Raw genomic sequence first — 54,932 nt, 5'->3', positions numbered from 1 at the left:
ACCACCGTCGAGCAGGTCGACGACACCGCGTGGACCGGCATCCCCACGTCGTCCAGCACCCTGCCGAGCCTCATGGCCGGAATGCTCGAAGACCTGAGTGTCGAGGACGGGCATCGCGTGCTGGAGATCGGCACCGGCACCGGCTACAACGCCGCCCTGTTGAGCGCGCGCCTCGGCGAACACCTGGTGCACTCCGTCGACATCGACCCCGGTCTCGTCCATGCGGCGCAGGACCATCTGTCATCCGCGGGGTTCATGCCGCAACTCCTCCCCGGCGATGGCACCCGGGGCCACCCCAACGGTGAGAAGTTCGACCGGATCATCGCGACCTGTTCCGTCCCGGCCGTTCCTGCCGCGTGGATCGAGCAGAGCAGGCCCGGCACGATCCTGGTCGCCGACATCGCCCTCGGCATCGAGGGCGGGCTCGTCCGCCTGGAGGCCGACGAGCAGGGCCGCGCCCTCGGTCACTTCACCGAGACCGCCGGCCGATTCATGGCGGCTCGCAGCGACGCCCGCACGTACCCGGCGCCGCAGCGGCCCAAACCTGCCGCCGAGACGGGCACGTGGCCGTCGTCCGTCACTGCCGCGGATGTGCGCAGCCACTACCCGTTCCGGCTGCTCCTTGCTCTGTCCTTGCCCGGCGCAGAGCTGGTATACCACGTCGATGAAGCGGGCGCGATGGCTCTGCAGATCCAGGACGCCGCCGGGTCATGGGCCCGCGTGCCGCTCGCCGGTGACGGCGTGGGTGCGGTTACCTACGGCGGCGACCCCGGGCTCTGGACCCAGGCCGAGGACATGTGGCGCTGGTGGACCGGCGTGGGCCGCCCCTCGCACGACAGGTTCGGCTACGCCCGCGAGGCAGACGGCAGCGCGCACGTCTGGCACATCCCTGACGGCACCCGGTGGGACATCCCCGCCTGACTGCCGGCACTGATCCCGCCGCAGCTGCAATCGCCGGCCGGCCGAGGGCGGGCCCACCTGCCTCGGCCGGCCGTACCCCATCGGCTGGCCGAGGCCATCCACGGAGGGGCGATGCCGGAGAGACCCACCGACTGGCAGGCGTACGGAATCGCACTGCTCCACCAGGAGTTGCCCGTGACCCCCGGTCCGATCCGTCGGTTCGCCGACACCGGAGAGATCGGGCCCGGCCTGCCCGACGCCTTCCTCCAGGCACAGGACGGCGCGCACATCGAGGACGACTTGGACGAGTGGACGGGCCTGGACAGGCTCATCGAGCACGTCCGGTCGGTCGGCTACCGGCTACCCGTGGATGGGTGGCCGGCCCCGCCGTGAAGACCCCCGGCCCTGCGGCCCCGCCCGGCAACTCCGGCGAGGACTCCCGCGCCGCAGGTTGGCACAGCACATCCCTTGTGACCGATCCACCTGGTCGGCACCCCATACAGGAGGACCATGTACGACGACCACGGCAACGTATCCCGGACGGCATACCCCTGCTCCGTCTGCGGGCGCTGACCGCACTGCGCAGGCACCTAGGAACGGTCCCCCCCCCGAGATGAACTCGGGGGGCGTCAGGTTCGCCCACAGCCGGGCAGCACGGATCCGGTCACCGTGTGGGACTCGAACACACAACCAACGGAGTCCGGACCGGCCGTGACGGCTACCGCACCCTGCTCCTCGCCGGGAAGCCGTGGGACGTGGGGCGTGGGCCGTGGGCCGGGCGTGCCGTCAGGGGCGGGGTGCCCGGCCCACGGGCACGGGAACGGGCCGATCAGCTGGTCCAGACGACCGGGTTGCCGCTGTACGAGGCACCCTCCTCGAACGAGGCGACCGCGACGGGACCGGTCTTCGTGGCGCTGAGCGAGCAGGTCTCGTACGACACGCCCTTGGTGGTGAAGTCCCGGGGTGCCGTCTCGCTGTCGCACTTGCCCGGGAGGTCGCCGACCAGAATGACGCCCGTGGGGCCGCCGCCCTCCAGCTTGCCGCGCAGCCTCAGCGACGCGTACGACAGGTCGGTGCCGCCGACGTTCTCCACCTTCATCCGGATGTAGTAGGGCGTCATGCCCTTCGCCTTGCTGCCGAACGCGGCCATGTCGGCCTCGGCGCCCTTCTCGATCGCCGTGACGGTCACGGCGACGGTGCCCTTCTTGTCGGTCCCGTACTTGAACGGCAGGACCGCCCGGTCACCGATCTTGAGCTTCGTGCCCGGTGCGGTGACATCACCACCGGCCGGAGCGGCGGCGTCGTCGCCGGGGTCCGCGGACGGGCTCTTGCTGCCCGGGTCGGACGGCGCCGGGGCGGAGGCCGACGGCGAGTCCTGCGCCGATGACGTGTCATCGCTGTCGTTGCAGGCCGTGAGCCCGAGCGTCAGGGTGGTGAGGGCAACTGCGGAGACGATACGTCCTCTGTGTGTCATTTCAACCTAACTGGCAGTGAGGGGCGCCCATACGGCAGCCGGAACGTTCAACTGGCCGAAGCGCCCGGCCATGTGACCGGACGTGCCGGCGCGGCACGACGACGGCGATGCGTCAACGAGGCGCGCCGCGAAGCCATCCCAGACTGAGGCGGGAATGACACAGGCTCGCCACAGGCACGGCACAGGCACGGCACAGGAACAGGGCGTGCGGCGGGCGCGGTACGGGGCGCCGCGTGACGGCTGCGGCACGGCTCGGAGGGCGCGGTTCCTGCGGTCTGCCCCGCCGGAACACGGCACGGACGGGAGACGCCGCGGCGTCTCCCGTCCGTGCCGTGTTCCGGGCCTCAGTTCCCCAGGTCCGCCAGCTGCTCGTAGCCCTCGATCTCGCGCGGGTCGCGCGTCTTCGGACCGACGTACCGCGCCGAAGGACGCACCAGCCGCCCCGTCCGCTTCTGCTCCAGGATGTGCGCCGACCAGCCCGCCGTGCGCGCGCAGGTGAACATCGATGTGAACATGTGCGCCGGGACCTCCGCGAAGTCCAGCATGATCGCTGCCCAGAACTCCACGTTCGTCGCCAGCACCCGGTCCGGGCGCCGTGCGTGCAGCTCCTCCAGCGCGGCCTTCTCCAGCGCCTGCGCCACCTCGAAGCGCGGTGCGCCCAGCTCCTTCGCCGTGCGTCGCAGGACCCGCGCCCGGGGGTCCTCCGCCCGGTAGACCCGGTGCCCGAAGCCCATCAGCCGCTCGCCCCGGTCCAGGGCCTGCTTCACGTACGCGGTGGCATCGCCGGTCCGCTCGATCTCCTCGATCATGCCGAGCACCCGGGACGGCGCACCGCCGTGCAGCGGCCCCGACATCGCACCCACCGCGCCCGACAGCGCCGCCGCCACGTCGGCGCCGGTCGACGCGATGACGCGGGCGGTGAACGTCGAGGCGTTCATGCCGTGCTCGGCGGCCGACGTCCAGTACGCGTCGACGGCCTTCACATGCTTGGGGTCCGGCTCGCCGCGCCAGCGGATCATGAACCGTTCGACCACGGAACCGGCCTTGTCGATCTCGCTCTGCGGGACCATCGGCAGCCCCTGCCCGCGCGCCGACTGGGCGACGTACGACAGTGCCATCACGGCGGCCCGCGCCAGATCGTTGCGCGCCGTCTCCTCGTCGATGTCGAGCAGCGGCTTCAGCCCCCACACGGGGGCGAGCATCGCCAGCGCGGACTGCACATCGACCCGGATGTCCCCGGAGTGCACCGGGATGGGGAAGGGCTCGGCCGGCGGCAGACCGGGGTTGAACGCCCCGTCGACCAGCAGGCCCCAGACGTTCCCGAACGACACATGGCCGACGAGATCCTCGATGTCGACGCCCCGGTACCGGAGCGAACCGCCTTCCTTGTCCGGTTCGGCGATCTCCGTCTCGAACGCGACGACTCCCTCTAGTCCCGGTACGAAGTCGGACATGGCGGCTCCCTCGGTCGACGGCTCTGCGGAGGCCATGGTGGCCTGCTCCCGATAGTGGCGGGTTCCCCGGACGCGGGGAAGCGTGACATCCGGCACAGCACCTCGGACCGACGCCGTCCGAACCGCTGTCCGCACCTCCCTGCCGGGTCCGGTCGGCCGCTGCGGCAGGATGACCCCGTGCCCACCTCAGACTCCCCCTCCGATTCCATCACCGATCCGGCCGCGATGCGCGAGCAGTACCGCTCCGAGGGCTTCACCGAGGACACGCTGGCCGCCGATCCGATGCAGCAGTTCGCGCACTGGTTCCGGCAGGTCGCCGTCGGCGGGATGCTCCACGAGCCCAACGCCATGGTGGTCTCCACCGCCACCCCCGGGGGCCGGCCCTCCTCGCGCACCGTGCTGCTGAAGAAGTACGACGCGCGCGGCTTCGTCTTCTTCACCAACTACGAGTCCCGCAAGGGCCGCGAACTGACCGCCAACCCCTACGTGTCGCTGCTCTTCCCCTGGCACCCGATAGCGCGCCAGGTCATCGTCACGGGCCGGGCGGAGCGGACCGGCCGCGAGGAGACGGTCGCCTACTTCCGCACCCGCCCGCACGGCTCCCAGCTCGGCGCCTGGGCCAGCCCCCAGTCCACGGTGATCGGCTCCCGCGACGAGCTCCTCGCCCGCTACGAGGAACTGGCGGCCCGCTACCCCGAGGGCGAACACGTCCCCGCGCCCCCGCACTGGGGCGGTTTCCGTGTCGTCCCCGACACGATCGAGTTCTGGCAGGGCCATGAGAACCGGCTGCACGACCGGCTGAGGTATGTGCGCGAGGGCGAGCAGTGGCGCGTCGAGCGGCTGTGCCCGTAGCGCGTCCTTCCGGGGACGGCCCGCTCCCCGCCGGACATGCGGAGACCCGCAGGCTCTGGTCCCTCCTTGCGGAGGAGCCGGCCGGACTTACCGGCGAGCCTGCGGGTCGGTGACTGCTTGGGATTGGCCGATGACCGGCCTGCACTGCAAAGAGCGCGGACGACGGGCGTCAGCCCGCAGCCACCTCACGAGTCCGAGAAGAAATCACTTCCGGAACACCTCCTTTCTTCGCTGGCAGCAGCTTAGGAAGGGGCGGGGGGAGGCCACAAGCCATTTATTTCGGGAGCCTTCCAGGACCGGGCATCCGCGAGGGCCCCTACCGGCGGCGCAGGGCCCCCACCAGCGGCGGAAGGCCCCACCAGCGGCGTTCAGGGCCCCCGCCGACGGCGGAAGGCCCCCGCGGACGGCGTTCAGTTCACGGCCCCGCCGACGGCGGAAGGCGGCGCGTCACTGGTGGTAGAAGATCCGGTCCCGGTACTCCGTCATGACGCGGTCGTTCCACTCGTAGCCGCCGTCCACGTTCCCCGACCGCAGCAGCGGCGGTTCCACGCCGCGCGCCGCGAGCTGTTCCGCCGCGGCGGCCATCATCGCCTGCATCAACGCACTGGTGACCACCGTCGACGCGGGCGCGAAGGGCGCCTCGATGCCGTCGAGCGTCAGCTCCGCGTCACCGATGGCGATCTTGCTGTCGAGCACGATGTCGCAGTGGTCCCGCAGGAAGCCGCCCGAGGAGTGCCGGGAGCGGGTGCCGTCCGCGTACGCCACCGACGTCACGCCGATGACCGTGAGGCCGAGCGCCCGCGCGTTCTGCGCCATCTCCACCGGGAGCGCGTTGCGTCCGGAGAGCGAGATGATCACGAGGACGTCGCCGGACCTGGCGGGGCTGGAGTCCAGCACGGCGCCCGCCAGCCCGTCGACCCGTTCCAGCGCGGAGCCGAGCGTGGCGGGCATGACGTCGACGCCGACCGTCCCCGGCACGGCCAGGAGGTTCATCAGGGCGAGGCCGCCCGCCCGGTAGACGACGTCCTGCGCGGCGAGCGAGGAGTGTCCGGCGCCGAAGGCGAAGAGCCGGCCGCCCGCGGCGACGGTGTCGGCGATCGCGGCACCGGCGGCCGCGATGGCGCCGGACTCCTCGTCGCGTACCCGCTCCAGCAGGCCGATCGCTGCGTCGAAGAACTGACCGGCCAGCTTGCTGTCGCTCATCGAGGAGGCCCTTTCCGGCGGGAGAAAGTGTTCATGGGTGTCCGTGCCGCGGATCACGTTGCGGTCTGGACCAGTGACCTGTCAATACCGCCTCTGCGGCCCTGTCGCACAGGCGTTGGACCGGCACGGCACGGTTGTCGGCGGTATGCGTCAGAATTGGGGCAGGGCCAGCGCGCAGCGCTTACGACGTTTTCCTGTCACAGCACCGAGGGGCACGAATGTCCGGACTGATCGACACCACGGAGATGTATCTCCGCACCATCCTCGAACTCGAAGAGGAAGGCGTGGTCCCCATGCGCGCCCGGATCGCGGAACGGCTGGACCAGAGCGGTCCGACGGTCAGCCAGACCGTCGCGCGCATGGAACGCGACGGCCTGGTGCAGGTGGCGGGCGACCGCCACCTGGAGCTGACCGAAGAGGGGCGCCGCCTCGCGACGCGTGTGATGCGCAAGCACCGGCTCGCCGAGTGCCTGCTCGTCGACGTGATCGGCCTGGAGTGGGAGCAGGTCCACGCCGAGGCGTGCCGCTGGGAGCACGTGATGAGCGAGGCCGTGGAGCGGCGGGTCCTGGAGCTGCTGCGCCACCCGACGGAGTCCCCGTACGGGAACCCGATCCCGGGCCTGGAGGAGCTGGGCGAGAAGGCCGAGGCCGACCCCTTCCTCCACGAGGGCATGGTGAGCCTGGCCGAGCTCGACCCGGGCGCCGAGGGCAAGACGGTGGTCGTGCGGCGGATCGGCGAGCCGATCCAGACGGACGCCCAGCTGATGTACACGCTGCGGCGCGCGGGTGTGCAGCCCGGTTCCGTGGTCAGCGTGACCGAGTCGCCCGGTGGCGTGCTGGTCGGCAGCAGCGGTGAGGCGGCGGAGCTGGACTCCGAGATCGCCTCGCACGTGTTCGTCGGCAAGCGCTGAGCAGCGCGCTGCCGAGCACGCGTACCACCGACGGGCGGGCACCCCTGGGCGGACAGTCGCCGAGGGGTGCCCGCCCGTCCCGGTCCGGCGGCCGTGCCGCCATGCCACCGGGGCGGCGGTCGGATGCCGGTGGTTGGCCGGATGGCGCCGCCGGGGGCCTCGCGGGGCGACGGCCGCTCGACCTTTTCCGTACGGAAGTGCAGCGTCCGGACGGTTCGCGTGCCAGGCTGTCGCTGAGGCATACCTGAGAGTGTCGGCCGATGGGCCGCGCGGTCGGGGAGGGAGCAGGCGCATGCGCCCGTCGTACCGGTGTATCCGGCATGTCCGGCACGCGCACCGGAGAGCTGCTGCCGTGATCCCGGCCGTCCGCGCCGCGCGCGCCGGTGCCCGGGGGAGCGCCCGCGGGCGGCCCCGGGAATCGCACGCCCCCGGCCCGGCCCCCGTCGTACCCGTCGTACGAGGGGCCTCCGCCGCCCGGCGCGGACCCGCGCGGACGGCGTGCGGGACGGCTTCCCGAACGGCTTCCCCGAGGGCTTCCGGAACGGCTTCCCCGAGGGGTTCCCGGACGGTTTCCCTGCGGGCTTCCCGGACGGTTTCCCGGACGGCGGAGGGCCCCGGCGCCTCCCGGCGCCGGGGCCTGTCCTCCCCTGCTGTGACCTGGAGCCCCGAGCTCTCAAGGTCGCTCCCCACGGGCCCTCATCCCCGAGTGGCCCGCCTCCCGGAGAAGGTCTCCCCTCCGCCGCCGCCATCAATCCTTGGAGGTGGTCACTCGAACGAGCGGTGTTGGGTGGCGGAACCCGGTTTTCGAATATGAGTTCGATAGTCTGGCGTGACGCGACCACACGGTGATCGAGCAGTGATCGAGCGGTGATCGAGGACCAGAAGGGGGTGCCAGGACATATGGTGCGGCGCATCGATGTGACCGGGACCGGTGGCGTACGCCTCGCGGCCTGGGAGTTCGCCGACCCGCCCAAGGGGCGCGCGGAGGGCGAGCGGCCCCCCGGGGTCTTACTGCTCCACGGCCTGATGGGCCGGGCCGCGCACTGGGCCTCGACCGCGCGCTGGCTCGCGGAGCGGTACCGGGCCGTCGGCCTCGACCAGCGCGGCCACGGCCGCAGCGACAAGTCGGCCGAGGGCCCGTACACCCGTGACGCGTACATCACCGACGCCGAGGCGGCGATCGAACAGCTCGGCCTCGCCCCCGTCACCCTCGTCGGGCACGCGATGGGAGCGCTGACGGCCTGGCAGCTCGCCGCGAAGCGCCCCGACCTCGTCCGGGCCCTGGTCATCTGCGACATGCGGGCCTCCGCGCTCGGCGCGGCCTCGCAGCGCGAGTGGGAGGACTGGTTCAAGACCTGGCCGGTGCCGTTCGCGACGCTCTCCGACGTACGGAAGTGGTTCGGCGAGGACGACCCCTGGGTGGAGCGGCCCAACCCGGCCCGTGGCGAGTTCTTCGCCGAGGTGATGGCCGAGCGGGCCGACGGCTGGCGCCCCGTCTTCTCCCGCCGCCAGATGCTCCGGACCCGCGCGACCTGGGTGTTCGACGCCCACTGGGAGGAGCTGGCGCAGGTCCGTTGCCCGACCCTGGTGCTGCGCGGTCTCGACGGCGAGCTGGGCCGGGCGGAGGCCCAGGAGATGGTCCGCGTGCTGCCGCGCGGGCAGTACGCGGAGGTCGCCGACGCCGGCCATCTCGTCCACTACGACCGGCCCGAGGGCTGGCGCGCGGCGGTCGAACCCTTCCTGGAGCAGTTCGCCGAGGGCCCCCGGGCCGACCGCGAGCCCGTCCCGATGTGACGCTGCGGGGCCCTGCCGCGGGACGGGCGACAGGACCCCGCCGTAAGCAGACCTCGCTACGGGACCCCGCGACGGGACCTCGCGAAAGGATCTTGCGACGGGGCCCCGCGACAGGACCTCGCGGGCAGAACCGCCCCGCCCCGCCCCGTCCCGTGCGGGCCGGCAGACCGGCCCGCACGTCCCCGTCCAGGCGGGCTCGCCCGTCCCGTGGTGGTGGTCAGCCCTTGCTGACCGCCGCCAGGATCTCCGGGAGCCGGTCCGCCGTGCGGGGCGCGGCGAGCCGCAGCCCCGCCCAGATGATCAGCGCCCCGTACCCGGCCCCCACCGGCAGCAGCAGCCAGAGCCACTGCTCCAGACCGGCGACATGCAGCCAGATCGTCATCGCGACCACCGGCGCGCAGAGCAGCCCCGCCGAGACCATGCCGCCGAAGATCGAGATCCAGGCGAGCCCGGCCTGTCCCGGTGCCACGTTCTTGAACGCCCCGTCCTGCGGGATCGAGTACGGGAAGTTGGCCGACGCCACCGCACCCGTCGCCAGCATCCCGCCCAGCAGCGCGAACGACAGCCCCATGACCTCCGGCAGGTCGCCCCAGTCGCCGAGCAGCGCCGCGGTCACCACCGTCACCAGGATCGTGTAGGGCAGCGTGATCAGCAGCAACGCCAGGGCGCGCGCCCGCAGTTCCAGATACGCGTCCCGGGTGGAGGAGATCGTCAGCGCCACCATCCAGAACGCGGAGGTGTCCTGCCCGAACTGGTTGTACATCTGGATGCCGAGCATCCAGGCGGCGAAGCAGGCGAAGTAGATCGAGCCGCTGCCCTGGAGCGCGTTGACGACCGGCACGATCAGCCCGATCGCCAGCGCCGTGGTCCAGGCGGCCTTGGTCTTCGGGTCGCGCGCGATGTACCGGAGGCTGCGCTCCATCACCGTGCCCGTGCGCCCCCGGGGCAGCAGCGCGGTGAGCCGCGGGCCGTCCTTGCCGGTCTTCTCGCGGCCCGGCCCGGCCGCGGCCAGGGTCGATCCGTCCGGGGCCGTCATCAGCTTCGCCAGGCTCCGCTGCCACAGCCACAGCAGCGCTCCCAGCGCCGCGACGGACAGCAGCAGCTGCGCGAGGGCCTGCCCGTACGCGCCCCGCGAGGCCGAGTCCACCGCCCCGACCGCAGAGGCGGGCGGCAGCCAGCGCACCACGTCCGCCGCCGGATCGAGCGCGGTGAGCCCGCCCGCCCGGCCGAGCCGCTGCGCACCGAAGTTGACGAACTGGAAGCCGACCGCGATCACCAGCCCGCTGAGCACCGCGAGATCGCGGCCCTTGCGGGAGGTCAGCAGCCGGGTGTTGGCCGTGGCCACGGTCCGCGCCAGCGCCACGCACAGCAGCAGCGCGAGCGGCGCGGCCACCACGGCGAACACCGCGCCGACCGCCCCGCTCGCCACCGCGAAGACGGATCCGGCGGCCAGGCAGAGCGTGAACAGCGGACCGATCCCGACCAGCGAGGACGCCAGCAGCGCCCCGATCAGCGGGCGCGGACGCAGCGGCAGCATCACCAGCCGGCTCGGGTCCAGCGTCTCGTCGCCGGCCGCGAAGAACAGCGGCATCACCGCCCAGCCGACCGCCGTCACGGCCGCCAGCAGCACCACGAGGGTCGCGGCGTGGGCGTAGCCGTGCAGCGCGATCAGCCCGATCAGCAGGCCCGCCGCGATCAGCAGGGTGAAGACGACGGAGGCGATGTACGCGGCCCGTCGGCCGGCCGACTGCCGCAGCCCGTTGCGCAGCAGGGCCAGCTTCAGCCGTACGAAGACGCCGACGAGTCCCTCGCCGGTGCCGGCCGGTCCGGGCGCGGTGCCCACCGGGGCGTCGAGCACGCTCATCGCTTGCCGCCCAGCCAGTCCAGGGATTCGCCGGTGGTGCGGGAGCCCGCGCCGACGAGTTCGAGGAAGGCGTTCTGCAACGAGGTCGCCCCGCCGCGCACCTCCTCCAGGGTGCCCTGGGCCCGGATCGTCCCGGCCGCCATGACGGCCACCCACTCGCAGAGGGACTCGACCAGCTCCATCACATGGCTGGAGAAGACGACGGTCGCCCCCGAGCGGGTGTAGCGCTCAAGGACTTCGCGGATGGTCTGTGCCGAGACCGGGTCGACGCCCTCGAACGGCTCGTCGAGGAAGAGCACTTCGGGGTTGTGCAGCAGCGCGGCCGCGAGCCCGATCTTCTTGCGCATGCCGGTCGAGTAGTCGACGACCAGCTTGTGCTGGGCGCCCGCCAGGTCGAGCACGTCGAGGAGCTGGGTGGCCCGCTTGTCGACCTCGGCACCCGGCAGCCCCCGCAGCCTGCCGGTGTACGCGAGGAGTTCGCGCCCCGAGAGGCGCTCGAAGAGCCGCAGCCCCTCCGGGAGGACGCCGATCCTGCTCTTCACCTCGACGGGGTCGCGCCACACGTCGTGCCCGGCCACCTCGACGGTGCCGTGGTCGGGCCGGAGCAGCCCGGTGACCATCGACAGCGTGGTGGTCTTGCCCGCGCCGTTGGGCCCGACGAGACCGATGAACTTGCCCGCGGGCAGCTCCAGATCGATCCCGGCCACCGCGGTCTGTTCCCCGAACCGCTTCCACAGCCCCTGTACGCGAACGGCGGGCGGCGGCGTGGCCGGTCCGCCCGCCGCCCCACCCGCCTGCGGCTCTCTGCCGGTCTCTGTCCCGTCCTGCATGATGCACTGCCTTTCGGTGGCCCCGTTTTCGGGACCACCCTACGAAAGGGTGCCCGGCGGGCGGCGGGTCCGTGCGTCGGCCGCTTCCCTGGCGCAGGCGTAGGCGAGCGGGCTGATGAGCTCCTCCGCGTCCGGCAGCCAGCGGTTGGCGGTGGTGGGGCGGCGGGCCCACTGGACCGCCCCGCGCCCGCCGATCCGGGTCGGCGGAGCGGTCACGTAGTGCCCGTCGCCCCGGCCGACCAGGTCGACCGCGGCGGCCCGCCAGCCCAACTTCCCCACCAGCCCGTCCGACTTGGCGGCCGCGCCCGGCAGCACGAAGAAGAACATCCGCCGGTCGGGGCTGTGCACGACGGGGCCGAGCGGCAGGCCCATCCGCTCCATCCGGGCCAGCGCCAGGAAGCCCGCGGACTCCGGTACGTCGATCGCGTCGAAGGCGCGGCCGGTGGGCAGCAGGATCGACGCCCTCGGGTGCCGGGACCACATCCGGCGGGCCGCGGCCCCGCTGCCGGTGGCCTGGCCCGCCCAGTCGGGGCCGGCCGGGTGGGCGCCGGGAACGGCGCAGCGGGCGTCGCCGCAGGAGCACCGCTCGGCCCCCTCCACCGCCTCCAGCCAGGTGCCAGGACACACGTCCCAGTGCCGCTCCTCCGCGTACCGCACCGCCGCGTCGGGCAGTTGCTCACCCCGCTGCCGGGGGACCTTGGCGGCTTCCATGACGACGACGGGCTCTTCGACTCCGATGTCTTCCACGCAGAGCACAACTACGGCCAATGCTCGGGGTTACGGGGGTGACGGGTGCGCCACGGCGCATCGATCCGGCATACAGGGCGCATGGATGCATGGGCGGGGGCGCGCGTGAGGCGGTGCCCCGTGAGACGGGTAGCCACATACGGGCAACCGCCCGGCGGCCGACGTACGGGTCCGGAACGGTCGGCCTCTGTCATATGCCGACATGAATGACAAGGAACACGACGCACGTGACGAACACCATGAATCTGTGCATTTTCCGCGTATTCGCCGGGCAGTGATCGGCTCAATGATCACTGCGGCCTCAGGGGGAAACATGGCAGCCAGGCCTCTCGTCGCCCGCCAGCCGAACGAACGGCTCCAGGCGCTCATCCAGGAAGCCGGATGCTCCAACGCCGGCCTCGCCCGCCGCGTCAACATGGTCGGCGCGGAGCGCGGGCTCGACCTGCGCTACGACAAGACGTCCGTGGCCCGTTGGCTGCGTGGACAGCAACCACGCGGCAGGGCACCGGGAATCATCGCCGAGGCGCTCGGCCGCAAGCTCGGCCGTACGGTCACGATCGACGAGATCGGCATGGCCAACGGCAAGAACCTGGCGTCCGGCGTCGGGTTGCAGTTCGCCCCGACCGTGATCGGCGCCATCGAGCAGGTCAGCGAGTTGTGGCGGAGCGACGTCGGACGCCGCGACTTCCTGTCCGGTTCGGCGGTCGCGTCCTCCGCGCTCGTCGAACCCAGCCGCGACTGGCTGATCACCGGCGCCGATCCGCAGGTGGCGCGGGCCGCCGGCGCCCGGGTCGGGATGCCGGACGTGGAGGCGGTGCGGGCCATGACGACCGCGTTGGTCGACCTCGACCACCGGTTCGGCAGCGGACATGTGCGGCCGGTCCTGGTGCACTACCTCAACAGCGTGGTCTCCGGGCTGCTCTCCGGGGCGTACCGCGAATCGGTCGGACGGCAGCTGTTCGCGGCGGTCGCGCGGCTCACCGAACTCGGCGGCTACATGGCGGTCGACACCGGCCAGCCGGGGCTCGCCCAGCGCTACTACATCCAGGCGCTGCGCCTGGCCCAGGCGGCGGGCGACCGGGCGTACGGCGGTTATGTGCTGGCCGCCTCCATGAGCCATCTCGCCGCCCAGCTCGGCAACCCCCGGGAGATCGCCCAGCTGGCCCGCGCCGCACAGGAGGGCGCGCGGGGCCATGTCACCCCGAGGGCGGAGGCGATGTTCTACGCGGCGGAGGCCCGCGGCCACGCCCTGCTGGGCGACGCCCGCACCTGCCAGGCGGTGACGGGCCGCGCGCTGACGGCCATGGAGCAGGCCGAGGCGGACACGGGCGACGACCCCGACTGGATCGCCCACTTCGACCAGGCCTATCTCGCGGACGAACTGGCGCACTGCCACCGCGACCTCGGCCAGCCGGAGGCGGCCGCGCGCCGGGCGAAGGAGTCCCTGGCGGGCCACCCGGAGTCCCGGACCCGCCGCCGCGGCATCGGCCTGGTGCTCCTGGCCACGGCCCAGGTCCAGATGCGCGAGGTGGAGCAGGCCTGCCACACGGGCACCCGGGCGATGGAGCTGCTCGGTTCGGTCCGCTCCAGCCGGGGAGCGGAGTATCTGGACGATCTCCAGCAGCGGCTGATCCCGTACGGGGACGAGTCGGCGGTGCGCGAGTTCGGCGCACGGCTGGAGCTCCAGGCGGCCTGACCGGGGCCGGGCGGGCCCGGACGACAACGCGTCCGGGCCCCCGTTAACTGCGTCCCGGGAGCGCTGAGCGTTACAGCGCCTGTGAAGGGCTGGTGAGTCACCACACACGCTTGGCGGACGGCGGCAACCACCCGATAGCGTGAGCCGACGATTCCGTAGGTTTACACGTAGGAGTCCCGGTGACGCAGAGCGGACAGGGTGACGAGCAGCAGCTCCCTGCTGTACGGCCCGCGCACGAAGGTGTCGTGCTGCCCGCGGGTGGCGGCGAGCCCTGGATACCAGGGGGCCCGGCGGATCAGGCCGCCCCGGCGGGCGGCCGGCCGTGGGGCCAGCCCTGGGGGCCGCAGGCGGCGCACCAGGACGCCCCGCAGCAGTCCCCGTCGCAGCCCCTGCCCCCGGCGCACGCCCAGGGGCAGGGGGCGTACGGGCAGGGGCAGTACGGCCCGCCGCAGCAGGGGCAGGGGTACGGGCAGCCGCCGGTACCGCAGCACGCGCAGATGCCGCAGGCCCAGCCGCTGCCGCCCGTGCACCCCCAGCAGCAGCAGCCGCAGCATCCCCAGCAGTCCCCGTACCCCCAGCAGCCGCAGCAGCCGCAGTCGTTCGCGCAGCCGCTGCCGCCCGAGGCCGGGGCGGGCGGCGGGGACGCGGACGCCACGCAGTACATCGCGCCGGTGCCCGGCGGAGCCGGGCCGGGCGGGCCGCCGCCGGAGAACCCCGCGGAGTCCACCCGCTTCCTCGGCCACGGAGCCCCGCCGCAGCAGCAGGCGTATCCGCAGCAGCCGGGCCAGGGCGGCGACGCCGAGGCGACCCAGTACATCCCGCCGGTCCCCGGCGGCGCCCCGTACGGCATCAGGCCCGGGGCCCCGGGCGAACGGCAGCCGCCCGCCGAGTTCGACAACCTGTTCCGCAGCGACGAACCGTCGGGCGCCACCCAGCAGATGCCCCAGTTCGACCCCGGTCCCCGTTACCAGGGCGCCCCCCAGCCCCCGCCGTCGCAGCAGGCCCCGCACCCGCACCCGCAACCCCCGTACCAGCCGGTGGGCGAGGAGCCGCAGGGTCCGGCGCCGCGCAAGAAGCGGGCGCACGTCACGCTGATCGCGGCGGTCGTGGCGGGCTGCGCCGTCGTCGGGCTCGGCGCGGGCGCGCTGATGAGCGGCGGCGACTCGGACAAGGACGACAAGGAGCCGGTCGCCGCGGCGAGTTCACCCGCCGGGGAAACCAAGGAGCAGCCCCCGGCCGATCCGGCGAAGCCGCAGGCCGAGGCGCTCGACAAGCTGCTGGCGGACAGCAACAACAGCCGCTCCGCGGTCATCGGGGCGGTCGAGAAGACCAAGAACTGCACGGACCTGGACCAGGCGGTGTCCGATCTGAAGGGCGCCGCCCAGCAGCGCCGCGATCTGGTGACCCGGCTCGAAGGGCTCTCCGTCGACAAGCTGCCGGACCACGCGCAGCTGACCGCCTCCCTCACCCGGGCCTGGAAGGCCTCGGCCGCCGCCGACGACCACTACGCCGCCTGGGCCGGACAGGCCAAGGACGGCAAGAAGGTGTGCAAGCACGGAAAGGCGCGTACGACCTCCGAGACGCAGGCGGCCACCGTGCAGAGCGGCGAGGCGAGCAAGGCGAAGCGGCAGGCGTCGGGGCTGTGGAACTCGATCGCGTCGAAGTACGGGCTGACCCGCCGGGCGGCGACGGAGCTGTGACGGCCGGGCGGGGCGGCGAGCCGTCCCGTCCCGCCCGGTGGAGCGGGCGGACCCGGCGGTCAGCCCTTCGCGCTGGCGTCCGAGAGCGTCTTCGAGACGTCCATGAACCCCTTGCGGTCCGCGACGAGCCGTCCGTCGCGGACCACCTGGAACGTCACCTTGGTGTTGACGATCCGCGGATACGCGGACGAGCCCAGCACGTCCTTGAAGCCCCAGCGCAGCACCGGGGTGAGGCCGCCGGTGTCGGCCGGGGTGCCTCCGTTGAGGGCGTTGGTGAGCTTCCAGGCGGTGATCTCCGGGGAGTCGATCGCCTTCACGATCTCCTTCAGCACGGTGTACGCGACCCAGGTGGTCTGCGCGCCCGTGTCGTCCGGGTCGATCCGGTTGTCGCCGAAGGCGTGCTCGCGGATCGCGTTGCGCATCCCGTCCCAGCGGGCGTCGCCCGCGTCCGGGTACCAGCCGGTGATGTAGGCCCCCTCGAACGGGCTGTTCCGGCCCCCGGTGCTGTCGATCAGCGGCTGGTCGACGCTGCCGAGCACGGAGGAGATCCGTACGCCACCGCCCCCGTGCGACGGCTCCAGCCGCCGGAACGAGTCGAAGAAGGTCTCGGTGCGCTTCCCGAGCACCGCGGTCACACAGCCGTCGGAGGCCCCCGCGGCCTGGAGCGCCGCCCCGGCGGCGTCGTCGTACGACGTGGCCGCCTCCGACGCCCGGACGTCGGCGGGCGCGGGCCGGCCCGCCTCGGTGAGCCCGGTCCTCAGCAGCCAGGCCTGGCCGTCGCCGCCCAGGGTGTCGGGCCGGACCACGGAAACCCGCGCGCAGCCGCGGGCCAGCTGCCGGGCGTTGCCCGCGAGCAGGGCGGGCTGCCCGCCGTTGACCGGGTAGGAGTTGTAGCTGCTGAACTCCTCGTCGGAGGCGCCGTAGCCGCCGATGTAGGGGATTCCGGCGCCCTCCAGCGGCGGCATGAACGCCGCCCCGTGCCGGCTGTACGAGCCGACGACCGCGACCGCCTTCTCCTTGACGGCCCGGCGGGCGCAGTTGGCCGCGCCGATCGAGGTGTCCTCCTCCTCGCAGGTGATGACGCGCAGCTTGTGACCGTCCAGCCCGCCGTCGCCGTTGGCCCAGCGGGCATAGGCGCGCGCCATGGCGGTCATTCCCGCCATATTGACCGCGTCCGGCCCGGTGACACCGCTGGGGGCCCACGTCATGACGGTGACGGGCTCCCTGGAGCCCCCCGTGGCCCCAGGGAGTGCGCCGCAACCGGTGACCAGCAACGCCCCGGCCGCCGCCGTACACGCGAGGAGCCCGTAGGGGCGGGGGGAGGTGGGGCGTCGCCGTCCGGTCATGGGCATGAACGTTTCCGCCCGTGGGGTAACGCCACAGTGTGCCCGGCTCAACGCTCGGTGACATCCGGGTGAATTGCGGGGGCCGGTGCGGGGGGCCGAAAAGGGAACGTACGATCGATGACCGTGCAGCAAGGTTCGGAGAACTCTTCCCGTCGCGGCCGTCGCTCCTCCACCATGGGCGGCATGCCGCTGAATGACATGCCTTGGTGGCGCTGGCGCAGCAATGTGCGTTCGGCGCTGCACATGCTCTCCGACCCCGTCTTCCACCACGAGTGCTGGCTGGCCGGACAGGAGGGGTACGGCGACGTCACCGACGCCGTGTACCGCCTGGTCGAGGACACCTGGCTGGACAACTGGTCCGCCGAGAAGTACATCGGGACGATCTTCCGCGACGCGGGCGAGGCCGCTCTCGTCGACGGCGCCGTGCTCCGGGTGCTGCGCATCATGCACCAGGTCGGCGCGGACGCCCCCGTCTCGGCGTATCTGGAGCACCACGGCTGGCCGGAGGCCGTACGCGCCGCCCGCGAGGCCCATGTGCTGCTCGCCGGGAACGACGGGGAGGACCCCGACACGCCGCCGCGCTCCCTCGACGTGCTCCGCATCATGACCGGATCGGCCTGATTCCGGGCCGGTGTGGCACGCTACGGGGATGACCGCGCCGCAGCCCGCCGAAACCGCCGCCGAGCAGTACGTCCTCACCCTCTCGTGCCCCGACAGACAGGGCATCGTGCACGCCGTGTCGAGCTATCTCTTCATGACCGGCTGCAACATCGAGGACAGCCAGCAGTTCGGCGACCACGACACGGGCCTGTTCTTCATGCGGGTGCACTTCTCGGCGGGCGCCCCGGTGACCCAGGAGAAGCTGCGGGCCAGTTTCGCCGCGGTCGGCGACTCCTTCCGGATGGACTGGCAGATCCACCGCTCCTCGGACCGGATGCGGGTCGTGCTGATGGTCAGCAAGTTCGGGCACTGCCTCAACGACCTGCTCTTCCGCTCCCGGATCGGGGCGCTGCCGGTCGAGATCGCCGCGGTCGTCTCCAACCACACGGACTTCGCCGAGCTCGTCGCCTCGTACGACGTCCCGTTCCGGCACATCCCGGTGACCAAGGAGACCAAGGCCGCCGCGGAGGCGCGGCTGCTGGAGCTGGTCCGCGAGGAGAACGTCGAGCTGGTGGTCCTCGCCCGCTACATGCAGGTCCTCTCGGACGACCTCTGCAAGCAGCTGAGCGGCCGGATCATCAACATCCACCACTCCTTCCTGCCGAGCTTCAAGGGCGCGAAGCCGTACCACCAGGCGCACGCCCGGGGAGTGAAGCTGATCGGTGCGACGGCGCACTATGTGACCGCGGACCTCGACGAGGGGCCGATCATCGAGCAGGAGGTCGCGCGGGTGGGCCACGGCGTCACGCCGGACCAGCTCGTCGCCGTCGGACGTGATGTGGAGTGCCAGGCGCTGGCGCGGGCCGTGAAGTGGCACGCGGAGCGCCGCATCCTGCTCAACGGCCACCGCACGGTGATCTTCGCCTAGCGTTTCCACGGGCGGCCCGGCCCCGGACCCGGTCCGGTTCTAGAGTCTGCTCAGCGAGGCCGCGGCGAAGAGCACGTCGCGGATCGCCTCGCGGTCGCCCTCCTGACCGGCCGCCGCCTCCACCGGCGGCACGTGCCCGGCCACCAGTCGGCAGAACTCCACGCCGTCCAGCGCGACCTGGGCCACGGCGTGCGCGGAGGAGCCGAGCGCGGCCGGGGAGTCCAGCGGGATGTACCAGTCGCCGCCGCCCGAGCCCTCCACCTCCAGATGCAGCGAACGGCCCGGGGACCCGGCCGTCACCAGATGGCGGGCGGGCCCGGCCAGACCCGTCCTGCGGCGCTCGGCCAGGACGGCGGGCAGCAGCCGGACCGCCAGGTCGATCATCCGGTGGAGATGGGCGGGGGACGGCGGCTCGTACGGATAGTCCACCGCGTCCGCGATGTCGCCGCCGTGCAGCCAGCATTCGAAGGCCCGGTCCAGCAGGGCGTCGTGCAGCGGAAGGGCGAAGTCCCCGTACGAGACGGAGAGCTCGGAGACCCCGCGGCCCGCGAAGGAGACCGTACGGATCAGGGTGTGGCTCTGCGCCCGCCACGGCTCGTGGACCGCGCGGGTGGGCGGGAGCCGGGTGGCGGACCAGTAGGTCTCGGTGCGGGCGGCGGGGGAGAGCGGCCAGTCGGTGCCCCGGCCGAGGACGCCGTCGCCGAGCGGCACTTCGATGTCGAGAGCGGTGCCGAGCAGTCCGTCGACGGTCATGAGGTGGCCGATGACGCCCGCGACCGTGGTCTTGCGGCGGACCTCCTGCTCGCCCTCGAACCACTTCAGCCGCACCGGTGCGTGCCACTCCGGGCCGCCGATGTCCCGGAGCAGCGCATCGAGCCGCGCGGTCTCCGCGTCGTACGGGGCGGCCCAGTCCGGCACCGGGATGTCGGCCGGGCGGCGGCTCAGACAGGCGTCGATCACCCGGGTGCGCAGCGTCGGATCGAGGTCCAGGCTGCGGTCGGTGTGCAGCAGCCCGACCGCGTCGCGCAGCCGCAGCGCCTCGTCCGCGCAGGCGGCGCACCCGGTCAGATGCGCCTCGACGGCCGCGGCCTCCTCCGCCGAGCAGGCCGCCAGGGCCCATGCGCCGAGGAGCGCCTTGAGGACCTGGTGCGGCAGCACCGGCGGGTCCGATGGGTCCGATGGGTCCGATGGGTCCACGGCGGCTTCCGGTTCCGGTGCGGTCGGCCGCGGTTCCCCGGGCGGTTCCGAGGGGACGGGCGGCGGTACAGCGGCGAGGTCGAGATCGTCCGCGGCGGACCGGGGGCCGGGTATGCGCCGGGCGTTTCGCACCTCGTCGTCGCGTCCGCCGTCCTCGCGCCCGTCGGCGTCCCCGCCGGTCACGGCGTCGGTCCGTATCCGGGCGGCGAGGTCCCTTCCAGCGGGCGGGTGCGGGCGGTGGAGAGCAGTTGCAGCCCGAGCCGGAGCCGGCGGCGGGCCTCGTCCTCGGTGACCCCGAGGTCGGCCGCGGTCTGCCGGTAGTCCCGGCGCTGGACGTACGCGAGCTCCAGCGCGGCCCGCAGCGGGGCGGGCATGGACGCGACGATGTAGTCGGCCCGCGCCGAGGCCGTGGCCCGGTGCACCCGTTCCTCCAGGGCGCTGCCGTCGTCGTCCGTGGCGTCGTACTCCTCGCGCAGCCGCCGCACGGACTGGCGGTGCGTGAGCCGGGCGACCCAGGAGCGCATCGAGCCCTGCCTGGGGTCGTAGGCGTCCGGGTTCTCCCACACGTAGCCGAAGACCTCGCGGGTCACCAGGTCGGCGGCGGTCTCGTCGTCCAGCATCCGGTGGGCCTGGCTGTGCACGAGCGAGGCGAACCGGTCGTAGAGCTCGCCGAGAGCGGCCGCCTCACCGCGTGCCAGCCGCTGCTGCATCCTGCGGTCCCAGCGGGGTGGTGCGTTTTTCGCCATGCGGCCCCCAGACCTGTTCCCCTCGTCACACAGAATGTAGTCGGCGGCGCCGGAAACGCACTGCCCTTTGGGGCAAGTACGCCCATGAAGAGGCCCGGGATGATAGGGAATGCACCCGCGGGCGAGGGCGGAGCCGGGCCCGGAGCGATCATTTCTGCCCGAATCCGACTGTGTCCTGACAGGGCACTCGGTGTTTCACGGGGGTGCGACGGGGGCAGCCGCGAGAAGGAACGGAAACTTCCGGATCGTTGCCATCCCCGGAACGAGAGGCCCAGTCGCGTGAGGAAACCCTGTCCTCCTGGAAACGGCCCTCGGGCCGCGGCCGCCCGTCTTCCCCGGCCCGCCCAGGAAAGCCCCCGCAATCCGCTCACCGTGGCCGAGACCCTGCGGGGCAGATGGACCGTGCTGCACATACACGGCGAACTGGATCTGGCGACCTCGCCCGCCGTGCGCCAGTCCGTCCACGAGGCGGTGGCGGTCGGCCGCCACGACGTGGTGCTCGACCTCTCCGGGGTCCTGTTCTGCGACTCCAGCGGCGTCGGCGTACTGATCGCCGCCCGTCGTCTGATGCGTTCCTGCGGGGGCCGGCTGCGGCTGATCCTGCCGGCCCGGGGCGCGGAGGACGGCTCCCACGTCAACCGGGTGCTGGCCGCCCTCGGCGTGCGCCGCCTCTTCGACGTCTACCCCGACTGGGACGCGGCCGTCGACGAACGGTCCCGGCCGCTCTCCGCGTGAGAGCCCGTCCCCGGGGCGCCGCGCGCCTTGCCGCAGGCGCGCGGGGCCCCGTCGCGGCCGCGGGGGCGGGGCGCCGGTGGCCGGGTTGTCGCACGGGCGGTGCGCGTAAGTGCGTAAGCGACACGCGGCGCCCTTCGGCGTCGTACGCTCCCCGCATGGACAGCGCAGAGTATGAGCGCAAGATCGCCTTCCGCTTCGCCGCCTTCGACCAGGACGGCAACGGATGCATCGATCGCGCGGATTTCAGTGCCGCCGCCGCCCGACTGCTCGCCGAATTCGGTACGAAGGCGCGCTGCGACAAGGGTCAGGCGCTCTACACCGGGGCCGAGGCGCTCTGGCAGGGCATGGCGGGCATCGCCGATGTCGACGGGGACCAGCGCGTCACCCGCGAGGAGTTCGTGGGCGGGGCCGTGAAACGGCTGCGCGACAACCCGGAGCGCTTCGCGGAGATCGCCCGCCCCTTCCTGCGCGCGGCGATCGCCGTGGCGGACCAGGACGACCTGGGCGCGGCCCCCGTACCGGCCGTGGTGCGGGCGCTCAAGGTGCTGGGGGCGGACGCCGGGACGGCGGAGCTCGCGGCGCGGAGCCTGGACGCGGACGAGGACGGCGCGATCACGGAGGACGAGGCGGTGTCCGCGTTCGCCGCGTACTTCACGGTGATCGCCCCGGACGCGTAGCGCCGGGACCACGGGGGTGCGGGGCGGGAGACCCGCACCGCACCCCGCCCCTGACCCGCACCGCACCCCGCCCCTCAGGCGAACCACTCCCGCAGCCGGTACTTCAGCACCTTGCGCAGGGTCTCGTTGCGCGGCAGGGCGTCCACCACCTCCAGCCGCTCCGGCAGCTTGTGCACGGAGAGTCCCTCGGCGCGCAGATGCGCCGTGACCCGCGCCAGCGTCAGCGGTCCCGCGCCCGCGGGCTGCTCCACGACCGCGCAGACCAGCTCGCCCCGTTCGCGGTCCGGGAGCCCGACCACCGCCGCGTCCCCGACGTCCGGATGCCGGTGCAGCAGGTCCTCTATCTCCTTGGCGGAGATGTTCTCGCCCTTGCGGATGATGATGTCCTTCAGCCGTCCGGTGAGCACCAGATGGCCGCTCTCCCGGACGTGGCCGACGTCCCCGGTGATCAGGAACCCCTCGGCGTCGAACACCGCCGCCGACGCCACCGGGTCCAGATAGCCCGCGCAGACGGCCTCCCCGCGCAGCCGCACCTCGCCGTCCGTGCCGCGCGGCAGTGGCTTGCCGTCCTCGTCGGTGATCCGGATCTCCATCCCCGCGGGCGGCCGCCCCTCCGTCGTGGCGAGGTGCTCCGCCGTGTCCTCCGGGTCGCCCATCGTGATCATGGGGACCTCGGTCATCCCGTACCCGTGGGTGAGCTGGACGCCCATCTCGCGCACCACCGCGTGGTACAGCTCCGGCGGTTTCGGCGCGCCGCCGCCCGCCAGCAGCCGCAGGGTGGGGACCGGCCGCTGGTCCGGCGCCTTGCGCTGTTCGGCCAGGAACATCGAGTAGAAGGCCGTGGAGCCGCCCGCGACCGTCACCCCGTGGCGCCGGTACTCCGCCAGCGCGCCGGGCAGCGCGAAGTGCTCGAACAGCGCCGCGGGGAACCCGTACAGCAGCAGCATCACCGCGTAGTCCGGCCCGCCGACATGGGCGAACGGGAAGGCCACCGAACCGATGTCGTCCGCCGTCAGCCGCAGCGCGTGGGCCAGGCAGGAGCCGCCCGCGATCAGGCTGCGGTCGGTGTGCAGCACCCCCTTCGGGTCGGAGGTGGTGCCCGAGGTCCAGTAGATCCAGCGCACCGCCGTACCGTCGGCGGGCGGCGGCGGGAGCACCGACGGGTCGCCGTCCGGCAGTGACGCGTACGCCTCGAACACCGTCACCGGCCGGTCCGCCGTCAGCCGTGCGGCCATCGCCGTGTGGTCGAAGCCGCGCCAGGTGCCCGGTACGGCGAAGAACTCCGCCTGCGACCCGCGCAGCGCGAACCCCACCTCGCGGTCCCGGTAGAACGGGATGACCGGTGACTGCACGGCTCCGATCCTGGTCAGCGCGAACGACAGCAGCACCGTCTCGATCCGGGTCGGCAGCTGCCAGGCGACGACGGTGCCGGGGCGCACGCCCATCTCCCAGAGCCCGGCCGCGACCCGCTCGCCGCGGTCGCGCAGCCCGCCGAAGGTCAGGGTGCGGTCGTCCTGGATCAGGAACGGGCCATCCGGGCTCAGGCCGGCCCGGCGTTCGACGAGTTCCCAGAAGGTGCCCGATGCACCCAGGGCGTGCGCGTTCTCGGTCACGGCGAACCCCTCACAGCTGACGGATAGTCAGATAGTGCGGAGAGCGTAGAGCGCCGCGCCTTGTCGGTCCAGGGGTGCGGGGCTAGCCTGGGAAAGCCGTCGATCTGACGGGTCATCAGAAATGTGTGCGCCGAAGGGGACACCATGACGGAACTGCCTCGGATCGTCAGCGTCGACGACCATGTGATCGAGCCGCCGCACCTCTTCTCGACCTGGCTGCCCGCCCGGTACCGCGAGCGCGGGCCGCAGCCGCTGACCGCGGGCATCGGGGAGCTGGCCTACACCGGCGGCAAGTACGTCATCACGATGGACCCGGACGGCCCGCCCACCGACTGGTGGATCTACGAGGACCTGAAGTTCCCGTACAAGCGCAACATCGCGGCCGTCGGCTTCGACCGGGACGACATGACGCTGGAGGGGATCACCCGGGCGGAGATGCGGCCCGGCTGCTGGGACCCGGCCGAGCGGCTCAAGGACATGGACCTCAACCACGTCGAGGCGAGCCTCTGCTTCCCCACCTTCCCGCGCTTCTGCGGCCAGACCTTCGCCGAGGCGCACGACAAGGAGGTCGCGCTCGCCTGCGTCCGCGCCTACAACGACTGGATGGTGGAGGAGTGGTGCGGCGACAGCGGCGGCCGCCTCATCCCGCTCTGCATCATCCCGCTCTGGGACATTGACCTGGCCGTCGCCGAGATCCGGCGCAACGCGGCCCGGGGCGTGCGGGCGGTCACCTTCTCCGAGATCCCCACCCACCTCGGCCTCCCCTCCATCCACACCGGCTACTGGGACCCGTTCTTCGCCGTCTGCGAGGAGACCGGCACGGTCGTCAACATGCACATCGGGTCCAGCTCGCAGATGCCCGCCGCGTCACCGGACGCCCCGCCCGCCGTCCAGGCCAGCCTCTCCTTCAACAACGCCATGGCCTCGATGATGGACTTCCTGTTCAGCGGGGTCCTGGTGAAGTTCCCCCGGCTGAAGCTCGCCTACAGCGAGGGCCAGATGGGCTGGATCCCGTACGCCCTGGAGCGGGCCGACGACGTCTGGGAGGAGCACCGGGCCTGGGGCGGGGTGCGCGATCTGATCCCCGAGCCGCCGTCCACGTACTACTACCGGCAGATCTTCTGCTGCTTCTTCCGCGACAAGCACGGCATCGCCTCGCTCGACGTCGTCGGACGCGACAACGCCACCTTCGAGACCGACTACCCGCACGTCGACTCGACCTTCCCGCACACCAAGGAGGTCGCCCTCGACCACGTCAAGGGGCTGGACGACGAGACCGTCCACAAACTGATGCGCGGGAACGCGATCAGGATGCTCGGCCTCGACCTGGACCGGGACCGGGCGAAGTAGGCGCGCGCGATGGACCTCGCGTACACGGAGGAGGAAGAGGAGTTCCGGGCGCGGCTGCGCGCCTGGCTGGCCACCGCGCTCCCCGCACTGCCCGCGAAGCCCGCCCCCGACGACTGGCCGGGGCGCCGCGCGTACGACACGGCCTGGCAGCGGATGCTGTACGACGCGGGCTACGCGGGCCTGCACTGGCCCGTCGACGCGGGCGGCCGGGGCGCCACCCCGACCCAGCACCTGATCTTCCTGGAGGAGACGGAGCGGGCCGGGGCCCCGTACGTCGGCGCGAACTTCGTCGGGCTGCTGCACGCGGGCCCGACGATCGCCGCCGAGGGCACCGCGGAGCAGCGGGCCCGCTGGCTGCCGCCGGTGCTGCGGGGCGACGAGATCTGGTGCCAGGGGTTCAGCGAGCCCGACGCCGGGTCGGACCTCGCCGCGCTGCGGACCAGGGCGGTGCGCGACGGCGACCACTACGTGGTCAGCGGCAGCAAGATCTGGACCTCGCACGCCGAGGTCGCCGACTGGTGCGAACTCCTGGTGCGCACCGACCCGGCGGCGCCCCGGCACCGGGGGATCAGCTGGCTCGCGATGCAGATGGACGCCCCGGGGGTCACCGTCCGCCCGCTGCGCACCCTCGCCGGGTCCACCGAGTTCGCCGAGATGTTCCTGGACGAGGTACGGGTGCCCCTCACGCACCGGGTCGGCGCGGAGAACGACGGCTGGCGGGTCACCATGGTCACCCTCTCCTTCGAGCGCGGCACGGCGTTCGTCGGCGAGGTCGTCGCCTGCCGCCGCACCCTGGCGGCCCTGGCGGCCGAGGCCCGGCGCAACGGACGCTGGGACGACCCGGTCCTGCGGCGCGGCCTCGGCAGGCTGAACGCCGAGTTCCAGGCGCTGTGGCGGCTCACCCAGTGGAACGTCGGCGAGGCGCAGCGGGCCGGCGGCCGGGGCGTGCCCGGAACCGGCGGCTCGGTCTTCAAGCTGCGCTACTCGCACGCCCGCCAGGAGCTGTACGAGACGGCGGCCGAGGTGCTCGGCGCGGACGCCGCCGACCTGGACCGGGAGTGGGTCCTGGACCGGCTCTCCTCGCTGTCGTACACCATCGCCGCGGGCACCTCGCAGATCCAGCGGAACATCGTCGCCGAACGCATACTCGGCCTGCCGAAGGGGCGCTGACGCACTCATGGACTTCCAGCTCTCGGACGATCAGCGGGCCCTGCGGGCGGGGGTGCGGGAACTCCTCGCCGGGCGCTTCGGCAGGGACCGGATGCGGGCCGCGCTGGACGCCGGTGACGGGGTCGACCGGGCCCTGTGGCGGGAGCTCGGCGAGGCCGGGTTCTTCGCGCTGCGGCTGCCGGAGGAGGAGGGAGGCGTCGGCCTGGGGCTGCCCGAGGCGGTCCTGCTCTTCGAGGAGGCGGGGCGCTCGCTGCTGCCGGGGCCGCTGATCGCCACCCATCTCGCGGCCGGCCCGGTGAAGGGCGCGGCCCGGGGCGAGGCGGTGGTGGCCGTGCACGAGGAGGGGCGGCCGGTGGCCCACCTGGGCGAGGCGGACGCGCTGCTCGTCCTCGCGCCCGGCGACGGTACGGGGGCGCCGGGGGAGACCGCGACGGTACGGGACGCCGCCCCGGTGCGGGAGGCCGCCGACGCCGTACGGTCGGTCGACCCGTTCACGCCCCTGTGGCGGGTCGAGGGCCCGGTGGAGGCCGGTGAGCCGCTGCCCCGGGGCGGGCGGATACGCGCGGAGGGCGCCCTGCTCGCCGCCGCCGAACAGCTCGGCAGCGCCGCCCGGACGACCGAGATGGCCGTCGGGTACGCCGGTGCGCGCGAACAGTTCGGCGCGCCGATCGGGTCCTTCCAGGCGGTCAAGCACCTGTGCGCCGGGATGCTGGTCCGCGCCGAGGTGGCCCGCTGCGCGGTGTACGCGGCGGCCGTGACCGGGGACCCGGCCGAGATCGCCGGCGCCAAGCTGCTCGCCGACGACGCGGCGGTCCGCAACGCACGGGACTGCCTCCAGGTACACGGAGGCATGGGATTCACCTGGGAATCAGATGTTCACCTGCACCTCAAGCGGGCCTGGCTGCGGTCCGGGCAGTGGCTCACCGCGGCGGCGGCCGAGGAGGTGCTTGCGGGGAACCTGTGCTGAAGCCGGACGGGTTCCGTGCAGGCTTCGGGCGCCCGGACGCACCCCGCGCGCAGATCACGGACCGGTACAGCGGCCTCACGCTGCGGAGTTACGCAGTGCAGTCGAAGGGCGCGGGCCCCGGCCCGCGTTCTTCACGTCTTCCGTCACGGGGTGGAGTCGGCGCCCGGCTCGGGTACGCTCCGTTGGATGCGACAGGAACTGGAACCGGGCGATCCGGGCGTTGCCCGTGCGGCGACTCCGGCCCGGACGAGGTGCCCTGCTCGCGTTCCAGGCAGAAGCGCCGGGCGTGCCCGGGAGGCAGCTCCCGCGGCCTTTGCGCGCCTCTGTTCGACTCCCCGCAACGTGCGTCGCACAGTATGCACCACGGGTACTCCTTCGCGCTGGAATATGCCCGAAGCGCTTGTTGCGGTGACTGTACGTCAACCATGCTGTCTCGCAGGGGAATCACGTTCCGTGACCCCGAGGAGGCGCGAGGCGATGTGTCCGCCGGTTCGGATGGTGTGAGCGGTGCAGGTGCTTCAGGTTCAGCTGGAGGTCGGGCCGGATCCCGCGGAGGTCGGGCGGGCCCGTAGATGGGCCCGGTCGAGACTGGTCGGGTCCGGGATAAGGGACGACGAGCCACTGGCCGAGACGCTCATCCTGCTGATCTCGGAGCTCGTCACCAACGCGGTGGTGCACACCGGGTGCCCGGCCGTGCTGCGCATGCTCTTCGGCCTGACGGGCACGGCAGGCGGGTCCGGGACCGTCCGGGTCGAGGTGGCCGACGCCAGCTGCCGTCCGCCGCAGCAGCGCCACGCCGCCGGTGAGGACACCAACGGCCGGGGCCTGGAGCTGGTCGACGGCCTGGCCGACCGCTGGGGCTGGCAGCCGGAGGGTGCGGGCAAGCGCATCTGGTGCGAGGTCGACCGCGGCGCTCCGCTGATCCAGCTGCCGCTGCACTCCGTGGTGCAGGGCGCGGCGGACGCGGACCGCGACGCGCGCACGGTCGCGCGCCCCGTGCCGAAGCTCGCCTAGCCCCCTGCCGAAACTTGCATAAAGGTTAAAGCAGTCCGTTCCGGCCGCCCCCGGACCGGGCTCCGGCCCCTGTCGTCCTGCCCCTCCCCGGCATCGGACGGGGCTCAGAGGATCGCGACCGGGGCGACCGGGGTGCCGGTCGCGCCGACGAACGGCTCCGGCATCGCGGAGAGCAGGAAGGCGTACCGCCGCTCCTGCGCACAGGCTGTGGACAGGCCCTCCAGGTTCCAGTTCTGGCCCTGGAGCATGCCCATCTCGACCAGGTGCAGCGCGTGCACCCCCAGCCAGAGGTCCTCGATCTCCGGCGGGAAGATCTCGAAGGTCAGGGTGTCGTTGGCGACCGCCGCGACATCGCGCGCGCGGAACCACTCGGGCGTCCGGACCGACAGGCCGGGCGAGGGGTAGCCGTAGGCGTGCTTGTCGCCCGCCAGATAGACCTGCACCTGCCCGGTCCGTACGAGCACGATGTCGCCGGAGCCGACCCGCACGCCCGCCAGCTCCTCGGCCGCCTCCAGGTCCTCGGGGGTGACCGCGTGGCCGCCGGGCAGCCTGTCCGTGTCCAGGGCGCGTGCCACGTCGAGCAGCACTCCGCGCGAGACGATGTGCGGCGCCTTCTCGATCCCGCTGAACTCCGCGCCGCCGTGGGCGGTGATCGTCGCGGCCGGGCGGCCGTTGTAGATCCGCCCCGAGTGCGAGGCATGGGTGAGGGCGTCCCAGTGGGTGGCCGTCTGGAGGCTGAGGACCGCCGTGTCGTCGCTGGTGGCAACGGTGCCGGGGCCGAAGAGCTCCTGGTTGATCTGGACCATGGTGTGCAGCGGATTGATCCGCCCGGCGATCAGTCCGCTCTGGACGCCGTCCTGCCGGAGGGGGAGCGCGAGCGGTATCCGCAGGCCGCTGCGGACGGTGGCGGCGGCCTCGCGCACCACGGCGTCGGTGATCAGGTTGAGGGTCCCGATCTCGTCGTCGGCGCCCCAGCGGCCCCAGTTGCTGACCCGCTTCGCGATGTCGTGGAACTCGGCCGGCAGTGACATGGCGCCTCCTGGGGCTTGTGCTCGTGGACCTGATGGCCCATAAAATCTAACGGTCCGTCAGAAACCGCGGGAAGGGGCCGGGCATGGGGAACTTCTTGGCAGGCAGGGTGGTGGCCGTGACGGGTGCCGGGCGCGGCATCGGGCGGGCGGTGGCGCTCGCGGCCGCGGCCGAGGGGGCGCGGGTCGTCGTCAACGACTACGGCGTCTCCATCGAGGGCGGCGAGCCGAGCAGCGAGGTGGCCGAGTCGGTCGTCAAGGAGATCGTGGCGGCGGGCGGCGAGGCGGTGGCGGTCGCCGACGACATCTCCACGATGGCGGGCGGTCAGCGGATCGTGGACACGGCGCTCGCCCGGTTCGGCCGGATCGACGGCGTCGTCTGCGTCGCCGGGATCCTGCGCGAGCGGATGCTGTTCAACATGTCCGAGGAGGAGTGGGACCCGGTGGTCGCCACCCATCTCAAGGGCACCTTCACCGTCTTCCGGGCCGCGTCGGCGGTGATGCGCAAGCAGGAGGGCGGCGGCACCCTGATCGGCTTCACCAGCGGCAACCACCAGGGCAGCGTCGCCCAGGCCAACTACAGCGCCGCCAAGGGCGGGATCATCTCGCTGGTCCGCAGCGCGGCGCTCGGTCTGCACAAGTACGGCGTCACGGCCAACGCCGTCGCCCCGGTCGCCCGTACCCGGATGTCCGCCAATGTGCCCATGGAGCTCAAGGAGATCGGCGAGCCGGAGGACGTGGCGGCGCTCGTCGTCTACCTGCTCAGCGAACGGGCCCGCCAGGAGAAGATCACCGGCCAGGTCTACACGGTCGCGGGGCCGAAGATCGCGGTGTGGGCCCAGCCGAGGGAGCTGCGGGCCGGTTACGTCGAGGGGGCGTGGACCCCGGAACGGATCGCGGACTTCCTGCCCGGGACGGTGGGCACCGACCCGATGCCGATGCTGGCCCGGCTGGAGGAGATGGCCGCGGCGGCCGCGGCGAAGGCACGGCCGAACGCCTAGGGCCTGTCTTCGGACTGCGGTCGTCCGGCCGGAGGCCGCACGACAGACGGCAGTTCGAAGACAGGGCCTGGGGCCGTCTGCGAAGTGCGGCCGGAGGCCGGGCCGGGCCGTGCGGTGTCCGGTACGCGCGGTCTCCGGGCCGGGCGGTCTTGGGTACGGGTCGGAGGCCGCACGGCAGACGGCAGTTCGAGGACAGGGCCTGGGGCCTTTCGCCCGGACCGGGCCGGATCACGGTCCGGTGCCCACCGTCCGGACCGCTCCGGACCGGGGCGCGGGGCCGGGCGCCGGGGCGCGCGGGCCCGGCGGCCGGCCGGGCGGGCCCGGACCCAGCGGAACACCATCGCCGAGCGGCTGCTCGGCCTACCGAGGGAGCCCGGATGAGAGGCGTCGTCTTCGACGGCAAACGGACCGAGGTCGTCGACGATCTGGAGATACGTGAACCGGGGCCCGGTGAGGTGCTGGTGGCGGTGGCCGCGGCCGGGCTGTGCCACAGCGACCTCTCGGTGATCGACGGGACGATCCCGTTCCCGCCACCGGTGGTGCTCGGACACGAGGGCGCGGGCGTGGTGGAGGCGGTCGGCGCGGGCGTCGCCCATGTGGCGCCCGGCGACCACGTCTCGCTGTCCACGCTCGCCAACTGCGGGGCGTGCGCCCAGTGCGACCGGGGGCGCCCGACCATGTGCCGCAAGGCGATCGGGCGGCCGGGGCGGCCGTTCACGCGGCGCGGGAAGCCGCTGTACCAGTTCGCCTCCAACTCGGCCTTCGCCGAACGGACCCTGGTCAAGGCCGTACAGGCGGTGAAGATCCCGGCGGACATCCCCCTGGCCTCCGCGGCCCTGATCGGCTGCGGGGTGCTGACGGGCGTGGGGGCCGTGCTCAACCGGGCGAAGGTCGACCGGGGGGACACGGTCGTGGTGATCGGCACCGGCGGCATCGGTCTCAACGTGATCCAGGGCGCCCGGATCGCGGGCGCGCTGACGATCGTCGCCGTGGACGCCAACCCCGCGAAGGAGGCGGCGGCCCGGCAGTTCGGCGCGACGCATTTCCTGACCTCGGCGGACGGCGTGCGCGAGATCCTGCCGGACGGCGCCGACCACGCCTTCGAATGCGTGGGCCGCACGGAACTGATCCGTACCGCGATCGACCTGCTGGACCGGCACGGCCAGGCGGTCCTGCTGGGCGTCCCGGCCGCGACGGCGCAGGCCTCGTTCCTCGTCTCGTCGATGTACCTGGACAAGTCGATCCTGGGCTGCCGCTACGGCTCCTCGCGCCCGCAGCGCGACATCGCGCTCTACGCGGAGCTGTACCGGGAGGGCCGGCTGCTCCTGGACGAACTCGTCACCACCACCTACCCGGTGGAGGACTTCGCCAGGGCGGCGGACGACGCGCACCACGGCCGGGTGGCCCGGGGCGTGCTGATGTTCTGACCCGCGCCCGCGGGAGCCCGCGAGCGCCCGGGGCGCCCGCAGGCGCCCGTCAGTTCCTTCCGGCGCGGAAGGTGCGCCGGTAGACCGTCGGGGAGACCCCCAGCGCCGTCTGGAGGTGTTGCCGCAGCGAGGTGGGCGTCCCGAAGCCCGCGTCCCTGGCCACCTGGTCGATCGACAGGTCCGTCGACTCCAGCAGGTGCCGGGCCCGTTCGATCCGCTGCCGGGTCAGCCACTGCACGGGGCTGACCCCGACCTCCTCCCGGAACCGGCGGGTGAAGGTCCGTACGCTCATCGACTCCTGCTGCGCCATGTCGCGCAGCAGGATCGGCCGCTCCAGCCGCCCCAGCGCCCAGGTGCGCGCGGTGGTCGTGGTGGCGAGCCGGTGCTCGGGCACCGGGCGCCGGATGTACTGCGCCTGACCGCCGTCCCGGTGCGGGGGCACGACCGTGCGGCGGGCGACGTCATTGGCGACGGCGGTGCCGTGGTCGCGGCGCACGATGTGCAGGCAGAGGTCGATCCCCGCGGCGACCCCGGCGGAGGTCAGGACGTCCCCGTCGTCGATGAACAGGACGTCCGGGTCGACCCTGACCCCGGGGAAGAGCTGCTGGAAGTGGTCGGCGTGCCACCAGTGGGTGGTGGCGGGGCGCCCGTCGAGATATCCGGCGGCGGCCAGTACGTAACTCCCCGTGCAGATGGAGACCATCCGGGTCCCCGGCCTGATGTGGGCGAACGCGGCGGCCAGTTCGTCGGTGAGCCTGCCCTCCGTGTAGACGGGGCCGAGTTCGTAACTGGCGGGGATGACCACCGTGTCGGCGGTCGCCAGGGTCTCGGGGCCGCGTTCGACGGTGATCGTGAAGTCCGCGTCGGTGCGGACCGGGCCCGGCGGGCGGACGGAACAGGTCACGACTTCGTAGAGACTGCGGCCCTCGTCGTGCGGCCCGATACCGAACGACCGGCCGAAAATCCGCTGGGGGATGCCCAGTTCGAAGGGAAGCAGGCCGTCGAGGGCCAGGACGGCGATGCGGTGGGGCACGGGCGGACTCCCTTCGACCCTAGTGGTATAGACCTCAACCCTGATACATGTCACTCCTGTGAGTGAAAAGTCCGCGGAGCACCCGCGCATTCCCGCCGTCGAACACGACGGCGTACAGACCCTTTTGCCCGGTACATCCGGTGTGCGTCCGGCGGGTGACGGCCTGGGCAGCGGGCTCGGTGACCCCCTCGGCGGCCTGCGCGGGGGGCTCGGTGACGGCCGGCCGGAGGGGCTCTGGAACCGTAACTTCCGGCTCTTCTTCGTCGCCCGTACCGCCGCGCTCTTCGGTGACGGCATGATCCCGGTGGCGCTCACCGCCGGTCTGCTGGGGGCCGGCCGCCCGCACTCCTCGGTGGGGTACGCGCTCGCGGCGTGGATGGGCCCGCTGGCGGTCTTCGTGCTCTTCGGCGGCGTACTGGCGGACCGGTTCACGCCCCGCCGGATGATGGTCATCGCGGACGCGCTGCGGCTGGTCGGGGCCTCCGCGCTGGCGTTCTCCTTCGCCACCGGGAACCCGCCGCTGTGGGCGGTGTACACGCTCAGCGCGGTGGCCGGGGTGGGCGCCGCGCTCTTCCAGCCGGGCGTCGCCTCGACCGTGCCCCGGGTCTCCTCGGACGTACAGCGGGCCAACGCGGTGCTGAGGGTCTCCGAGGCGCTGATGACCATGGCGGGCCCGGCCTTCGCGGGCATGCTCGTCGGGCTGGCCAGCGCCGGGGCGGTCTACGCGGCGAACGCGTCGACGTTCCTGGTCTCCGGCGTCTGCCTGTTCCTGCTGCGACTCGCCCCGGCCCCCTCGGACGAGGCGCGGCGAGGCACCCTGGTCGCCGAACTGGTGGACGGCTGGCGGGAGTTCCGGGCCCGCAGCTGGTTGTGGGGGGTGATCGCGATCTGGACGGTGTACGGCTTCACGGTGCTCGGCCCGATGCTTCCGCTCACCGCGGTCGAGGTCACCGAGGCGCACGGCTCGGGCACGTACGGCGTGATGATGGCGGTGAACGGCGCGGGCAGCGTCGCCGGCGGGCTGCTCGCCCTGCGGCTGAGACCCCGCCGCCCGCTCGCGGCGGGCGCCGTCGCACTCACCGGGGTCTGTGTGAACCTGCTGGTGCTGGGCCTCGGGCTGCCGGTGCCCGCGCTCGGGGCGGGGCAGTTCGTGGCGGGTGCGGCGTTCGCGTTCTGGCTGGTGATGTGGTCGACGACGGTCCAGACCCATGTGCCGCCGGAGGCGCTGAACCGGCTGCACGCCTACGACGTGGCGGGCTCGCTGCTGATGCTGGCGGCGGGCCGGGCGCTGGCGGGGCCGGTCGCGGACCGGGTGGGCGCGCCCGAGGTGCTGCTGGCCGGAGCGGTGATCAACCTGCTGGTGGTGACGGTGCTGCTGGTGGCCCGTCCGATCAGCAGGCTGGAGCGGATCGCGTGACCGGAGCGGGTCGGCCGGGCGCCGTGCGCGCCCGCGCGTTCGCGGCCGGGGCCGCGGTGCTCACCGTCCTCGCCGGGCTCGGGGTCAGGGCGTCCATGGACGGCGCCTTCGCCAAGTACGCCGGGGACGCGCTCTACACGGTGCTGATCTGCGCCCTGGCGGCCGTGATCGCGCCCGGCGCGCGCCCGGTCGTCAGGGCGGGGGCGGGGCTGGTGTTCAGCTGGGCGGTGGAGCTGCTGCAACTCACCGGGGTGCCCGCCGACCTCTCCCGGCACAGCACGGCGGCCCGGCTGGTCCTCGGCTCGGCCTTCGGCGCCCCCGATCTCTTCTGGTACGTGGTGGGGGCGGCGTTCGCGTGGGCGGTGATGGCCCTGGCCGCTTCCCCCGGCCGTGTTCCCCGGACGTCCGGACCGCGATGAGCGCGCGGCCGGGGTCGCCGGACCGCCCGCGTACACCGTCGGCGGGCGGCCCCGCACCGAAGCCGGTCGGGGCGCGGGGACTCCCGGCGCGGACAGCCGCGCGGCGGACCGGCGCCCGCCGCCGCACGGGGACGGCACGGGGGCGACACGGCGAGGGCGGGACCGGACGGTGGTCCCGGTGGCCCGATTCCTGCGAAGAGCGTCCCTCGGGCCACTCGTGAGGGGTGCGCGGCCGACCGATGCTGGGTGACGTGACCCAGACAACCGCAAGCGCCGCCCGGGACGACGACCGGCGGACCGCCCCCGCACCCCCCGGAGGCTCCTCGCGTCGACGTGTCCACCGCGCCTGGATCGTCGCCGCCGTCACCTTCGTGACGATCATCGGCGGCGCCGCCTTCAACTCGCTCCCCGGCCTCCTCATCGACCCGCTCCACACGGAGTTCGGCTGGTCGCGCGGGGAGATCGGACTGGCCGTCTCCTTCGACATGGCGCTGTACGGGCTCACCGCTCCGTTCGCCGCCGCGCTGATGGACCGCTTCGGCATCCGCCGGGTCGTCGTGGTGGCCCTCAGCACCGTGGCGGCCGGGGCACTGGCCAGCGTGTGGATGACCGCCGCCTGGCAGCTGATGATCTACTGGGGCCTGCTCGTCGGCCTCGGCACCGGCTCCATGGCGATGGCGTTCTCGGCCACCGTCACCAACCGCTGGTTCGTGGCCCGGCGCGGTCTGGTCACCGGCATCCTCACCGCGGCGGGCGCCTCCGGCCAGCTGGTCTTCCTGCCGCTGTGCGCCTGGATCGTCGCCCATCACGGCTGGCGCCCCGCCTCGGTGACGGTGGCGCTCGCGGCCCTGGTCGTCGTCCCGTTCGTCTGGTTGCTGCTCCGCGACCACCCGGCCGATGTGGGCCTCGCCCCGTACGGCGGCGCCTACGCGGAGAAGCCCGCGCCCACGCGCGGGGCGGCCCGCCGGACCGTACGCGTCCTGGTCGACGCGGCGCGCACCGGCCCCTTCTGGCTGCTGGCCGGCACGTTCGCGATCTGCGGGGCCTCCACCAACGGCCTGATCCGTACCCACTTCGTGCCCTCGGCCCACGACCACGGCATGCCCATCACCGCTGCGGCCTCGCTGCTCGCGGTCATCGGGGTCTTCGACATCATCGGCACCGTCTTCTCCGGCTGGCTCACCGACCGTTTCGACGCCCGGCGGCTCCTCGCCGTCTACTACGCGCTGCGCGGCGTCTCGCTGCTCTTCCTGCCGATGCTGATGGCGCCCACGGTCCACCCGCCGATGGTGTTCTTCATCGTCTTCTACGGCCTGGACTGGGTCGCCACCGTCCCGCCGACGCTGGCCCTGTGCCGCGAGCAGTACGGCGAGGACAGCGCCATCGTCTTCGGCTGGGTGCTGGCCTCCCACCAGGTGGGGGCGGCGCTGGTGGCGTTCCTGGGCGGAGTGGCGCGGGACGCGTTCGGCTCGTACGACGTGGTCTGGTACGCCTCCGGGGCGCTCTGCGCGACGGCGGCGCTGATGGCGCTGGTGATCCGGCGGGTCCGGGAGCCCTCGGACGCCGTCGCCGGACTCGGCTGACGGCGCCCGGGCCCTGTCTTCGAACTTCCGTCTGCCGCGCGACCGCGGTTCGAAGACAGGTCCTGGCGCGCGGCCGCGCGCTCACCCGTCGAGCGGGCCGAACCGCCCGAACACCCCCCGGTGGAACAGCAGCGGATCAGCCCCTTCCGCCGCCCCCAGCGCCTCCACCCGGCCGACGACGATCAGATGGTCGCCCCCGGTGTGGACGGCCTGGACGCGGCAGTCGACCCAGGCCGGTACGGAGTCCAGCAGCGGCGACCCGGTCGCCGGGGCGGCCCCGTACGCCACCCCCGCGAACTTGTCCGCGCCGCTCACCGCGAAGCTCCGGCACAGCGCGCCCTGGTGCGCACCGAGGATGTTGACGCAGAAGACCCCGGCGCGTGCGATGCGCGGCCAGGTCGTCGACGTACGGGCGACCATGAAGGTGACCAGCGGCGGGTCGAGCGAGAGCGAGGCGAACGACTGGCAGGCGAAGCCCGCCGGGCCCCGGGTGCCGTCCGGGTCGTGCGCGGTGACGATGGTGACGCCGCTGGCGAAGCTCCCCAGTACGCGGCGGAATTCGCCCGGGTCCACGGGCGGCCGCTCGCCGTCGGTGACGGCCCGCAGATGCGGGCGCGGCAACGGATCGACCGGCGCCGGAGCGGCGGTGGTGGCGGCGCCGACGGACCTGAGGTACCGGACGGCGATGGCGGCCATGCCTGCGTGTCCCATCACCCCTCGATTAGAGCTGACGGCCTATCAGATGGGAAGGGCCGGGGACAGGCAGCTTGGACATGCCGCTGCGTGGCAAGGTACATTGCATTGCATGGAACCAGGTGATCCCGGTAACCGCACCGTGAGCAAGGCCGAGACCCAGCTGCGCAAGGGCGTGCTGGAGTTCTGCGTGCTCGCCCTGCTGCGTGACGGGGCGCGGTACGGGGTCGAACTGCTGCGGGAGCTGGAGGAGACCGGGGCGCTGGCGACCAGCCAGGGCACGGTGTATCCGCTGCTGTCGCGGCTGCGGCGGGAACAGCTCGTCGTCACCACCTGGCAGGAGTCCGCCTCGGGGCCCCCGAGGCGCTACTACGAGCTGACCGGGGCGGGACGCGCCGCGCTCGCGGAGTTCACGGCGACCTGGCCGGTCTTCCGCGATGCCGTCGACCGCCTCGTCGTGCCGAAGCCCGACCCACGGACGTCCGGGGAGACCGAACGATGAACACCACCGAGAAGCCGCAGAACGCCGCGAACGGCGCCGGGGACACCCTGGTCCGGGACTACCTCGCGGCGGTCGGGCGCGAGACGTCCGCGCTTCCCGCGGAGCGCCGCCAGGAGCTCCTGGCCGACCTCGCCGAGCACATCGAGACAGCGCTCGCCGAGGGGGCCGGCAGCAGCAAGGACGTCCTGAGCCGTCTGGGCGACCCGCGCGCCATCGCCGCCACCGCGCTCCAGGAGTCCGGGCTCGCCCCCGGTGCCGTCACCGGTGACGGGAGCGGATCCGGCGCGGGCACCGGGAAGGCGCCCGGCACCGGGAAGGCGCCCGGACGCCGCTCGCCCGCGTGGCTCGTGGCGCTGCTGCTGGTGCTCGCCCTCGGCGTCGGCTACCTCTGGGTACCGCTCGGCTTCGCGCTGAAGGTCACCGGATCCATCGTGCTGTTCAGGTCCCGGCACTGGACGGCGGGGCAGAAGTGGACCGGCTTCGGGCTGGCCGTCCTGGCGCCCTCGGCGATGAACGTCGCCTGGTTCCTCTTCAGCTACCCCCACGATCCGTCGCAGAGCGCGTATGTGACGGCGATCGCGGCGACGGTCGTCGTCACGGTCGGCGGGGCGGTATGGCTCTGGTGGGCGCGCGGCGGCACGGACACCGCGGCCGGGTAGAGCCGTCCGGGCGGGCCGAAGCCCCCGGGGCCTCCCGTCCGGACCATGCCGGGCTCGCGCGCCCGATCCGGACGGCGGGCCCCGGGGCCTGTCGTCGAAGTGCCGTCGTCCGGCCGGAGGCCGGGCCGTGCGGTGTCCGGTGCGTGCGGGCGCGAGGCGCGGGATCGTCCCCGTACCGGGTCCGCGGGGACGGCTCCGACCATGCGGCGCGCGTGCGTGCCGGGCGCCGCACGGCAGGCGGCGGTCCGACGACAGGTCCTAGACCCCCCGGTACTTCGGCGCGCGGCGTTCCACGAAGCCCGCCACGCCCTCGTTGGCGTCCCGGGTCGTCATGTTGATCTCCTGGGCCATGGCCTCGGCGGCGAACGCCGTGGACCGGTCGGCGTCCATCGACGCGTTGACCAGCTGCTTGGTGAGGGCGATCGCACGGGTCGGTCCCTCGGCCAGCCGCTGCGCCCACGCCCGCGCCGTCCCCGCCAGTTCCTCGTCCTTCACCACCCGGTTGACCAGCCCCAGCCGCTCCGCCTCCGCCGCCGGGAGCGAGTCGCCGAAGAACATCAGCTCCTTGGCGCGCTGCGGGCCGATCAGCCGCGGCAGCAGATAGGCGCCGCCCCCGTCCGGCACGAGGCCGCGGCGCACGAACACCTCGATGAACTTCGCCGACTCGGCGGCCAGCACCAGATCGCAGGCCAGGGCGAGATGGGCGCCGATGCCGGCCGCCGTGCCGTTGACGGCCGCGACGACGGGTTTCTCGCAGTCCAGGACCGCGGCGATCAGACGCTGCGCGCCCAGCCGGATCGTCCGGGCCACGTCGCCCGGCACCCGCTCGCCGGTCGCCGGGGCGCCGCGCAGGTCGGCGCCCGCGCAGAAGCCCCGGCCGGTGGCGGTGAGGACGACGGCCCGGACCGCCGGGTCGGCGGAGGCGTCGGCGAGCAGGCCGATGACGCGTTCCCGCTGCTCCCGGGTGACGGCGTTCATCGCCTCGGGCCGGTTGAGCGTGATCCAGCAGACGCCGTTGTCAGTGCTGTGCAGTACCAAGGTAGTGAGCGGGTCGGCTGCTTCGGCGGACCCGGTGATGTCTTCGGGGGAGGACGGCATGGGGCAGCTCCTGAGTAGGTGGGCCGGGTGGCGGGGCGACCGGTCAGCGGCAGACGGCGAGCGCGTCGAGCGCCACCGCGCCCTGCCCCCGCCCGAGCACCATCAGCGGGTTGATGTCCAGCTCGGTGAGGTCGTCGCCCAGTTCCAGCGCCATCCGCTGCACCCGCAGCACGACCTCGACGAGCGCGTCCACATCCACCGGCGGGCCACCGCGCACGCCCTCCAGCAGGGCCCGGCCGCGCAGTTCGCCCAGCATCGACCGCGCCTGGTCCTCGCCGAACGGCGGCACCCGCACCGCCGCGTCGTGCAGCACCTCGACCAGCACGCCGCCGAGCCCGACCGTCACGGTCGGCCCGAACAGCGCGTCCTGGGTGACGCCGACCATCATCTCGACGCCCCGCTCGACCATCTGGCAGACCAGGATCCCGTCCAGATCGATCTCCTCGTACCGGGCGATGTCGGTCAGCTCGCGGTACGCGTCGCGCACCTGGCTCGCGGAGGTGAGCCCGACCTTCACCAGGCCCAGTTCGGTCTTGTGGGCGAGCCGGGCGCCCGACGCCTTCATGACCACGGGGTAGCCGACCAGCCCCGCGGCCCGGACGGACGCGGCGGCGCTGGTCACCAGTTGCTCGCGCGGGACCCGGATGCCGTACGCCCGCAGCAGCTGCTTCGCCGCGTGTTCGCTCAGCTGGTGTCCCGGGCGCATCAGCGCCTGCGCCTTGCGGAAGGAGGGCGACGGCGTGCGGGGCGCCTCGTCGAAGGGAGAGCGGTAGGAGGCGGCGAAGCGGTGGTGGTCCAGATAGGCCTTCACGGCGGTGATGCAGTTGCCGAAGGTGCGGAAGGTGGCGACGCGGGACGAGCCGAGCAGCGTCGTGCGGTACGCCTCCTCCGTGCCGACGGGCGAGCCCCACACCACGCACACCAGCTTGTCCGTGGTCTCCGCCGCGTCCACCAGGTCCTGCGCGAGCTTGTCGCTCATCGGCGGGAAGGGGCCGGTGATCGGACAGATCAGCACCCCGACCCCAGGGTCGGCGAGTATCGCGTCGATGATCTTCCGGCCGCGCCAGTCGCCGACCGGGTGGCCCCCGTTGTCCACCGGATTGGCCACGTTCAGATAGCCGGGGATCCACTCGTGCAGCTCGCGCTGCTTCGCCTCGGAGAGGGTCGGCAGGCTCAGCCCCGCGCCGGTCGCCAGATCGGAGAAGTGCGCCCCCGTCCCGCCCGAGATCGAATACACGACGACCCCTTCGGCCCGCGGCTTTCGCGCCCGCGCGAGGAGCGCCGCGGTGTCCTGGAGCTCGTCGAGCCCGTCCACCCGGATCACGCCGAACTGCCGCATCGCCGCGTCCACCACCTGGTCGGCGCCGGTCAGCTTGCCGGTGTGTGAGGCGGCCATCCTGGCCCCCGTCTCCGTACGCCCCACCTTGACCGCCACGACCGGGACCCCGGCCCGTGCCGCCCGGTCGGCGGCCAGCAGGAAGGAGCGCCCGTCCTTGAGCCCCTCCACGTAGCAGGCGATGGCCCCGACCTCGGGGCGCTGCGAGAAGTACGAGATGAAGTCGGCGGTCTCCAGATCCGCCTCGTTGCCCGTGGGTGCCCAGTGCGAGAGCCGGACGCCCAGTTCCTGAAGGGTGTAGACGGGGCGGCCCTGGTGGCCGGACTGGGTGATCAGCGCGATGGCCGGCCCGTCCAGATCGTCCCGGAACCTCTCGAAGGCGTTGAGGTTGGTGTTCGGCCCGAGCAGCCGCAGCCCGGACCGTTCCACCGCCGCGGCCAGCCGTGCCTGGGCGGCGGCGCCCTCCTCGCCCGTCTCGGCGAACCCGGAGGCGAAGGCGACGGCGAACCGCACCTTGGCCTGCGCGAGTTCCTCGATCACCGGGAGCGGATCGCCGACCAGCAGCACGGCCAGGTCGACCTGTTCCGGCAGCTCCGCCACGGAGGGGGAGCAGGCCCGCCCGAACACGGACTCCCGGGTGGGGTGCACGGGATGGAGCCGCGCCCCGACCCGCTCGGCCCAGCCGATCAGCTGCCGGGTGATGCCGGTGTTGGGCCGCCCCTCGGTGTCGGACGCGCCGATGACGGCCACGGACGCGGGCCGGAAGAACCGGTCCAGGTCCGGAACGGCGGCGTGCAGCGGCCTGCCGCTGACGTCCAGGACGCACTCGGTGGCGGCGTCGACCGTCACGCTGTGGACGGCGGCGTGCGGCTCTTCGCCGCAGGCCACCACCCTGGCGCGGAAGTCGGTGGTGAGGGTGCCGTGAGTCGATCCAAGCATCGTTCCGCCCACTTCTGGTCGGGGTCCGTCGGGTGATCGTGCCCGGCCAGCCAAAAGCTGACGCTCTGTCAGGTTACTGAACTGACGGCGCGTCAGGAATGGTCGTGCAGCGAAAGCCTGACCGAGGCCCCGAATGAGTGCGCGGGGCGCACACGGCCGAAGCGCCGCCCGTCGCGCGCCGGCCCGCCGGGGTCGTGCGGCGGAGCGTCCCGCTCTGGGCGGCGGCCCGCCGACGTCGTGCGGCAACTCGTCCCCGTCGCACGGCGGAGCGCCCCGTCGCACGGCGGCCCGCCGGGGTCGTGCGGCGAGCGCTCCCGCCCGCCGGGGCCGTACGGCGGCCGTCCTTTCTGAGTGGCGGCCCGCCCGCGTCGTGCGGCAACTCGTCCCCGCCGCACGGCGGTCCGCCGCCGCCTGGTTTCAGCCCCGGCGGGCCAGGCGCTTCGCTATCTTCCGGGCGTCCAGGGCCAGCTCGCGCAGCATGCCGCTGATGGGGTTGGTGAAGCCGGTGAAGTACAGGCCGGGGGCCTGCTTGGGGGTGCGGGCGCCGTGGACCACCGGACGGCCCCGGGCATCCAGTACGCCGAGGTGGCCGACCAGGCCCTCCAGCCCCCGGCGGTAGCCGGTCGCCGCGATCACGGCGTCCGGGGTGATCCGTTCGCCGTCGGCCAGTACCACCGCGTCGCCGTCGAACGACCCGACGGCCGCCACCGGCACCACCCGGCCGTGCTTCACCGCGTCGATCAGCCCCACGTCCTGCACCGGAATGGCGCCGTCCTTGACGCGTGAGTACAGGCCCGTGTCCGGGCGCGGCAGGCCCTGCGCGGCGAGGTCGGGCACGGATATCCGGCACATCAGGCCCGCGGCCCCGTCGACCAGCCGGACCGGCAGCCTGCGCACCAGGACGGCGGTCGACTGGGCGGGCCAGCCCGCGGTGGAGCGGCGCACGATGTGCGGCACGGTGCGCACGGCGATCCGCACCCGGGACGCGCCGCCCTCGATCAGGTCGACGGCGATCTCCGCGCCCGTGTTGCCGATCCCGACGACCAGGACGTCCTTGTCCTTGTACGGGGCGGGGTTGCGGTACTCGGAGGCGTGCACCAGATCGCCGGTGAACGTGTCGAGGCCGGGCCAGTCGGGGACGCGCGGGGTGTGGTTGAAGCCGGTGGCGACGACGACGGCCCGGCCGGTCAGCACCCGCCCGCCGGTCGCCGTCAGCTGCCAGCCGCTGCCGTCCGGGGCGCGGTCGATCCGGGACACCTCGACCCCCGTCACCACCTCCAGCTCATGGTGCTCGGCGTACTTGTCCAGATAGCGCACCACGTCGTCCCGGGACACCCAGCGGCCGAACCGGCGCGGCATCGCGAGCCCCGGCAGCGCCGACCGGCGCCGGGTCGTGTGGAGGTGCAGCCGGTCGTAGTGGCGGCGCCAGGACGCCCCCACGGTCCCGGACTTCTCCAGCACGACCGCCCGTACGCCCAGTTCGCGCAGGGACGCCGCGGCGGCGAGGCCGCCCGGACCGCCACCGATCACATAGACGGGCCGGTCCTCGGTGAGGTCGGTCCGGGCCGATGGGGAGCCGCCGGAGGTGAGTGCGCTGTCGGGCATGGTTCGGAGCGTAATCGCGCACCCGGTTGATGGGTCTCGGTCAAGACCGGAATCGATTGCGAATTGATCACGCATAGAGGGCTTTTGGCCACTCGCTCACCGTCTCGCGCTCTTCTCGTCCGCTTCCCGGCGCTTCTTGCGCGCCCCTTGCGCGGACCGCCCGCCATCAGGTGAACTGACGTACCGTCAGATTCAGTGAACGGGAGGCCACGGGAGGCCCCATGCAGACGATCTGGCTCGGTGGAGCCGAGTGGCTCGCCGTTCTCCGGATGGGCCTCGGCCTGTGGTGGCTGGAGAGCTGGCGGCACAAGGACAAGAAGGGCTGGTTCGAGCGCGGTACGGGCATCGCCTGGGCCGCCGACGTCGCGGCCGCGCACCGCTGGAAGGCCGTGGGCACCGGCTTCCGGCTGATCGTCGCCCCGCACCCCAAGGTCATGGCCCATGTCGTCGTGTACGCCGAACTCGCCCTGGGACTCGGCCTGGTCACCGGCTTCCTCACCCCCGTCGCGCTGGTCGCGGGGCTCCTGCTCAACCTCCTCTACCTCGTGCTGATGATCCACGACTGGGCCGAGCAGGGGCAGAACGCGATGATGGCGCTCATCTCACTGGTCGCGCTGTTCGCGATGGCCTGGCAGACCTGGTCCCTCGACGCGGCGATCGGACTCTTCCTGTGACCGCCGCCGCCGCACGTTTCGACCGCCCCGAGCCCGACGACTTCAGCCGCCCCTACTGGGACGCCGCCGCCCGGGGGCAGTTGCTGCTGCGCCGCTGCCACGCCTGCGGACGCGCGCACCACTACCCGCGCGAGTTCTGCCCGTACTGCTGGAGCGAGGACGTCGTCTGGGAGCCGGCCGGCGGAGACGCCACCCTCTACACCTGGTCCGTCGTCCACCGCAACGACCTGCCGCCGTTCGGCGCCCGCGTCCCGTACGTCGCGGCCGTGGTCGACCTGGCCGAGGGGCCGCGGATGATGACGGAGATCGTGGGGTGCGAGGAGTCCGCGCTCGCCGTCGGCATGGCGCTGCGGGTGGGCTTCCGGCAGGAGGAGGGGGAGGAGGCCGTCGCGGTCTTCCACCCCGGGGACTGCTGAGCGCGCCCGGCCGCCGGGGTGGAACGCGGCGCGGGCCCACGACCGCGCGGCGGGACGGGGCGGCGGCGCGTACGTCAGGATTCGAGGGCGCGCAGCTTGCGGCGCTCACGGAAGTTCGGGTGGCGCACGAGCACACCGCCCATCCCGCAGGAGCCGGTCAGCCGCAGCAGCGGGGCGCCGGGGGTGCGCTCGTCCGTGGTCCGGTCCTTCAGGCCGCCTAGCCCCGGGTCCAGATCGTCGGTGTGCGTGGTCCAGCCCTCCGGGATCACGATCTTCACCCCGGCCATCTCGCCGCGCACGTCCAGCGCGATCTCGCGCAGCCGGCACTCGGCGCGGGTGAAGTCGAGCCGTACGCCGCCCATGCCGCCCCGGGCGTGTATCACCGGGGGGACCTTCCAGACGCCCGAGCGCGTCACACCGTGCACACCGCCCCGGAGGACCAGCGGTTCGCCGACGGCCACCTCGATGGGAACCAGGTCCTCGGTGAGGGGCGCCAGCTCGGCGTAGGTCTTGGCGGAGAGCGCCTGCCCGAGCCGGGTGTCCAGCTCGTCGAGGTCGATACGGCCCTCGGCCGCCGCCTCCCGCAACTGCTCGACCACCGCCTCGCGATCGGCGTCCGAGGCGCGTAGGCGGGCGGTACGGTCGGGATCGGCTGTCATGGCGGCGATGATACGGGCGGGCGCCGCGCCGGGGCCCGCCCGGCGGGCCGCCCCGCCTCACAGCCCCGGCGCCCCCCACACCGGGAACCACCGGGCGAGATCCTTCTCCATCCGCAGGTCGTCCCCGAGCACCGCCCTGACCTGCAACTCCAACTGGTTGTCCCGCTTCTCGGCGCCGCCGGGCACGGGGGCGAACGGATAGAACGTGCCGCGCTTGTAGAGATAGACCAGGGCCAGCGGACGGTCCCGCTCGTCCCGGAAGCCGATCAGCGAGCAGAGCAGATGCGGCCCGAAGCCACCATCCTGGAGCAGGGTGTTGACCGCGTGCAGGTCGTTGACCAGGGTGGCGGTGTCGTCGGCCGGACGGCGGGAGAGCAGCCAGGTGTAGCCGTACCCGTCCTGGCTGAACTCCACCGGGATGCCGCCGCGCCCGGTGTCGGCGTCGAGCAGGTCGCGGATGTCCTGCTGGACGCGGGCGAAGGAGCCGCCCTCGACGCCCGCGAAGCAGACCGAGCCGAGCCCGGTCGGCTCGAAGCCCGCGCCCGCCTGGAGGGTGAGGGCGGCGGAGGGGACGGCGAAGAGCTGGTCGAGGTCGGGGCGGACCGGCTTGCTGCGGCCGAGGATGACGTCGAGAAGGCCCATGGGCGTTCCTCCGGGCGGTTGCTTCGGCTCCGTGTTCCTCACGGACGGGCGAGTTCGGCGGAGATGCGGGCCAGCTGGTCGAGGCGCTGTTCGAGGGTCGGGTGGGAGGAGAGCAGCCGGCTCAGGCTCTCCTTGGAGGAGAACGCGGGGACGAAGTAGAAGGCGTTGTACGGCTCCGCCTTGCGCAGGTCCTCGGTCGGGATGCGGGCCATCTGGCCGCTCACCTTGGTCAGGGCGGAGGCCAGCGCCGAGGGCCGGCCGGTGAGCAGGGCGGCGGCGCGGTCGGCGGAGAGTTCGCGGTACCGGGACAGCAGCCGGGTCAGCAGGAAGCTCAGGGCGTACACCACGGCGCTGACCAGCGGGATCAGCATGATCGCGATGCCGATCGGGTCATTGCTCCGGCTGTTGCGGGAGAGCCCGCCCCACAGCGCGACCCGGGTGATGATCCCGGCGAGCACGCCGAGGAAGGAGGCGATCGTCATGACGGCGACGTCGCGGTGCGCGACGTGCGACATCTCGTGCGCCAGCACGCCCTCCAGCTCCCCGGGCTCCAGTCTGCGCAGCAGCCCCGTGGTGGCGCAGACGAGGGCGGTCTTCTCGCTGCGGCCGGTCGCGAAGGCGTTCGGTACGTCGCTCTGCGCGATGGCTACACGCGGTTTCCGCATATCGGCAAGAGCGCAGATCCGGTCGACCGCCCCGTGCAGTTCGGGAGCCTCCTCGGGGGTGACCTCACGGGCCCCCATGCTGAACGCGGCGATGCGGTCGCTGAACCAGAACTGGGCGATGAACATGGAGCCGACGAGGATCAGGATGATCGGCCAGGCGCCGCGCAGCACGGCCAGCAGCACGCCGACCAGGACCACGTACAGCAGGCCGATCAGGAACATGGTGCCGACCATGCGTGTGGTCAACCCGCCGTCCGGGGCGTAACGGGAACGGGTGCGGGAACGGGTTCGGCTCATCATCGCCTCCAGTCGCCCTGGGGCCCGGCCGGCCCTGATCCGCCGGGCAGGCCCTGGTGCTTTCCATCTTGCTCCCTGTACCGGAAAAGCGGAGACGAGCGGGCACGGCGGAGAACACGGAAGCGGAGCGCGGGAGCAGAATGGGAGAAGAGACCGCGTCCGGAAGTCGGTACGAGGAGTTCGAACGGGTGGCTGGAAATGCCCGGTCGGTGCGGCGGACGGAATAGGGATCTCTCCGATGACATTTGGCCGAACTACACCTAGACCCATTAGGTGCCCGAGGCATCTAGTGGGCGGAGATCGGTAGGACTCCCCCATCTCTTGCGAGGTCCGCCATGGCAGACGCCGAAACCGTCTCCTTTCCGCAGAACCGCACCTGTCCTTACCACCCGCCGACCGAATACCGTGAGCACCGGGGGCAGCGGCCGGTGTCACCCGCCCGGCTCTACGACGGCCGCACGGTGTGGCTGGTGACCGGCCACACCGAGGCACGTTCGCTCCTGGTGGACCAGAGGCTGTCCTCCGACCGGGAGAACCCCGCGTTCCCCTTCTTCGCCGAACGGCTGGCCGGGACCACCCTGCGCCGCGTCGAACTGCTGGGCGTGGACGACCCGGAGCACAACGCCCAGCGCCGGATGCTGATCCCGAGCTTCACGGTCCGGCGGACGGCCGCGCTCCGGCCGCGGATCCAGGAGACCGTGGACCGGCTGCTGGACACGATGGCCGAGCAGGGGCCGCCGGCCGACCTGGTCGACTCCTTCGCCCTGCCCGTGCCGTCCATGGTCATCTGCGCGCTGCTCGGGGTGCCCTACGACGACCACGAGTTCTTCGAGGCGCAGTCGCGCAAGCTGCTCCGCGGCCCGAAGTCCTCGGACGTGGAGGCGGCGCGGGAGGCGCTCGACGAGTACTTCCGGGTGCTGATCGAGCAGAAGCGGGCCACCCCGGGCGAAGGGCTGCTCGACGAGCTGATCTCCAACCAGCTGGCGTCCGGGGCCGTGGACCACGACGAGCTGGTGCGGCTGGCCCAGATCCTGCTCATCGCCGGGCACGAGACCACCGCGAACATGATCTCGCTCGGCACGTTCACCCTGCTCCAGCATCCCGACCAGCTGGCCCGGATGCGTGAGTCCGAGGGGCTGATGCCGTCCGCGGTCGAGGAACTGCTCCGCTTCCTGTCCATCGCGGACGGAATTTCGCGGGTGGCCGTCGAGGACATCGAGGTCGGCGGGGTGACCATTCGCGCGGGGGACGGCGTCATACTGACCACTTCGGTGATCAACCGGGACGAGAACGTCTATCCGCACCCGGACGATCTGGATCTTGGCCGGAACGCGCGTAATCACGTCGCTTTCGGGTTCGGAATCCATCAGTGCCTGGGCCAGAACCTGGCTCGGGCCGAGCTGGAGATCGCGCTGCCCGCCCTCTTCGACCGTTTTCCCGGTCTGCGGCTGGCGGTACCCGCCGAGGAAATCCCGTTCAAGCCGGGTGACACCATCCAGGGCCTGCTCGAAATGCCCGTGACCTGGTGAACGGAACCCGTTGAACGAAACATGGTGATCGATATGCGACCGGAAGGCTCTGCTGGGATGCGGATCAGTATCGACAAGGACCGGTGCATCGGTGCGGGCCAGTGCGCGCTCACCGCGCCGAAGGTGTTCACGCAGGACGACGACGGCTTCAGCGCGCTGTTGCCCGACTACGAGAAGGCCCTCGACGGTGCCACGGTGAAGGAGGCCGTGCGCGTCTGTCCGGTGCAGGCGATCTCCCTCGACTGACGGCCGGCCGCCGGACCGTGCCCGTACGGCCGCGCCCGCCGGGCGGTGGCCGCAGGGGCACCGTCCGGCGCGCGGGCCCCGCGTCCTGGCCGGGCGGACGGCCCTCGCGGACCGGGGCCGCCCGGCAGGGGCGGTGCCCGGGTCCGCTACGGCCAGAGCAGTTCCCGGGTCCAGGCCGGCTCCAGGGGCCGGGCCGCGTCCCGCGCCCGGTAGCGCAGCCGTACGTGCCTGCGGCGCGCGTCGCCCTGGAAGAACTCGACCTCCCGCGCCCCGACCACGTACCGGGTCCAGCTCGCGACCTGAGCGTCCGGCTCGGCGTGCGCCCGTTCCCAGGCGGCGTCGGCGGTACGGGCCAGCTCCTCGGCCGAGCCCAGCACCTCGCTCTGCGAGCCGGTCAGCGCCGCGGCGAGCGCCCCGGTCGAGCGGGCGTGCAGATCGGCGCCGCTCTCGGCGGGCGGGCACGCGGTGACCGGCCCCCGCACCCGCACCTGCCGGCCCTGCGCCGGCCAGTAGAAGCCGAGCGCCGCGTACGGCCGGCCGGTCAGCTGGCGGCCCTTGGCGCTGGTGCGGTGGGTGGCGAAGTGCCAGCCGCGCTCGTCCGCGTCGTGCAGCATCAGCGTCCGCACGTCGGGATGCCCCTCGGCGTCCACGGTGGCCAGCGACATCGTGTGCGGCTCCGGCTGTCCGGCGGCCACCGCCTCGGCGAACCAGCGGTGGAAGAGGGGCAGCGGCGCCGGGGGCGCGGAGGCCGGGTCGAAGCCGGGCAGCTCCACGTCCCAGACGCGCTGGGCGTGGAGCAGGTCCAGGAAGCCCTGGTGTGCGTCGGTCATGCCCCCATTGCAGCGCATGGGCGGTACGGGGCGGGCGACGGCCACCCCCTCGCGCCGTTCCCGGGCCCCTCATCCCCGCCCCAGTACCACCGTCCCCGACGAGCAGAACCAGCCTCCCGTCCCCGAGGCCACCGCCAGCTCCGGGAGCCGGCCGCCCGCCCGGCGCACCTGGCGTTCGCCCGCCTCGCCGCGCAGCTGGCGTACCGCCTCCACCAGCAGGAACAGCCCGCGCATCCCGGGGTGGCAGGCGGACAGCCCGCCGCCGTCGGTGTTGACCGGCAGCTCGCCCGTCAGCCCGGTCCGGCCCTTCTCCACGAAGGCGCCGCCCTCGCCCTTGGCGCAGAACCCCAGGTCTTCGAGCGTCACCAGCGTCATGTAGGTGAACGCGTCGTAGATCTCGGCGAGATCGATCTCCGAGGGCCGCACCCCGGCCCGTTCGAACGCCAGGCGGCCCGAGACCGCCGCGGGGGAGACCGTGAAGTCCTCCCACTCGGACATGGTGGAGTGCGAGACGTGCTCGCCGGTGCCCAGGATCCAGACGGGGGCCTTCGCCGTGTCGGGTACGTACTCCTCGGCGGCCAGCAGCACCGCGCAGCCGCCGTCGCTGCGGATGCAGCAGTGCAGCTTGGTGAACGGGTCCGCGATCATCGGCCCGGACAGCACCTCGTCCACCGTGACCGGCTCCCGGAACATCGCGTCCGGGTTGGCCGCCGCGTTGGCCCGCGCCCGGACCGCGACCTCGGCGAGCTGCTCCAGGGTCGTCCCGTACTCGTGCATGTGGCGGCGGGCCGCCATCGCGTACTTGGCGATCAGCGAGTGCCCGTACGCCACCTCGAACTGGAGCGGGCCGCGCGCCCCGAAGGAGAGGTTGGAGGTCCGGCGGCCCGCCTTGATGTCCGCGCGCGCCGTCGACCCGTACACCAGCAGCACGGCACGGGCGTGCCCCGCGGCGATGGCGTCCGCCGCATGGGCCGCCATCACCTCCCAGGTCGAACCGCCGACCGCGGTGGAGTCCACCCAGGTGGGCTTCAGCCCCAGGTACTCGGCGACCTCGACCGGGGCGAGGGTGCCGAGCCCGGCGGAGGCGAAGCCGTCGACGACGGACCGGTCCAGCCCCGAATCGGCGAGCGCCCGGCGGGCGGCCTGGGCGTGCAGGGCGTACGGCGTGGCCGCGTCCACGCGCCCGCAGTCGGCGAGGGATATGCCGACGACAGCGACCTTGCGGTGGGAAGAAGGCATGGATCTGACGGTACATCAGATATGGCGGACGCGGACCACCCGGCGGGTACCGGCCTTCCGGCGGGTACCGGTCTCCCGGTGGGCGCGGATCTCTCGGTGGTCGCGGACCCCCGGCCCCGTCCGCCCGACCCTGCCTGCCCACCCGTCCGTCCGCTCGCCCGTGCCCCGCCCCCCCTCGGCGCGCGGCTCTGGGCATCTCGCGGATTGCCCCCTAACATGACGCCCCGTCAGATAGGGGCCGCAGGCCCCTCAGGGGAAGGAGTCCGACGATGGATGCCGCCTTCACCGCGGAACAGGACGAGATCCGCCGCACCGTGCGCGAACTCCTGGCCGCGCGCCGCGCACCCGGCGGCGACGGGAGCGCCGGGCGGGCCGCCGACGGGTACGACGCGGAGCTCTGGCGACGGCTGGCCCGGGACCCCGGGCTGCCGGGTCTCGCCCTCCCACCGGAGTACGGGGGCACCGGCCGCGGCTTCGCCGGGCTCGCCGTCGCCTGCGAGGAGACCGGGCGGGCCCGGCTGCCCTCGCCCCTGATCGCCACCGCCGCGCTCGCCGCCCCCCTGATCGCCGTACGGGGCACCGAGGACCAGCGTGCCGCCCTGCTGCCGCGCATCGCGGACGGCGGGCTGACCGCGACCCTGGCCGTGCCCGGCGGCTCGCTCGCCACCGCCCTCGGCCTCACCGGCGACGACACCGGCGGCGCCTGGGCGGGCGGGGGCCGGGCGGGCGGTATGCAGGCCAGGCCGGTGCCCGGCGGCACCCGGGGCTGGCGGCTGTACGGGGAGGCCGACCGGGTCCTCGACGGGCACAGCGCCGGGCTCCTCCTGGTCGCCGCCCATGCCGGAGGCTTCCCGCGCAGCCGTACCCTCCTCTTCCTGGTCCACCCGGACACGGCGGACGGAGTCGTCCGCACCCGCCGCACCCCGTTCGACGGGAGCAGGCCGCTGGCCGGGATCGAACTCCGCGACACCGATGCCGAGCTCCTCGGCGCGGACGACACCGCCGACGTCACCGGCGCCCTCGCCTCGGCCGGGCGAGCGGCCGCCGCGCTGCTCGCCGCGGAGGCGGTGGGGACGGCGGCGGGTGCGCTGGAGCGGATGGCGGAGCAGGTCGGGGCGCGCGAGCGGTCCGGCCGGGCGGCCGGTTCCGCCGAGCGCGTGAAGCACCGTCTCGCGGAGCTCTACGCACGGGTGCAGGAGGCCCGGTCCGCGGCGTACTACGCGGTCTGGAACCCGGCCGCCGGCGGGGGACTGGCCCTCGCCCAGGCCCTGGAGGCGCTGCGGGCCACCGCCGCCGAGGCCGTCCGGCTGCCCGGCGCGACCGGCCCCGCCGGGGAGCGCGAGGCCCAGCTGTCCTTCAGGCGGGCCGCGGCCGACGAACTGCTCTTCGGCCCCGCCGACCGGCTCCGCGACCACGCGGCCCACCGGGCCGGGCTGTTCGGGGGACCCGCCCCGGATCCGGACGCCCCGGATCCGGACGCCCCGGGTACGAACTCCCCGGGCCCGGACGCGCCGGGAACGGCCGAGCGGGTGGCGGTCTGATGGCGACCGGCGCACGGCTGATCCAGAAGGTCTCCTCCACCCGGGCGTTCGCGAAGGTCGCTCCGCATGTCGTCCCCGCCATGGACCGTACGGTGCACCGGCTCACGCGCGGCCGGGTGCTGCTCAGCGCCCGGATGCTGCCGGGGCTGGTCCTGACGGTGCCGGGTGCGCGGAGCGGGCAGCTCAGGACCACTCCACTGGCCTGCATGCCCGAGAACGGGGAGCGGGGCGGGGCGGACGGCGGGAGCGGCGCGGAGCGGAGCTGGATCCTCGTGGGCAGCAACTTCGGCCGCGCGGGGCACCCGGCCTGGACGGCGAATCTGCTGGCCGGTCCCGACAAGGCGGTCGTCAACTGGCATGGCCGGGACATTCCGGTGCACGCCACGCTGCTGGAGGGGGCCGAGCGGGAAGAGGTGTGGCGGGCGGCGCTGAAGTTCTGGCCGCCGTACGCGGCGTACCAGGCGCGGATCGACCGCGAGATACGGCTGTTCAGGCTGCGCGGGCGGGTCGGTCCCTGACCGGGGTCCGGGTGCACCGACGGCGGACCACAAGCGTGGACCGCCGTTCGGTGAGACAGGACCTGGGGCGCCCGCAGCGGCCGCGCGATACCCGGGGGGAGAGCGGCCGTCGGCGCCGGTGCTAGCGCGTCGGCTTCCTGCCCGTGATGCCCAGGTGCACCAACAGGGCGAGGTTCGGCTTGAGTTCGGCCTGCTTCACGCCCCAGGTGGTGAAGCCCTTCTGGTGCGAGGCGACGGCGGCCAGCATCGCGACCAGCGAGCCCGCCATCGCGGCGGCGCTGACCTCCTTGTCGACCTTGCCCTTGGCCTGGAGCTCCTTCACCGAATCGGTGAGGGAGTTGGTGACCGAGTTCAGGATCTTCATGCGGATCTTGTAGAACCGCTTGTCGCCCTCGGCCGCGCCGAGGTCGACCACGCGCAGGATCGCGTCGTGGTGGCGCCAGAAGTCGAGGAACCCCTCGACGAGTTCTTCGGCCGTCTGCCAGCCGGCCTTGCCGACCCAGGAGCGGCCGGCGACCAGTTCGGTCAACCCGGCGCCCTCCTTGGCCATTTCCTCGGCGATTTCGAGGACGGCGCCCTCGACGTCGGGGAAGTACTGGTAGAAGGTCGCGGGTGAAGTCCCCGCCTTCCGGGCCACGTCGATGACTTTGACGTCCCGGTACGGTGAGGAGCTGAGCATTTCACTGAGGCAGTCGAGCAGCTTCTGTCGCGTCGCCTGCCCGCGCCGACCGGCCACGCGGCCGTCGACGGTGCGCACTTGTCCTGTCATGCCGTCAGCTTACCGAGGGGTGATCGGAGCGCGATTCGGCCGACTGCAAATGGGGATCGCCGCAGACGGGGTGGGGGGAGTGGCCGGATTTCGCCGTATGCGCACCCGGAGCACACCACGGAGTGATAAGTCTTATCAACAGCCTGTGGATAACTTCCGTGGATAACTTTCCGTGATGCCGTGAGCAGAGGGGCCTTCCGCCCGGTTTTATCGAAACTTCGTTCGATGCGGGCCGGTCGGGGCGCGCCGCGCGCGACCCCCGGTTACGTTTGCTGTGACGAGCGTCACTGCTACGACCCGCGCGCGACGCGGGAACACGGAAGGACCCGGGCCCATGGCCGCTTTCGCGCGATCCGCGCCGTGCTGGGTGGATGTGCAGCTGCCCGACCTGGAGGCGGGCAAGCGTTTCTACGGCGAGCTGTTCGGCTGGACCTTCCGGGCGGGCGACGGACCGTACGCGGACGCCTTCAGCGGCGGGAAGCTCGTCGCCGCGCTCGCCGCCAAGCAGGACGGCCGGATGCCCACCGCCTGGGGGGTCTACTTCGCCACCGACGACATCGTGGCGTCCGCCGCGCGGATCAGGGAGGCGGGCGGCCAGGTGATCACCGAGCCGGTCCGGGCCGGCCGGGCCGGCGCGCTCGCCCAGGCGGCCGACCCCGGCGGAGCCGTCTTCGGGCTCTGGCAGGCCGGTGACCGCGAGGGCTTCCAGAAGCAGAACGAACCCGTCTCCTTCTGCTGGACCGAGGTCTACACCCGCCAGAAGGACCGGGTGGACGCCTTCTACGAGCAGGTCTTCGGCTTCCAGGGCACCGAGCTCGACGGCCCCGGGGCGGACGGACCCGGCACCTCCGAGTCCGGTCTCGACTTCCGGATGTGGTCCCCGGCGGGCACCGAGCCCGGACCGGAGACCGCGATCGGCGGCCGCAGCGTCATCACCGACGCCTTCCCGGCGGAGATGCCCAGCTACTTCCTCAGCTACTTCGCCGTCCGGGACTGCAACAGCACGGCCGGGCACGCCGTGCGCCTCGGCGGCCGCATCTCCGCGCCGCCCTTCGACATCCCGCACGGGCGAATGGCGGTCCTCCAGGACGACCAGGGCGCCGTTTTCGCCGTACTTCAGCCCCCTGTGTCCGAGAAGGGGGCAGAGTGAGCTGTGACACCCCGATCCGCCCCCGGGTTCGCAACCAGGGCCTCAGCCAGGAAGAATCGGGGGTGCGCACCGCCGGGTGGTGCCCAGTGGTGAGACGCCGTACAGGGCGGGTTTTCGCGGGCTTCTGTTCCTGAGGCCCGTACGGGGAGGTGGCAGGCAAGTGGTGGAGCAGCTGACGCAGCACGACCCGAGGCGGATCGGCCCGTTCGAGGTGCTGGGACGGCTCGGGGCCGGCGGCATGGGGCTGGTCTATCTCGCCCGCTCGGCTTCGGGCCGGCGCGTGGCGATCAAGACGGTCCGTACGGAGCTCGCCGAGGACCAGCTGTTCCGGGTCCGCTTCACGCGCGAGGTGGAGGCCGCCCGCGCCGTCAGCGGTTTCTACACGGCCGCGGTGGTCGACGCCGACCCGCGCGCCGCAGTGCCGTGGCTCGCCACCGCCTATGTGCCGGCCCCCTCGCTGGAAGAGATAGTGAGTGAGTGCGGGCCCATGCCGGCCCAGGCGGTGCGCTGGCTGGCCGCCGGGATCGCCGAGGCCCTCCAGTCGATCCACGGCGCGGGGCTCGTCCACCGCGACATGAAGCCGTCGAACGTGCTCGTGGTCGAGGACGGCCCCCGGGTGATCGACTTCGGTATCGCGTCCGGGGTCTCCAACACCCGGCTGACGATGACGAACGTCGCCGTGGGCACCCCCGCGTACATGTCGCCCGAACAGGCCAGGGACTCGCGCAGCGTCACCGGCGCCAGCGATGTCTTCTCGCTCGGCTCCACGCTGGTCTACGCCGCCACCGGCCACGCGCCGTTCCACGGCGGCAACCCCGTCGAGACGGTCTTCATGCTGCTGCGCGAGGGCCCGGACCTGGAGGGCCTGCCCGCCGAGCTGCGGCCGCTGATCGAGTCCTGCATGCAGATGGACGCCGGACTGCGGCCCACCCCCGCCGACCTCCAGGCCCAGCTCGCCCCGCACCTCTTCGCCTCCGGCGGCGACGACAGCGGTACGGCCTCGGCGTGGCTTCCAGTCTCCGCCACCGCGATGATCGAGCAGCGCCGCGGCGGGCGGAAGACCGCCGCGCCCGTCGCCGTTCCGCCGCCGCCCCCGCAGCCCCCGGCCCCCGGCCGGGACACCGCCTGGCGCAGCGGCGCCGACCCGCGCCCCCCGTCCCCCGCCCCGGCGCCCGCGCCCGACGCGGGCGGCCCGGTGCGGCTGCCCGGCGCGAAGGTGCCGATCGGCCCCGGCCCCAGGGCCCAGGGC

52 protein-coding genes (1 of these 52 running past the window's edge) are annotated in these 54,932 nt (G+C 73.0%); 30 read left to right on the top strand and 22 right to left on the bottom strand.

Annotation, left to right across the window (positions count from 1 at the left end):
* Together ACFVFH_RS24245 and ACFVFH_RS24240 are read left to right on the top strand one after the other, a co-directional pair.
* Positions 1-921, top strand: partial view of a methyltransferase domain-containing protein gene (locus ACFVFH_RS24245; RefSeq protein WP_383772226.1) — the 3' portion only. Its footprint begins 261 nt before the window's first position; the window shows 921 of its 1,182 coding nt (coding positions 262-1,182); its start codon lies off the left edge, out of view; it ends in the stop codon at positions 919-921.
* A gap of 111 nt (positions 922-1,032) precedes the next feature.
* Entirely contained in the window at positions 1,033-1,293 is a 261-nt protein-coding gene (locus tag ACFVFH_RS24240) for a hypothetical protein (protein ID WP_383772224.1), read from the top strand.
* A gap of 436 nt (positions 1,294-1,729) precedes the next feature.
* Here the strand turns inward: ACFVFH_RS24240 and ACFVFH_RS24235 are convergent, their stop codons facing one another.
* Entirely contained in the window at positions 1,730-2,374 is a 645-nt protein-coding gene (locus ACFVFH_RS24235) for a hypothetical protein (RefSeq protein WP_383772222.1), read from the bottom strand.
* Between the two features lie 344 nt (positions 2,375-2,718).
* On the bottom strand, positions 2,719-3,828 hold the full coding sequence (locus ACFVFH_RS24230; protein ID WP_383772220.1) for a citrate synthase 2: 1,110 nt from the start codon (positions 3,826-3,828) through the stop codon (positions 2,719-2,721).
* Positions 3,829-4,053: 225 nt separating this feature from the next.
* On the opposite strand from ACFVFH_RS24230, the gene pdxH reads away from it, so the two are divergent.
* Entirely contained in the window at positions 4,054-4,680 is a 627-nt protein-coding gene (pdxH, locus tag ACFVFH_RS24225; RefSeq protein WP_383772702.1) for a pyridoxamine 5'-phosphate oxidase, read from the top strand.
* 447 nt (positions 4,681-5,127) lie between these two features.
* On the opposite strand, the gene ACFVFH_RS24220 is transcribed toward pdxH, so the two are convergent.
* Positions 5,128-5,883, bottom strand: coding sequence for an SIS domain-containing protein (locus ACFVFH_RS24220; RefSeq protein WP_383772218.1), 756 nt, complete (start codon positions 5,881-5,883; stop codon positions 5,128-5,130).
* A 218-nt stretch (positions 5,884-6,101) separates the two neighbouring features.
* Between ACFVFH_RS24220 and ACFVFH_RS24215 the strand changes: the two genes are divergently transcribed.
* Both ACFVFH_RS24215 and ACFVFH_RS24210 read left to right on the top strand, forming a co-directional pair.
* On the top strand, positions 6,102-6,794 hold the full coding sequence (locus tag ACFVFH_RS24215) for a metal-dependent transcriptional regulator (RefSeq protein WP_383772216.1): 693 nt from the start codon (positions 6,102-6,104) through the stop codon (positions 6,792-6,794).
* 900 nt (positions 6,795-7,694) lie between these two features.
* Positions 7,695-8,588 (top strand): alpha/beta fold hydrolase, encoded by an 894-nt coding sequence (locus ACFVFH_RS24210; protein ID WP_383772214.1) that lies wholly within the window; start codon positions 7,695-7,697, stop codon positions 8,586-8,588.
* A gap of 217 nt (positions 8,589-8,805) precedes the next feature.
* Here ACFVFH_RS24210 and ACFVFH_RS24205 read toward each other — a convergent pair whose 3' ends face one another.
* The 3 genes from ACFVFH_RS24205 to ACFVFH_RS24195 are packed head-to-tail and all read right to left on the bottom strand — an operon-like array spanning position 8,806 to position 11,993.
* Positions 8,806-10,452, bottom strand: a complete 1,647-nt coding sequence (locus ACFVFH_RS24205) for a transporter (RefSeq protein WP_383772212.1) — start codon at positions 10,450-10,452, stop codon at positions 8,806-8,808.
* The gene (locus ACFVFH_RS24200) at positions 10,449-11,282 is read right to left on the bottom strand and encodes an ABC transporter ATP-binding protein (RefSeq protein ID WP_383772210.1); all 834 of its coding nucleotides are present in this window, start codon (positions 11,280-11,282) and stop codon (positions 10,449-10,451) included. Before ACFVFH_RS24200 ends, ACFVFH_RS24205 begins: the two co-directional genes overlap by 4 nt.
* A 39-nt stretch (positions 11,283-11,321) precedes the next feature.
* A complete protein-coding gene (locus ACFVFH_RS24195) occupies positions 11,322-11,993 on the bottom strand; it encodes a bifunctional DNA primase/polymerase (RefSeq protein ID WP_383772700.1) in 672 nt (223 codons plus the stop codon).
* A 349-nt stretch (positions 11,994-12,342) separates the two neighbouring features.
* Between ACFVFH_RS24195 and ACFVFH_RS24190 the strand changes: the two genes are divergently transcribed.
* Positions 12,343-13,725 carry a transcriptional regulator gene (locus ACFVFH_RS24190; RefSeq protein WP_383772208.1) on the top strand — a complete coding sequence of 461 codons (1,383 nt, stop codon included), beginning with the start codon at positions 12,343-12,345 and terminating at the stop codon, positions 13,723-13,725.
* 179 nt (positions 13,726-13,904) lie between these two features.
* The gene (locus ACFVFH_RS24185; RefSeq protein WP_383772206.1) at positions 13,905-15,425 is read left to right on the top strand and encodes a hypothetical protein; all 1,521 of its coding nucleotides are present in this window, start codon (positions 13,905-13,907) and stop codon (positions 15,423-15,425) included.
* A gap of 59 nt (positions 15,426-15,484) precedes the next feature.
* Here the strand turns inward: ACFVFH_RS24185 and ACFVFH_RS24180 are convergent, their stop codons facing one another.
* Positions 15,485-16,771 (bottom strand): ABC transporter substrate-binding protein, encoded by a 1,287-nt coding sequence (locus ACFVFH_RS24180; RefSeq protein ID WP_383772204.1) that lies wholly within the window; start codon positions 16,769-16,771, stop codon positions 15,485-15,487.
* Positions 16,772-16,888: 117 nt separating this feature from the next.
* On the opposite strand from ACFVFH_RS24180, the gene ACFVFH_RS24175 reads away from it, so the two are divergent.
* Both ACFVFH_RS24175 and purU read left to right on the top strand, forming a co-directional pair.
* Positions 16,889-17,392 carry a hypothetical protein gene (locus ACFVFH_RS24175; RefSeq protein ID WP_383772202.1) on the top strand — a complete coding sequence of 168 codons (504 nt, stop codon included), beginning with the start codon at positions 16,889-16,891 and terminating at the stop codon, positions 17,390-17,392.
* Between the two features lie 28 nt (positions 17,393-17,420).
* Positions 17,421-18,299, top strand: a complete 879-nt coding sequence (purU, locus tag ACFVFH_RS24170; RefSeq protein WP_383772200.1) for a formyltetrahydrofolate deformylase — start codon at positions 17,421-17,423, stop codon at positions 18,297-18,299.
* Positions 18,300-18,338: 39 nt separating this feature from the next.
* Here the strand turns inward: purU and ACFVFH_RS24165 are convergent, their stop codons facing one another.
* On the bottom strand, positions 18,339-19,679 hold the full coding sequence (locus ACFVFH_RS24165; protein ID WP_383772198.1) for a zf-HC2 domain-containing protein: 1,341 nt from the start codon (positions 19,677-19,679) through the stop codon (positions 18,339-18,341).
* Positions 19,676-20,242, bottom strand: coding sequence for an RNA polymerase sigma factor (locus ACFVFH_RS24160; RefSeq protein WP_383772196.1), 567 nt, complete (start codon positions 20,240-20,242; stop codon positions 19,676-19,678). The genes ACFVFH_RS24165 and ACFVFH_RS24160 overlap by 4 nt, the downstream gene beginning before the upstream one ends.
* Before the next feature lie 372 nt (positions 20,243-20,614).
* Here ACFVFH_RS24160 and ACFVFH_RS24155 point away from each other — a divergent pair, with 372 nt between their 5' ends.
* Both ACFVFH_RS24155 and ACFVFH_RS24150 read left to right on the top strand, forming a co-directional pair.
* Positions 20,615-20,977 carry an STAS domain-containing protein gene (locus tag ACFVFH_RS24155; RefSeq protein WP_383772194.1) on the top strand — a complete coding sequence of 121 codons (363 nt, stop codon included), beginning with the start codon at positions 20,615-20,617 and terminating at the stop codon, positions 20,975-20,977.
* Positions 20,978-21,132: 155 nt separating this feature from the next.
* Entirely contained in the window at positions 21,133-21,654 is a 522-nt protein-coding gene (locus ACFVFH_RS24150; RefSeq protein WP_383772192.1) for an EF-hand domain-containing protein, read from the top strand.
* A gap of 74 nt (positions 21,655-21,728) precedes the next feature.
* Here ACFVFH_RS24150 and ACFVFH_RS24145 read toward each other — a convergent pair whose 3' ends face one another.
* Positions 21,729-23,267: a class I adenylate-forming enzyme family protein gene (locus tag ACFVFH_RS24145; RefSeq protein WP_383772190.1), complete on the bottom strand. Its 1,539-nt coding sequence runs from the start codon at positions 23,265-23,267 to the stop codon at positions 21,729-21,731.
* Between the two features lie 144 nt (positions 23,268-23,411).
* On the opposite strand from ACFVFH_RS24145, the gene ACFVFH_RS24140 reads away from it, so the two are divergent.
* The 4 genes from ACFVFH_RS24140 (at position 23,412) to ACFVFH_RS24125 (ending at position 27,768) form a co-directional block, all read left to right on the top strand.
* A complete protein-coding gene (locus ACFVFH_RS24140) occupies positions 23,412-24,617 on the top strand; it encodes an amidohydrolase family protein (RefSeq protein ID WP_383772188.1) in 1,206 nt (401 codons plus the stop codon).
* Positions 24,618-24,626: 9 nt separating this feature from the next.
* Positions 24,627-25,787: an acyl-CoA dehydrogenase family protein gene (locus tag ACFVFH_RS24135; RefSeq protein WP_383772186.1), complete on the top strand. Its 1,161-nt coding sequence runs from the start codon at positions 24,627-24,629 to the stop codon at positions 25,785-25,787.
* A 7-nt stretch (positions 25,788-25,794) separates the two neighbouring features.
* On the top strand, positions 25,795-26,754 hold the full coding sequence (locus ACFVFH_RS24130; protein WP_383772184.1) for an acyl-CoA dehydrogenase family protein: 960 nt from the start codon (positions 25,795-25,797) through the stop codon (positions 26,752-26,754).
* Between the two features lie 507 nt (positions 26,755-27,261).
* Entirely contained in the window at positions 27,262-27,768 is a 507-nt protein-coding gene (locus ACFVFH_RS24125) for an ATP-binding protein (RefSeq protein ID WP_383772182.1), read from the top strand.
* A gap of 104 nt (positions 27,769-27,872) precedes the next feature.
* Here ACFVFH_RS24125 and ACFVFH_RS24120 read toward each other — a convergent pair whose 3' ends face one another.
* Positions 27,873-28,799, bottom strand: coding sequence for a cyclase family protein (locus ACFVFH_RS24120; protein ID WP_383772180.1), 927 nt, complete (start codon positions 28,797-28,799; stop codon positions 27,873-27,875).
* Between the two features lie 83 nt (positions 28,800-28,882).
* Here ACFVFH_RS24120 and ACFVFH_RS24115 point away from each other — a divergent pair, with 83 nt between their 5' ends.
* Both ACFVFH_RS24115 and ACFVFH_RS24110 read left to right on the top strand, forming a co-directional pair.
* The gene (locus ACFVFH_RS24115) at positions 28,883-29,797 is read left to right on the top strand and encodes an SDR family oxidoreductase (protein ID WP_383772178.1); all 915 of its coding nucleotides are present in this window, start codon (positions 28,883-28,885) and stop codon (positions 29,795-29,797) included.
* Between the two features lie 377 nt (positions 29,798-30,174).
* A complete protein-coding gene (locus tag ACFVFH_RS24110) occupies positions 30,175-31,224 on the top strand; it encodes a Zn-dependent alcohol dehydrogenase (RefSeq protein ID WP_383772176.1) in 1,050 nt (349 codons plus the stop codon).
* Between the two features lie 49 nt (positions 31,225-31,273).
* Here ACFVFH_RS24110 and ACFVFH_RS24105 read toward each other — a convergent pair whose 3' ends face one another.
* Positions 31,274-32,257, bottom strand: coding sequence for a GlxA family transcriptional regulator (locus ACFVFH_RS24105; protein WP_383772174.1), 984 nt, complete (start codon positions 32,255-32,257; stop codon positions 31,274-31,276).
* Positions 32,258-32,453: 196 nt separating this feature from the next.
* Here ACFVFH_RS24105 and ACFVFH_RS24100 point away from each other — a divergent pair, with 196 nt between their 5' ends.
* The 3 genes from ACFVFH_RS24100 to ACFVFH_RS24090 all read left to right on the top strand — a co-directional run bounded on the left by ACFVFH_RS24100 (position 32,454) and on the right by ACFVFH_RS24090 (position 35,676).
* Positions 32,454-33,674: an MFS transporter gene (locus ACFVFH_RS24100; RefSeq protein ID WP_383772698.1), complete on the top strand. Its 1,221-nt coding sequence runs from the start codon at positions 32,454-32,456 to the stop codon at positions 33,672-33,674.
* A complete protein-coding gene (locus tag ACFVFH_RS24095; protein WP_383772172.1) occupies positions 33,671-34,093 on the top strand; it encodes a DUF2809 domain-containing protein in 423 nt (140 codons plus the stop codon). Before ACFVFH_RS24100 ends, ACFVFH_RS24095 begins: the two co-directional genes overlap by 4 nt.
* Positions 34,094-34,344: 251 nt before the next feature.
* Entirely contained in the window at positions 34,345-35,676 is a 1,332-nt protein-coding gene (locus tag ACFVFH_RS24090; RefSeq protein ID WP_383772170.1) for an MFS transporter, read from the top strand.
* 81 nt (positions 35,677-35,757) lie between these two features.
* On the opposite strand, the gene ACFVFH_RS24085 is transcribed toward ACFVFH_RS24090, so the two are convergent.
* Entirely contained in the window at positions 35,758-36,372 is a 615-nt protein-coding gene (locus tag ACFVFH_RS24085; RefSeq protein WP_383772696.1) for a flavin reductase family protein, read from the bottom strand.
* A 109-nt stretch (positions 36,373-36,481) separates the two neighbouring features.
* Between ACFVFH_RS24085 and ACFVFH_RS24080 the strand changes: the two genes are divergently transcribed.
* Together ACFVFH_RS24080 and ACFVFH_RS24075 are read left to right on the top strand one after the other, a co-directional pair.
* Positions 36,482-36,871, top strand: a complete 390-nt coding sequence (locus tag ACFVFH_RS24080) for a PadR family transcriptional regulator (RefSeq protein WP_383772168.1) — start codon at positions 36,482-36,484, stop codon at positions 36,869-36,871.
* Positions 36,868-37,530, top strand: coding sequence for an HAAS signaling domain-containing protein (locus tag ACFVFH_RS24075; RefSeq protein ID WP_383772166.1), 663 nt, complete (start codon positions 36,868-36,870; stop codon positions 37,528-37,530). The genes ACFVFH_RS24080 and ACFVFH_RS24075 overlap by 4 nt, the downstream gene beginning before the upstream one ends.
* Before the next feature lie 258 nt (positions 37,531-37,788).
* Here the strand turns inward: ACFVFH_RS24075 and ACFVFH_RS24070 are convergent, their stop codons facing one another.
* The 3 genes from ACFVFH_RS24070 to ACFVFH_RS24060 form a co-directional block, all read right to left on the bottom strand.
* Positions 37,789-38,628, bottom strand: a complete 840-nt coding sequence (locus ACFVFH_RS24070; RefSeq protein ID WP_383772164.1) for an enoyl-CoA hydratase/isomerase family protein — start codon at positions 38,626-38,628, stop codon at positions 37,789-37,791.
* Between the two features lie 43 nt (positions 38,629-38,671).
* Positions 38,672-40,903 carry an acetate--CoA ligase family protein gene (locus ACFVFH_RS24065; protein WP_383772162.1) on the bottom strand — a complete coding sequence of 744 codons (2,232 nt, stop codon included), beginning with the start codon at positions 40,901-40,903 and terminating at the stop codon, positions 38,672-38,674.
* Between the two features lie 417 nt (positions 40,904-41,320).
* A complete protein-coding gene (locus tag ACFVFH_RS24060) occupies positions 41,321-42,508 on the bottom strand; it encodes a flavin-containing monooxygenase (RefSeq protein ID WP_383772160.1) in 1,188 nt (395 codons plus the stop codon).
* Between the two features lie 221 nt (positions 42,509-42,729).
* Between ACFVFH_RS24060 and ACFVFH_RS24055 the strand changes: the two genes are divergently transcribed.
* Together ACFVFH_RS24055 and ACFVFH_RS24050 are read left to right on the top strand one after the other, a co-directional pair.
* A complete protein-coding gene (locus tag ACFVFH_RS24055; protein WP_383772158.1) occupies positions 42,730-43,182 on the top strand; it encodes a DoxX family protein in 453 nt (150 codons plus the stop codon).
* Positions 43,179-43,598 carry a Zn-ribbon domain-containing OB-fold protein gene (locus ACFVFH_RS24050; RefSeq protein WP_383772156.1) on the top strand — a complete coding sequence of 140 codons (420 nt, stop codon included), beginning with the start codon at positions 43,179-43,181 and terminating at the stop codon, positions 43,596-43,598. The genes ACFVFH_RS24055 and ACFVFH_RS24050 overlap by 4 nt, the downstream gene beginning before the upstream one ends.
* A 74-nt stretch (positions 43,599-43,672) precedes the next feature.
* On the opposite strand, the gene ACFVFH_RS24045 is transcribed toward ACFVFH_RS24050, so the two are convergent.
* The 3 genes from ACFVFH_RS24045 to htpX are packed head-to-tail and all read right to left on the bottom strand — an operon-like array spanning position 43,673 to position 45,861.
* Entirely contained in the window at positions 43,673-44,257 is a 585-nt protein-coding gene (locus ACFVFH_RS24045; RefSeq protein ID WP_383772154.1) for a DUF1707 domain-containing protein, read from the bottom strand.
* Positions 44,258-44,314: 57 nt separating this feature from the next.
* The gene (locus tag ACFVFH_RS24040; protein ID WP_383772152.1) at positions 44,315-44,899 is read right to left on the bottom strand and encodes a hypothetical protein; all 585 of its coding nucleotides are present in this window, start codon (positions 44,897-44,899) and stop codon (positions 44,315-44,317) included.
* A gap of 38 nt (positions 44,900-44,937) precedes the next feature.
* Positions 44,938-45,861, bottom strand: a complete 924-nt coding sequence (gene htpX / locus ACFVFH_RS24035) for a zinc metalloprotease HtpX (protein ID WP_383772150.1) — start codon at positions 45,859-45,861, stop codon at positions 44,938-44,940.
* A gap of 335 nt (positions 45,862-46,196) precedes the next feature.
* Here htpX and ACFVFH_RS24030 point away from each other — a divergent pair, with 335 nt between their 5' ends.
* Positions 46,197-47,390, top strand: coding sequence for a cytochrome P450 (locus ACFVFH_RS24030; protein ID WP_383772148.1), 1,194 nt, complete (start codon positions 46,197-46,199; stop codon positions 47,388-47,390).
* A gap of 57 nt (positions 47,391-47,447) precedes the next feature.
* Positions 47,448-47,636: a ferredoxin gene (locus ACFVFH_RS24025; RefSeq protein WP_383772146.1), complete on the top strand. Its 189-nt coding sequence runs from the start codon at positions 47,448-47,450 to the stop codon at positions 47,634-47,636.
* Between the two features lie 146 nt (positions 47,637-47,782).
* On the opposite strand, the gene ACFVFH_RS24020 is transcribed toward ACFVFH_RS24025, so the two are convergent.
* Both ACFVFH_RS24020 and ACFVFH_RS24015 read right to left on the bottom strand, forming a co-directional pair.
* The gene (locus ACFVFH_RS24020) at positions 47,783-48,466 is read right to left on the bottom strand and encodes a pyridoxal 5'-phosphate synthase (RefSeq protein WP_383772144.1); all 684 of its coding nucleotides are present in this window, start codon (positions 48,464-48,466) and stop codon (positions 47,783-47,785) included.
* A 69-nt stretch (positions 48,467-48,535) separates the two neighbouring features.
* Positions 48,536-49,705, bottom strand: coding sequence for an acetyl-CoA acetyltransferase (locus ACFVFH_RS24015; protein WP_383772142.1), 1,170 nt, complete (start codon positions 49,703-49,705; stop codon positions 48,536-48,538).
* 269 nt (positions 49,706-49,974) lie between these two features.
* On the opposite strand from ACFVFH_RS24015, the gene ACFVFH_RS24010 reads away from it, so the two are divergent.
* Positions 49,975-51,246, top strand: coding sequence for an acyl-CoA dehydrogenase family protein (locus tag ACFVFH_RS24010; protein ID WP_383772140.1), 1,272 nt, complete (start codon positions 49,975-49,977; stop codon positions 51,244-51,246).
* Positions 51,246-51,764 carry a nitroreductase/quinone reductase family protein gene (locus ACFVFH_RS24005; RefSeq protein WP_383772138.1) on the top strand — a complete coding sequence of 173 codons (519 nt, stop codon included), beginning with the start codon at positions 51,246-51,248 and terminating at the stop codon, positions 51,762-51,764. The genes ACFVFH_RS24010 and ACFVFH_RS24005 overlap by 1 nt, the downstream gene beginning before the upstream one ends.
* A gap of 121 nt (positions 51,765-51,885) precedes the next feature.
* On the opposite strand, the gene ACFVFH_RS24000 is transcribed toward ACFVFH_RS24005, so the two are convergent.
* Positions 51,886-52,533 (bottom strand): TetR family transcriptional regulator, encoded by a 648-nt coding sequence (locus ACFVFH_RS24000; RefSeq protein ID WP_072485663.1) that lies wholly within the window; start codon positions 52,531-52,533, stop codon positions 51,886-51,888.
* 334 nt (positions 52,534-52,867) lie between these two features.
* Between ACFVFH_RS24000 and ACFVFH_RS23995 the strand changes: the two genes are divergently transcribed.
* Together ACFVFH_RS23995 and ACFVFH_RS23990 are read left to right on the top strand one after the other, a co-directional pair.
* On the top strand, positions 52,868-53,683 hold the full coding sequence (locus ACFVFH_RS23995) for a VOC family protein (protein ID WP_383772136.1): 816 nt from the start codon (positions 52,868-52,870) through the stop codon (positions 53,681-53,683).
* A gap of 163 nt (positions 53,684-53,846) precedes the next feature.
* Positions 53,847-54,932, top strand: a 1,086-nt coding sequence (locus tag ACFVFH_RS23990; RefSeq protein WP_383772694.1) for a serine/threonine-protein kinase, incomplete at its 3' end; no start/stop codon positions are given.

This window comes from Streptomyces sp. NPDC057697 (assembly GCF_042799335.1).
Classification (GTDB): Bacteria; Actinomycetota; Actinomycetes; order Streptomycetales; family Streptomycetaceae; genus Streptomyces.
The sequence above is the reverse complement of the archived record's forward strand: the minus strand, read 5'-3'. Positions and strand labels throughout refer to the sequence as shown.

What these genes read in the sequence shown, in the direction of transcription:
- ACFVFH_RS24240 (WP_383772224.1), top strand. Translation starts at nt 1,033, where the DNA reads ATGCCGGAGAGACCCACCGACTGGCAGGCGTACGGAATCGCACTGCTC.
- ACFVFH_RS24235 (WP_383772222.1), bottom strand. Translation starts at nt 2,374, where the DNA reads ATGACACACAGAGGACGTATCGTCTCCGCAGTTGCCCTCACCACCCTG.
- ACFVFH_RS24230 (WP_383772220.1), bottom strand. Translation starts at nt 3,828, where the DNA reads ATGTCCGACTTCGTACCGGGACTAGAGGGAGTCGTCGCGTTCGAGACG.
- pdxH (WP_383772702.1), top strand. Translation starts at nt 4,054, where the DNA reads ATGCGCGAGCAGTACCGCTCCGAGGGCTTCACCGAGGACACGCTGGCC.
- ACFVFH_RS24220 (WP_383772218.1), bottom strand. Translation starts at nt 5,883, where the DNA reads ATGAGCGACAGCAAGCTGGCCGGTCAGTTCTTCGACGCAGCGATCGGC.
- ACFVFH_RS24215 (WP_383772216.1), top strand. Translation starts at nt 6,102, where the DNA reads ATGTCCGGACTGATCGACACCACGGAGATGTATCTCCGCACCATCCTC.
- ACFVFH_RS24210 (WP_383772214.1), top strand. Translation starts at nt 7,695, where the DNA reads ATGGTGCGGCGCATCGATGTGACCGGGACCGGTGGCGTACGCCTCGCG.
- ACFVFH_RS24205 (WP_383772212.1), bottom strand. Translation starts at nt 10,452, where the DNA reads ATGAGCGTGCTCGACGCCCCGGTGGGCACCGCGCCCGGACCGGCCGGC.
- ACFVFH_RS24200 (WP_383772210.1), bottom strand. Translation starts at nt 11,282, where the DNA reads ATGCAGGACGGGACAGAGACCGGCAGAGAGCCGCAGGCGGGTGGGGCG.
- ACFVFH_RS24195 (WP_383772700.1), bottom strand. Translation starts at nt 11,993, where the DNA reads ATGGAAGCCGCCAAGGTCCCCCGGCAGCGGGGTGAGCAACTGCCCGAC.
- ACFVFH_RS24190 (WP_383772208.1), top strand. Translation starts at nt 12,343, where the DNA reads ATGGCAGCCAGGCCTCTCGTCGCCCGCCAGCCGAACGAACGGCTCCAG.
- ACFVFH_RS24180 (WP_383772204.1), bottom strand. Translation starts at nt 16,771, where the DNA reads ATGACCGGACGGCGACGCCCCACCTCCCCCCGCCCCTACGGGCTCCTC.
- ACFVFH_RS24175 (WP_383772202.1), top strand. Translation starts at nt 16,889, where the DNA reads ATGACCGTGCAGCAAGGTTCGGAGAACTCTTCCCGTCGCGGCCGTCGC.
- purU (WP_383772200.1), top strand. Translation starts at nt 17,421, where the DNA reads ATGACCGCGCCGCAGCCCGCCGAAACCGCCGCCGAGCAGTACGTCCTC.
- ACFVFH_RS24160 (WP_383772196.1), bottom strand. Translation starts at nt 20,242, where the DNA reads ATGGCGAAAAACGCACCACCCCGCTGGGACCGCAGGATGCAGCAGCGG.
- ACFVFH_RS24150 (WP_383772192.1), top strand. Translation starts at nt 21,133, where the DNA reads ATGGACAGCGCAGAGTATGAGCGCAAGATCGCCTTCCGCTTCGCCGCC.
- ACFVFH_RS24140 (WP_383772188.1), top strand. Translation starts at nt 23,412, where the DNA reads ATGACGGAACTGCCTCGGATCGTCAGCGTCGACGACCATGTGATCGAG.
- ACFVFH_RS24135 (WP_383772186.1), top strand. Translation starts at nt 24,627, where the DNA reads ATGGACCTCGCGTACACGGAGGAGGAAGAGGAGTTCCGGGCGCGGCTG.
- ACFVFH_RS24130 (WP_383772184.1), top strand. Translation starts at nt 25,795, where the DNA reads ATGGACTTCCAGCTCTCGGACGATCAGCGGGCCCTGCGGGCGGGGGTG.
- ACFVFH_RS24120 (WP_383772180.1), bottom strand. Translation starts at nt 28,799, where the DNA reads ATGTCACTGCCGGCCGAGTTCCACGACATCGCGAAGCGGGTCAGCAAC.
- ACFVFH_RS24115 (WP_383772178.1), top strand. Translation starts at nt 28,883, where the DNA reads ATGGGGAACTTCTTGGCAGGCAGGGTGGTGGCCGTGACGGGTGCCGGG.
- ACFVFH_RS24110 (WP_383772176.1), top strand. Translation starts at nt 30,175, where the DNA reads ATGAGAGGCGTCGTCTTCGACGGCAAACGGACCGAGGTCGTCGACGAT.
- ACFVFH_RS24085 (WP_383772696.1), bottom strand. Translation starts at nt 36,372, where the DNA reads ATGGCCGCCATCGCCGTCCGGTACCTCAGGTCCGTCGGCGCCGCCACC.
- ACFVFH_RS24080 (WP_383772168.1), top strand. Translation starts at nt 36,482, where the DNA reads ATGGAACCAGGTGATCCCGGTAACCGCACCGTGAGCAAGGCCGAGACC.
- ACFVFH_RS24075 (WP_383772166.1), top strand. Translation starts at nt 36,868, where the DNA reads ATGAACACCACCGAGAAGCCGCAGAACGCCGCGAACGGCGCCGGGGAC.
- ACFVFH_RS24070 (WP_383772164.1), bottom strand. Translation starts at nt 38,628, where the DNA reads ATGCCGTCCTCCCCCGAAGACATCACCGGGTCCGCCGAAGCAGCCGAC.
- ACFVFH_RS24065 (WP_383772162.1), bottom strand. Translation starts at nt 40,903, where the DNA reads ATGCTTGGATCGACTCACGGCACCCTCACCACCGACTTCCGCGCCAGG.
- ACFVFH_RS24060 (WP_383772160.1), bottom strand. Translation starts at nt 42,508, where the DNA reads ATGCCCGACAGCGCACTCACCTCCGGCGGCTCCCCATCGGCCCGGACC.
- ACFVFH_RS24055 (WP_383772158.1), top strand. Translation starts at nt 42,730, where the DNA reads ATGCAGACGATCTGGCTCGGTGGAGCCGAGTGGCTCGCCGTTCTCCGG.
- ACFVFH_RS24045 (WP_383772154.1), bottom strand. Translation starts at nt 44,257, where the DNA reads ATGACAGCCGATCCCGACCGTACCGCCCGCCTACGCGCCTCGGACGCC.
- ACFVFH_RS24040 (WP_383772152.1), bottom strand. Translation starts at nt 44,899, where the DNA reads ATGGGCCTTCTCGACGTCATCCTCGGCCGCAGCAAGCCGGTCCGCCCC.
- htpX (WP_383772150.1), bottom strand. Translation starts at nt 45,861, where the DNA reads ATGAGCCGAACCCGTTCCCGCACCCGTTCCCGTTACGCCCCGGACGGC.
- ACFVFH_RS24030 (WP_383772148.1), top strand. Translation starts at nt 46,197, where the DNA reads ATGGCAGACGCCGAAACCGTCTCCTTTCCGCAGAACCGCACCTGTCCT.
- ACFVFH_RS24025 (WP_383772146.1), top strand. Translation starts at nt 47,448, where the DNA reads ATGCGGATCAGTATCGACAAGGACCGGTGCATCGGTGCGGGCCAGTGC.
- ACFVFH_RS24020 (WP_383772144.1), bottom strand. Translation starts at nt 48,466, where the DNA reads ATGACCGACGCACACCAGGGCTTCCTGGACCTGCTCCACGCCCAGCGC.
- ACFVFH_RS24015 (WP_383772142.1), bottom strand. Translation starts at nt 49,705, where the DNA reads ATGCCTTCTTCCCACCGCAAGGTCGCTGTCGTCGGCATATCCCTCGCC.
- ACFVFH_RS24010 (WP_383772140.1), top strand. Translation starts at nt 49,975, where the DNA reads ATGGATGCCGCCTTCACCGCGGAACAGGACGAGATCCGCCGCACCGTG.
- ACFVFH_RS24005 (WP_383772138.1), top strand. Translation starts at nt 51,246, where the DNA reads ATGGCGACCGGCGCACGGCTGATCCAGAAGGTCTCCTCCACCCGGGCG.
- ACFVFH_RS24000 (WP_072485663.1), bottom strand. Translation starts at nt 52,533, where the DNA reads ATGACAGGACAAGTGCGCACCGTCGACGGCCGCGTGGCCGGTCGGCGC.
- ACFVFH_RS23995 (WP_383772136.1), top strand. Translation starts at nt 52,868, where the DNA reads ATGGCCGCTTTCGCGCGATCCGCGCCGTGCTGGGTGGATGTGCAGCTG.